The sequence below is a fragment of the Erysipelothrix amsterdamensis genome (assembly GCF_940143175.1).
Taxonomy (GTDB): Bacteria; Bacillota_I; Bacilli_A; order Erysipelotrichales; family Erysipelotrichaceae; genus Erysipelothrix; species Erysipelothrix amsterdamensis.
Window position 1 is genome coordinate 692057 of record NZ_OW659496.1, and the last position, 57671, is coordinate 749727.

At 35.4% G+C, this 57671-nt stretch carries 63 protein-coding genes, 1 tRNA gene, 1 other RNA gene and 1 pseudogene (2 of these 66 running past the window's edge); 54 read left to right on the forward strand and 12 right to left on the reverse strand.

Annotation, left to right across the window (positions count from 1 at the left end):
* Together rspA and rspB are read left to right on the forward strand one after the other, a co-directional pair.
* Positions 1–964 carry the 3' end of a sortase-dependent adhesin RspA gene (gene rspA, locus NMG63_RS03280; protein WP_254006305.1) on the forward strand. It extends 5015 nt beyond the left edge of the window, so only the last 964 of its 5979 coding nucleotides appear in the window; the start codon falls outside the window, past its left edge; the stop codon is at positions 962–964.
* Positions 965–1200: 236 nt separating this feature from the next.
* Complete coding sequence (rspB, locus tag NMG63_RS03285; RefSeq protein ID WP_254006306.1) at positions 1201–3555, forward strand: sortase-dependent adhesin RspB; 2355 nt, start codon at positions 1201–1203, stop codon at positions 3553–3555.
* A 68-nt stretch (positions 3556–3623) separates the two neighbouring features.
* On the opposite strand, the gene NMG63_RS03290 is transcribed toward rspB, so the two are convergent.
* Complete coding sequence (locus NMG63_RS03290) at positions 3624–5309, reverse strand: proline--tRNA ligase (RefSeq protein ID WP_254006307.1); 1686 nt, start codon at positions 5307–5309, stop codon at positions 3624–3626.
* Between the two features lie 63 nt (positions 5310–5372).
* On the opposite strand from NMG63_RS03290, the gene ssrS reads away from it, so the two are divergent.
* The 8 genes from ssrS (at position 5373) to recD2 (ending at position 12111) form a co-directional block, all read left to right on the forward strand.
* Positions 5373–5525, forward strand: a non-coding RNA gene (ssrS, locus tag NMG63_RS03295) — 6S RNA.
* Positions 5526–5602: 77 nt separating this feature from the next.
* The gene (locus NMG63_RS03300; protein WP_003773297.1) at positions 5603–5827 is read left to right on the forward strand and encodes a YneF family protein; all 225 of its coding nucleotides are present in this window, start codon (positions 5603–5605) and stop codon (positions 5825–5827) included.
* A 40-nt stretch (positions 5828–5867) separates the two neighbouring features.
* The gene (locus tag NMG63_RS03305; protein WP_123171611.1) at positions 5868–6584 is read left to right on the forward strand and encodes a biosynthetic peptidoglycan transglycosylase; all 717 of its coding nucleotides are present in this window, start codon (positions 5868–5870) and stop codon (positions 6582–6584) included.
* A 1-nt stretch (position 6585) separates the two neighbouring features.
* On the forward strand, positions 6586–7581 hold the full coding sequence (gene trpS / locus NMG63_RS03310; protein WP_123171610.1) for a tryptophan--tRNA ligase: 996 nt from the start codon (positions 6586–6588) through the stop codon (positions 7579–7581).
* A 113-nt stretch (positions 7582–7694) separates the two neighbouring features.
* On the forward strand, positions 7695–8132 hold the full coding sequence (gene spx, locus NMG63_RS03315) for a transcriptional regulator Spx (RefSeq protein WP_003773302.1): 438 nt from the start codon (positions 7695–7697) through the stop codon (positions 8130–8132).
* Positions 8129–9247, forward strand: a complete 1119-nt coding sequence (mnmA, locus tag NMG63_RS03320; protein WP_254006308.1) for a tRNA 2-thiouridine(34) synthase MnmA — start codon at positions 8129–8131, stop codon at positions 9245–9247. Before spx ends, mnmA begins: the two co-directional genes overlap by 4 nt.
* The gene (locus NMG63_RS03325; protein WP_254006309.1) at positions 9231–9959 is read left to right on the forward strand and encodes a CPBP family intramembrane glutamic endopeptidase; all 729 of its coding nucleotides are present in this window, start codon (positions 9231–9233) and stop codon (positions 9957–9959) included. The genes mnmA and NMG63_RS03325 overlap by 17 nt, the downstream gene beginning before the upstream one ends.
* A gap of 16 nt (positions 9960–9975) precedes the next feature.
* Positions 9976–12111: an SF1B family DNA helicase RecD2 gene (recD2, locus tag NMG63_RS03330; protein WP_254006310.1), complete on the forward strand. Its 2136-nt coding sequence runs from the start codon at positions 9976–9978 to the stop codon at positions 12109–12111.
* 157 nt (positions 12112–12268) lie between these two features.
* On the opposite strand, the gene mscL is transcribed toward recD2, so the two are convergent.
* On the reverse strand, positions 12269–12676 hold the full coding sequence (mscL, locus tag NMG63_RS03335; RefSeq protein ID WP_254006311.1) for a large-conductance mechanosensitive channel protein MscL: 408 nt from the start codon (positions 12674–12676) through the stop codon (positions 12269–12271).
* 96 nt (positions 12677–12772) lie between these two features.
* Here mscL and pepD point away from each other — a divergent pair, with 96 nt between their 5' ends.
* From pepD to NMG63_RS03360, 5 genes are all read left to right on the forward strand, one after another.
* The gene (pepD, locus tag NMG63_RS03340; RefSeq protein ID WP_254006312.1) at positions 12773–14203 is read left to right on the forward strand and encodes a beta-Ala-His dipeptidase; all 1431 of its coding nucleotides are present in this window, start codon (positions 12773–12775) and stop codon (positions 14201–14203) included.
* Positions 14204–14314: 111 nt separating this feature from the next.
* Entirely contained in the window at positions 14315–14788 is a 474-nt protein-coding gene (locus NMG63_RS03345; protein ID WP_123171605.1) for a PTS sugar transporter subunit IIA, read from the forward strand.
* Positions 14789–14838: 50 nt separating this feature from the next.
* Positions 14839–15699, forward strand: a complete 861-nt coding sequence (locus NMG63_RS03350; protein WP_254006313.1) for an acyltransferase domain-containing protein — start codon at positions 14839–14841, stop codon at positions 15697–15699.
* Positions 15700–15770: 71 nt separating this feature from the next.
* Positions 15771–16439 (forward strand): hypothetical protein, encoded by a 669-nt coding sequence (locus NMG63_RS03355; protein WP_013852851.1) that lies wholly within the window; start codon positions 15771–15773, stop codon positions 16437–16439.
* 128 nt (positions 16440–16567) lie between these two features.
* Positions 16568–16654: transfer RNA gene (locus NMG63_RS03360), tRNA-Leu, on the forward strand.
* Between the two features lie 86 nt (positions 16655–16740).
* On the opposite strand, the gene NMG63_RS03365 is transcribed toward NMG63_RS03360, so the two are convergent.
* Positions 16741–17898 (reverse strand): tyrosine-type recombinase/integrase, encoded by a 1158-nt coding sequence (locus NMG63_RS03365; protein ID WP_254006314.1) that lies wholly within the window; start codon positions 17896–17898, stop codon positions 16741–16743.
* Between the two features lie 28 nt (positions 17899–17926).
* Complete coding sequence (locus tag NMG63_RS03370) at positions 17927–18178, reverse strand: helix-turn-helix domain-containing protein (protein WP_254006315.1); 252 nt, start codon at positions 18176–18178, stop codon at positions 17927–17929.
* A 414-nt stretch (positions 18179–18592) separates the two neighbouring features.
* On the opposite strand from NMG63_RS03370, the gene NMG63_RS03375 reads away from it, so the two are divergent.
* The 5 genes from NMG63_RS03375 to NMG63_RS03395 all read left to right on the forward strand — a co-directional run bounded on the left by NMG63_RS03375 (position 18593) and on the right by NMG63_RS03395 (position 21638).
* Positions 18593–18844 (forward strand): hypothetical protein, encoded by a 252-nt coding sequence (locus tag NMG63_RS03375; protein ID WP_254006316.1) that lies wholly within the window; start codon positions 18593–18595, stop codon positions 18842–18844.
* 12 nt (positions 18845–18856) lie between these two features.
* Entirely contained in the window at positions 18857–19597 is a 741-nt protein-coding gene (locus NMG63_RS03380) for a phage antirepressor KilAC domain-containing protein (RefSeq protein ID WP_254006317.1), read from the forward strand.
* 25 nt (positions 19598–19622) lie between these two features.
* Positions 19623–19865, forward strand: coding sequence for a hypothetical protein (locus NMG63_RS03385; protein ID WP_254006318.1), 243 nt, complete (start codon positions 19623–19625; stop codon positions 19863–19865).
* A 646-nt stretch (positions 19866–20511) separates the two neighbouring features.
* Positions 20512–21432 (forward strand): tyrosine-type recombinase/integrase, encoded by a 921-nt coding sequence (locus NMG63_RS03390; protein WP_254006319.1) that lies wholly within the window; start codon positions 20512–20514, stop codon positions 21430–21432.
* Entirely contained in the window at positions 21429–21638 is a 210-nt protein-coding gene (locus tag NMG63_RS03395) for a Thoeris anti-defense Tad2 family protein (RefSeq protein WP_254006320.1), read from the forward strand. Before NMG63_RS03390 ends, NMG63_RS03395 begins: the two co-directional genes overlap by 4 nt.
* A 140-nt stretch (positions 21639–21778) precedes the next feature.
* On the opposite strand, the gene NMG63_RS03400 is transcribed toward NMG63_RS03395, so the two are convergent.
* Positions 21779–22219, reverse strand: coding sequence for a hypothetical protein (locus tag NMG63_RS03400; RefSeq protein ID WP_254006321.1), 441 nt, complete (start codon positions 22217–22219; stop codon positions 21779–21781).
* A 256-nt stretch (positions 22220–22475) separates the two neighbouring features.
* Complete coding sequence (locus tag NMG63_RS03405; protein ID WP_254006322.1) at positions 22476–23183, reverse strand: DUF3800 domain-containing protein; 708 nt, start codon at positions 23181–23183, stop codon at positions 22476–22478.
* 497 nt (positions 23184–23680) lie between these two features.
* Here NMG63_RS03405 and NMG63_RS03410 point away from each other — a divergent pair, with 497 nt between their 5' ends.
* A complete protein-coding gene (locus NMG63_RS03410; RefSeq protein WP_254006323.1) occupies positions 23681–24544 on the forward strand; it encodes a helix-turn-helix domain-containing protein in 864 nt (287 codons plus the stop codon).
* Positions 24545–25233: 689 nt separating this feature from the next.
* Here the strand turns inward: NMG63_RS03410 and NMG63_RS03415 are convergent.
* Positions 25234–25956, reverse strand: coding sequence for a hypothetical protein (locus tag NMG63_RS03415; RefSeq protein WP_254006324.1), 723 nt, complete (start codon positions 25954–25956; stop codon positions 25234–25236).
* 71 nt (positions 25957–26027) lie between these two features.
* Complete coding sequence (locus tag NMG63_RS03420; RefSeq protein WP_254006325.1) at positions 26028–27389, reverse strand: hypothetical protein; 1362 nt, start codon at positions 27387–27389, stop codon at positions 26028–26030.
* 170 nt (positions 27390–27559) lie between these two features.
* Here NMG63_RS03420 and NMG63_RS03425 point away from each other — a divergent pair, with 170 nt between their 5' ends.
* The 23 genes from NMG63_RS03425 to NMG63_RS03535 all read left to right on the forward strand — a co-directional run bounded on the left by NMG63_RS03425 (position 27560) and on the right by NMG63_RS03535 (position 45975).
* Complete coding sequence (locus tag NMG63_RS03425) at positions 27560–27994, forward strand: hypothetical protein (protein ID WP_254006326.1); 435 nt, start codon at positions 27560–27562, stop codon at positions 27992–27994.
* A 326-nt stretch (positions 27995–28320) separates the two neighbouring features.
* The gene (locus NMG63_RS03430; RefSeq protein ID WP_254006327.1) at positions 28321–28686 is read left to right on the forward strand and encodes a hypothetical protein; all 366 of its coding nucleotides are present in this window, start codon (positions 28321–28323) and stop codon (positions 28684–28686) included.
* A 1-nt stretch (position 28687) separates the two neighbouring features.
* On the forward strand, positions 28688–29074 hold the full coding sequence (locus NMG63_RS03435) for a hypothetical protein (RefSeq protein ID WP_254006328.1): 387 nt from the start codon (positions 28688–28690) through the stop codon (positions 29072–29074).
* A gap of 106 nt (positions 29075–29180) precedes the next feature.
* Positions 29181–29528: a hypothetical protein gene (locus tag NMG63_RS03440; protein ID WP_254006329.1), complete on the forward strand. Its 348-nt coding sequence runs from the start codon at positions 29181–29183 to the stop codon at positions 29526–29528.
* On the forward strand, positions 29500–31230 hold the full coding sequence (locus NMG63_RS03445; RefSeq protein WP_254006330.1) for a terminase large subunit domain-containing protein: 1731 nt from the start codon (positions 29500–29502) through the stop codon (positions 31228–31230). Before NMG63_RS03440 ends, NMG63_RS03445 begins: the two co-directional genes overlap by 29 nt.
* 16 nt (positions 31231–31246) lie before the next feature.
* Positions 31247–32401: a phage portal protein gene (locus NMG63_RS03450; protein WP_254006331.1), complete on the forward strand. Its 1155-nt coding sequence runs from the start codon at positions 31247–31249 to the stop codon at positions 32399–32401.
* Positions 32394–33065, forward strand: a complete 672-nt coding sequence (locus NMG63_RS03455) for a head maturation protease, ClpP-related (protein ID WP_254006332.1) — start codon at positions 32394–32396, stop codon at positions 33063–33065. The genes NMG63_RS03450 and NMG63_RS03455 overlap by 8 nt, the downstream gene beginning before the upstream one ends.
* Before the next feature lie 18 nt (positions 33066–33083).
* Positions 33084–34226: a phage major capsid protein gene (locus NMG63_RS03460; RefSeq protein WP_254006333.1), complete on the forward strand. Its 1143-nt coding sequence runs from the start codon at positions 33084–33086 to the stop codon at positions 34224–34226.
* Positions 34227–34248: 22 nt separating this feature from the next.
* Positions 34249–34590: a hypothetical protein gene (locus NMG63_RS03465; RefSeq protein ID WP_254006334.1), complete on the forward strand. Its 342-nt coding sequence runs from the start codon at positions 34249–34251 to the stop codon at positions 34588–34590.
* Positions 34587–34853 (forward strand): hypothetical protein, encoded by a 267-nt coding sequence (locus tag NMG63_RS03470; RefSeq protein ID WP_254006335.1) that lies wholly within the window; start codon positions 34587–34589, stop codon positions 34851–34853. The genes NMG63_RS03465 and NMG63_RS03470 overlap by 4 nt, the downstream gene beginning before the upstream one ends.
* A complete protein-coding gene (locus NMG63_RS03475) occupies positions 34807–35178 on the forward strand; it encodes a hypothetical protein (RefSeq protein WP_254006336.1) in 372 nt (123 codons plus the stop codon). The genes NMG63_RS03470 and NMG63_RS03475 overlap by 47 nt, the downstream gene beginning before the upstream one ends.
* A gap of 4 nt (positions 35179–35182) precedes the next feature.
* Positions 35183–35515 (forward strand): hypothetical protein, encoded by a 333-nt coding sequence (locus tag NMG63_RS03480; protein WP_254006337.1) that lies wholly within the window; start codon positions 35183–35185, stop codon positions 35513–35515.
* Positions 35515–35916, forward strand: a complete 402-nt coding sequence (locus NMG63_RS03485) for an HK97-gp10 family putative phage morphogenesis protein (RefSeq protein ID WP_254006338.1) — start codon at positions 35515–35517, stop codon at positions 35914–35916. The genes NMG63_RS03480 and NMG63_RS03485 overlap by 1 nt, the downstream gene beginning before the upstream one ends.
* 11 nt (positions 35917–35927) lie before the next feature.
* Positions 35928–36545, forward strand: a complete 618-nt coding sequence (locus tag NMG63_RS03490) for a major tail protein (RefSeq protein ID WP_254006339.1) — start codon at positions 35928–35930, stop codon at positions 36543–36545.
* 29 nt (positions 36546–36574) lie between these two features.
* Positions 36575–36922: a hypothetical protein gene (locus NMG63_RS03495; RefSeq protein ID WP_254006340.1), complete on the forward strand. Its 348-nt coding sequence runs from the start codon at positions 36575–36577 to the stop codon at positions 36920–36922.
* A gap of 123 nt (positions 36923–37045) precedes the next feature.
* The gene (locus NMG63_RS03500) at positions 37046–39655 is read left to right on the forward strand and encodes a phage tail tape measure protein (protein WP_254006341.1); all 2610 of its coding nucleotides are present in this window, start codon (positions 37046–37048) and stop codon (positions 39653–39655) included.
* Positions 39652–40314: a phage distal tail protein gene (locus NMG63_RS03505; RefSeq protein WP_254006342.1), complete on the forward strand. Its 663-nt coding sequence runs from the start codon at positions 39652–39654 to the stop codon at positions 40312–40314. Before NMG63_RS03500 ends, NMG63_RS03505 begins: the two co-directional genes overlap by 4 nt.
* Positions 40311–42065, forward strand: a complete 1755-nt coding sequence (locus tag NMG63_RS03510; RefSeq protein ID WP_254006343.1) for a phage tail spike protein — start codon at positions 40311–40313, stop codon at positions 42063–42065. Before NMG63_RS03505 ends, NMG63_RS03510 begins: the two co-directional genes overlap by 4 nt.
* On the forward strand, positions 42065–44107 hold the full coding sequence (locus NMG63_RS03515) for a gp53-like domain-containing protein (RefSeq protein WP_254006344.1): 2043 nt from the start codon (positions 42065–42067) through the stop codon (positions 44105–44107). The genes NMG63_RS03510 and NMG63_RS03515 overlap by 1 nt, the downstream gene beginning before the upstream one ends.
* A gap of 12 nt (positions 44108–44119) precedes the next feature.
* The gene (locus NMG63_RS03520; RefSeq protein WP_254006345.1) at positions 44120–44359 is read left to right on the forward strand and encodes a hypothetical protein; all 240 of its coding nucleotides are present in this window, start codon (positions 44120–44122) and stop codon (positions 44357–44359) included.
* On the forward strand, positions 44352–44723 hold the full coding sequence (locus tag NMG63_RS03525; protein ID WP_254006346.1) for a phage holin family protein: 372 nt from the start codon (positions 44352–44354) through the stop codon (positions 44721–44723). The genes NMG63_RS03520 and NMG63_RS03525 overlap by 8 nt, the downstream gene beginning before the upstream one ends.
* A complete protein-coding gene (locus NMG63_RS03530) occupies positions 44710–45762 on the forward strand; it encodes a CHAP domain-containing protein (RefSeq protein ID WP_254006347.1) in 1053 nt (350 codons plus the stop codon). Before NMG63_RS03525 ends, NMG63_RS03530 begins: the two co-directional genes overlap by 14 nt.
* A gap of 3 nt (positions 45763–45765) precedes the next feature.
* Entirely contained in the window at positions 45766–45975 is a 210-nt protein-coding gene (locus NMG63_RS03535) for a hemolysin XhlA family protein (protein ID WP_254006348.1), read from the forward strand.
* Positions 45976–46075: 100 nt separating this feature from the next.
* Here NMG63_RS03535 and NMG63_RS03540 read toward each other — a convergent pair whose 3' ends face one another.
* Complete coding sequence (locus NMG63_RS03540; RefSeq protein ID WP_367399273.1) at positions 46076–47095, reverse strand: IS3 family transposase; 1020 nt, start codon at positions 47093–47095, stop codon at positions 46076–46078.
* A complete protein-coding gene (locus NMG63_RS03545; RefSeq protein WP_254006375.1) occupies positions 47035–47739 on the reverse strand; it encodes a helix-turn-helix domain-containing protein in 705 nt (234 codons plus the stop codon). Before NMG63_RS03545 ends, NMG63_RS03540 begins: the two co-directional genes overlap by 61 nt.
* Positions 47740–47877: 138 nt before the next feature.
* Here NMG63_RS03545 and NMG63_RS03550 point away from each other — a divergent pair, with 138 nt between their 5' ends.
* Positions 47878–49299 carry a ribonuclease H1 domain-containing protein gene (locus tag NMG63_RS03550; protein WP_254006350.1) on the forward strand — a complete coding sequence of 474 codons (1422 nt, stop codon included), beginning with the start codon at positions 47878–47880 and terminating at the stop codon, positions 49297–49299.
* A 31-nt stretch (positions 49300–49330) separates the two neighbouring features.
* Positions 49331–49729, forward strand: coding sequence for a type II toxin-antitoxin system RnlB family antitoxin (locus NMG63_RS03555; protein ID WP_254006351.1), 399 nt, complete (start codon positions 49331–49333; stop codon positions 49727–49729).
* Positions 49730–49832: 103 nt separating this feature from the next.
* Here the strand turns inward: NMG63_RS03555 and NMG63_RS09200 are convergent, their stop codons facing one another.
* Entirely contained in the window at positions 49833–50018 is a 186-nt protein-coding gene (locus NMG63_RS09200) for an IS3 family transposase (protein WP_367399274.1), read from the reverse strand.
* A 318-nt stretch (positions 50019–50336) separates the two neighbouring features.
* Positions 50337–51297: pseudogene (locus tag NMG63_RS03560) on the reverse strand (IS3 family transposase).
* Between the two features lie 538 nt (positions 51298–51835).
* Here NMG63_RS03560 and NMG63_RS03565 point away from each other — a divergent pair.
* The 8 genes from NMG63_RS03565 to NMG63_RS03600 all read left to right on the forward strand — a co-directional run.
* On the forward strand, positions 51836–52069 hold the full coding sequence (locus NMG63_RS03565) for a helix-turn-helix domain-containing protein (protein WP_238000185.1): 234 nt from the start codon (positions 51836–51838) through the stop codon (positions 52067–52069).
* A gap of 349 nt (positions 52070–52418) precedes the next feature.
* Positions 52419–53408 (forward strand): replication initiator protein A, encoded by a 990-nt coding sequence (locus NMG63_RS03570; RefSeq protein WP_254006352.1) that lies wholly within the window; start codon positions 52419–52421, stop codon positions 53406–53408.
* Between the two features lie 33 nt (positions 53409–53441).
* Positions 53442–54221 (forward strand): ParA family protein, encoded by a 780-nt coding sequence (locus NMG63_RS03575; RefSeq protein ID WP_254006353.1) that lies wholly within the window; start codon positions 53442–53444, stop codon positions 54219–54221.
* A complete protein-coding gene (locus NMG63_RS03580) occupies positions 54208–54906 on the forward strand; it encodes a ParB N-terminal domain-containing protein (RefSeq protein ID WP_254006354.1) in 699 nt (232 codons plus the stop codon). Before NMG63_RS03575 ends, NMG63_RS03580 begins: the two co-directional genes overlap by 14 nt.
* Positions 54907–55113: 207 nt before the next feature.
* Positions 55114–55401, forward strand: coding sequence for a hypothetical protein (locus tag NMG63_RS03585; RefSeq protein ID WP_254006355.1), 288 nt, complete (start codon positions 55114–55116; stop codon positions 55399–55401).
* Between the two features lie 50 nt (positions 55402–55451).
* Positions 55452–55646 (forward strand): hypothetical protein, encoded by a 195-nt coding sequence (locus NMG63_RS03590; protein WP_254006356.1) that lies wholly within the window; start codon positions 55452–55454, stop codon positions 55644–55646.
* Positions 55647–55656: 10 nt separating this feature from the next.
* On the forward strand, positions 55657–56727 hold the full coding sequence (locus NMG63_RS03595; protein WP_254006357.1) for a DUF5011/hyalin repeat domain-containing protein: 1071 nt from the start codon (positions 55657–55659) through the stop codon (positions 56725–56727).
* A 149-nt stretch (positions 56728–56876) separates the two neighbouring features.
* Positions 56877–57671, forward strand: partial view of a SpaA isopeptide-forming pilin-related protein gene (locus NMG63_RS03600; protein ID WP_254006358.1) — the 5' end (the start) only. It continues 3720 nt past the right edge of the window; only the first 795 of its 4515 coding nucleotides appear in the window; its start codon is at positions 56877–56879; its stop codon lies beyond the right edge, outside the window.

Here is a 57671-nt window from a genome sequence, read left to right on the forward strand (position 1 = left end):
ACGTCCAAATGTTACCTTCGAGCTTTACGCTGATCAAAAGGCTACAGGGATGACCCAAGTTCTTGCTTCTGGCGAGAAGACGGTTACCTTTGCGGATGTGCCTGTTTATACAGCACAAGGAACAAAAATTGTGTATCGTGTTGAAGAAGTGCATGTACCTGAACATTATGACGTAAGTTATAGTTCAGATGGACTTACCGTAACCAATACGTATAACCAAGGAATTCGTGATGTGATTGCAACGAAGAAATGGGTGGGTGGTGCATCAAGCAATCGTCCAACCGTGATTTTTGATTTGTATGCAGATGGCGTTAAGACGCATCAGACGGCAACCTTGCATGACGGAACGACACAAGCACGTTTTACAAAACTACCAGTTCGTAATCAAGATGGATCAATCATTCACTATACGGTTCAAGAACGTTCGAAACATGAAGCGTATGACGTAAGCTATAGTGCGGACGGATTAACCGTAACGAATACCTTCAATCCAGGTTCTCAAACCATCACTGCCCATAAAGTATGGGTTGGTGGACCAGATGATAAACCGGATGTTGTCTTTGAACTTTATGCCAACAACAAACCCCTTGGTGTGAAAAAAATCTTAGGGTCGGGTGTTAAGTCAATCAGTTTTAGACGTCAGCCTGTGTTTGATGATTTTGGAAAACGAATTAAGTACCATATTGTGGAACATGATGTTCCTGGTTATAAAATTACATACAGTGCGGATGGTTTAACCGCAATTAATACCTATACGAAAATAGATAATGGAGTTGGTTCCCTAAACAACAGACCAACGAAACCATCAGTACCACCACTTCATGGAGTTAATGTGTTAGGAATGAGTAAAGATCGCTTGAGTGCTCTTCCAAATACAGGGGTAGGTGGACATCAGATGCAGTATACAGCTGCGCTGGGTCTGATTGCGCTGGGGTTAATCTTTAGACGTAAAAAAAGAAAATAGCGAAACAAAACCTACATGCGTGTAGGTTTTTTTATTGTGCAAAAAGATGTGTGTTTCACTGCATAAATAAGTGAACAAATGCTTGAGTTTGTTCATTGGATACATTTTGTAAGGAATCGTGAAAACTTTGTGACAAAAAGGCGCAAAAATGTGTAAGTTTTGTGACAAACCGCATATACTACATATACAAAGAGATTGTGAGCGGGTTATGAAAGTTCACAAGCAAAGGAGAGAATATGAAAAACATGAAGCAAAAGTTGATTCTAAGGTCACTAATAGCCTTAGTTCTAATCGTTTCGGGTATTACAACAAATGTGAATGCATCAAGCAGTCCTAAAGATTATACAAACGAAGCGATCTTTACCCAATTCGACGTTAATCCTAAGGGATTAATTAACAATCCAAGTCAACCGATCGAATTTAACTTGGCGTTCAGTGATATGAACAACGGTCAAAAAGTTAAATTTAAACCTGGAGACTTCTTTGACTTAACATTACCAAGTAATGATGAAGTTAGCTTACGTTCCCTTCGTGCTATGGGTTCAAAAATGCCTGTACTTGCTAAGGATAAAAACGGAAAAGAAATTACTCTTGGTGAGTTAACCTTTAATGGAAGTCACATCCATTTTGAATTTATGGAAGACGTACTTCAACTTGAAAACGTTACAGGTACGATTAATCTAAAATCAGTATACGATAATGCATATCGTGGTGAAGATGATAAAATTGCGGAACTTCCTACCAATCTTGGATTGGGTTCATTGGATAAGCAAATGATTACAATCTCACAACCTGGAACCCCTACAGGTGTCGAACCAAGTCCAATCTTTTACTGGAAAACAGGAACATTCTCAACAGAAGTTCATGGCGATATGAACTGGTGGTTAAACATCAACAGTCCTAAAGAAGCAGTACAATCTGATGTTAAGGTAATCGATACAATTGGTGAAGGTCATAAACTGGTTGATGGGTCGATTATGGTTGATGTTGAAGCGAATGGAGAACTCAAACATATTAGTGCTGAAGCATTTAATAAGGAATACGGAACAATTACTGTAGAAGGTCAAGTCTTAACAGTCATGATTCCAAAAGAAAAAGCAGCAAAGACAACATTTACAGTTACTTATGATACGCGTGCTTTTGATAAGAAACTTGAAAATTATAAAAACTCGTCAACAATTGAATATAAAGATGAATCGGGAAATCTTGTAACGGATACACCAAAGCATTATACTGATACATCGGTTGTGAATATGTTTGATGATGCAACAATCGGTGGTGAAATGAAGGATAAGGGTGTATTCCGAGTGCAAAAATTTATTAAAGATACAGATGAAGTTCTTGAAGGCGTTACCTTTGAGATTACAGATAAAGATGGAAAGAAAATTGAAGGAATCACCAATGAAGATGGAATCTTTGATTTCAATCTTGAGCCCGGTAGTTATACTTTAAAAGAAATCAAAACTCGTGATGGTTTTGAGTTAGATTCAACAGAATATCAAATTGAAATGACTGAAAAATCCCAATCGAAGTCAATCTACAACGATTATCAACGTGTTGATGTTGTAGCTACAAAGAAATGGGTGGGTGGTTCATCACCACGTCCTACAGTAACCTTTGATCTATACCGTAGCGCAAAGGGTGTTACAGAACGTGTTGACGGTGCATCCATTGAATTGGTTGATGGTCAAACAACCGCTGATTTTGGAAAACAATTAAAATTCGACAAAGAAGGCAATGAATATACATATTCCGTTAAGGAAACAACAGATTTAGAGAACTATATCAAACTTGAAAATGGACTTGAAGTAACCAATACCTATAACCTACGTGATGTAGCTGTAAACAAAGTATGGGTTGGTGGACCTGCGGTTCACCCAACCATCCAAATTCAACTGTATGCAAATGATAATGCACTTGAAAATCATCTTGAAATATTAACATCAGGTACTGATGTGGTAACATTTAAGAATTTACCAATCCTTGATGAAGCAGGAAAAGAAATTGTTTATTCTGCAAAAGAAGTTAATGTTCCTGTAGGATATGAAATGGAACAAACTGATGCACTCACAATTACAAATCACTTTATCGTTGAGAAAATTGATATTACTGCACATAAAATCTGGGACGGTGGTCCAAGTGTTAAACCTACAATCACATTTGGTTTAGTACGTGATGGTATTGAAATGGGCATTACGGTAGATCTAGTAAATGGTGAAGAAATAGCAGTGTTTGAAGACTTACCTAAAACAGATCCAAATGGTAAAGACTATGTTTATACCATTAAAGAATTGGACGTACCTAAAGGTTATGTTGCGGTTTATAGTGAAGACGGATTAACCGTTACAAACTACTATGACAAACCTGTTATTGTAGATCCACATGAACCAAAAGAACCAACTAAACCTACAAAACCCGTAGAACCTACAAAACCGGTAGAACCAATAAAACCTGAAGTATTAGGTGTTCGTAAAGAACAACTACCACAAACAGGCGTAAGTGCAAACAATGTCTTACTTTATGGTAGTTTATTATTAATCTCAGGAATCGGAATGTTTGTATTGAAACATCAACGTGAGGAAAAAGAATAGAAGCTTCGGCTTCTTTTTTTTATAAAGGCATAAAAAAAACTGGACCTAATTATCCAGTTTTTGTTTTTTTACATATAAGACTTAAGGACATTTAGAATGTCTTCACGTTTAATTTTTTGTTCTGCACCGGTTTTGCGTTCTTTAAGTTCAACTTCACCATGTTCCACATCACGACCTACCGTAATTCGTAATGGAACACCAATGAGATCCATATCGTTAAACTTGATACCAGGACGTTGTTTACGATCATCGAGAATTACTTCAAGTCCAGCTTGGCTTAATTCTTGATATAAATCGTCTGCGAAGGCCATGTGTTCTTCGTTTTTATTGTTGATGACGACAATCGCTACTTGGAATGGCGCAAGATTCATTGGCCAGACAATACCATTTTCATCATTATTTTGTTCAACAACAGCGGCTAGAGTACGACCCAATCCAATTCCATAAGATCCCATATATACATCTTGAAGTTTATTGTTTTGATCTAAGTATTCAAGACCCATAGCTTTTGAATATTTTGTACCGAGTTTAAAGGTGTTTCCAACTTCAATCCCTTTTGAGAATGTAAGTACACCCTTACCATCTGGGTTTGGATCGCCTTCTTTAACATTTGATACATCAATAATGTGTGTTGCTTCAAAATCGGAATGATTAACATTAATGAAGTGATGGTCATTTTCATTTGCACCAACGGTGAAATTTCGTAATCCTTCAATCATCTTATCTACAACTACATCAATTTCAAGACCTACAGGTCCTGCAAATCCAACTGAAGCACCCGTATGTTTTTGAACGTGTTCAAAGTCAGCAAGTTCAACTTCCGTTGCTTTGTATAATTTCGCAAGTTTTGTTTCATTTACATCGCGGTCTCCAAGAACACAAACGGCAACATATTGATCATCCAGTCGATAGATTAATGTTTTAACAAATTTTTGAACGGGTTGTTCTAAAAATGCAGCAACCTCTTCAATCGTACGTGCATTGGGTGTATAAACTTTTTCCATACTTAAGAATGCTTCATCAGATTGAATACGGTTTACATTTTCCGCAACTTCAAGGTTACTTGAATATCCAGTATCTTCACCAAGCACTAAAATATCTTCACCAATATCGGTAACAGCTTGGAACTCTTCAGAGAGCAATCCACCCATAATACCTGTATCTGCACGAACAATGCGATAATCCAATCCAACGCGATCAAAGATGCGTTTGTATGCTTCAAACATCGCATCATAGGATTTATCAGCGGATTCAAGATCAGCGTCAAAGGTATAAGAATCCTTCATCACAAACTCACGAACACGAATTAAACCAAAACGAGGACGTGCTTCATCTCTAAATTTCGTTTGAAATTGATAAAGGCTAAATGGCATATCTTTATACGAACGAATTTTCATTTGTGCTGCTTGCGCAAACAATTCTTCATGCGTAGGACCTAAAACAAAAGGCTTTTTAAAACGGTCATCCAATTGGAACATGCTGGTACCAATAATATCACGACGTCCTGAGGCTACATAAACATCTTCAGGAATCAAGGTAGGCATGGTCATTTCCTGTGCATCGATGGCATTCATCTCTTCACGAATGATATTTTCGATTTTATTTTTAACTTTTAAACCGAGTGGCATATACATATATACCCCGGAAGAACTTTTTTTAATATACCCAGCTCGAACGAGTAGGTTACCACTGGTAGAATCTTCATCACGAACATCTTCCCTAATGGTATAAAAGAAACTTTTACTTAATTTCATACATTCACCTCGTAATTTTCTCATATAGTATATCACGAAACCATGAATTGTGTGTTATAATAGTGGTGCCCAAAGGGAAATATATTTCCGACACTTTGATATAAGGGAATCTGGTTGTTTATGCGTGGTGTGAAAGCTAATTTATTAGAATCCTAAACACATGACAGGATACCCACCTGTTAACACAGGGAATAATATCAACCCTTTGGGTTTTTATTTTGAATGATTAAATCGGTCCTTGTGTTTATCAAGGAATCGTTATAAAATATAGATAGATATAGGATGGTGAGAGTATGTTAACACTAATAAGTACAACAGGTTTATCAATTGTTTATTTTCTTTTAGGAGGAGCAGTTGGTGCTTTAATTGCTTTCTTTGTTACTAAGAAAATTTTTGAAAAACAATTAAAAGAAAACCCACCAATTAACGAAAAAATGATTCGTGCGATGTACATGCAAATGGGACGTAAACCGTCCGAAGCACAAATTCGTCAAATCATGAAGTCGATGGGACAATAAAAAACACAGGCGACTGTGTTTTTTATTACGATGTGTGAATATGAGAAAAATGATACGAAAGCTTGTATTAATGATTGTGACCGTTGCCTTGGTGGTTGCGGGGGTCATCATATTTTTCGGATACAAAGAGTATCAATCAGTTATTCAGAAAAAACCAATTGATACGGTTTTAATCGAATTAAAAAAAGATGAAGCTTATACTACAATCGATGAAATTCCTGACCTGGCTTTAAAGGCCATGGTTGCCACGGAAGATTCCCGTTTGTTTACTCGGAAATCGGTGATGGATTTGCGTGCAGTTTTACGTGCGATTGTTCATAATATTCAAAGTCGTAAACTTGTGGAAGGGGGATCAACCATTCCCCAACAAGTTTCCAAAAACATATATTTTGATCACGATGCCTCTTTTGTGCGGAAAGTATCAGAATATTTTGTAACACGTGATTTATTATTAACTTATACAAAAGAAGAAATCCTGGAGATGTATCTTAATATAATCTATTACGGTGATGGTTATACCGGGATTTACCATGCAAGCATGGGTTATTTTGAGGTCCTTCCTACAGAACTGAATGAAGGTCAGGCGACGCTTTTAATGGGCTTGCCACAATCACCGTCGTATTACGCCTTAAGTTCGAATTTTAAGGCGGCGAAAGCACGGCAACGTCATGTATTAAATCGTCTGGTCGATGCCCAAGAAATTACAACAGAACGTGCCGAAGAAATCTATTTAATGGATGTTTATGGAGGACAATGAAATGAAAAAGAGAATGATTAGTGGTATTAAACCAACAGGACAATTAACATTAGGAAACTATATTGGCGCGTTAAAGCCATTTGTATCTTCCCAAGATGAATATGATTTAAGTGTGTTTATAGCGAACCTACACTGTGTTACCATGCCTATTGATCCTGAAGAACTGGAGACAAATTTAAGGGATGCTCTGGCATTTTATCTTGCATGCGGTCTTGATCCGCAAAAAACAGACATCTTTCTTCAAAGTGATGTTCCTGAGATTGCTCAGCTAGGTTTTTTACTCTCATGTGTTACCCCAATGGGTGAGTTAAACCGTCAAACCCAATATAAAGATAAAAAAGACAGTGGTGTTTCCTTAAGTGCAGGATTTTATACGTATCCAACCTTAATGTCAGCTGATATTTTAATTCACGGTGCAGAGCTTGTACCTGTCGGCGAAGATCAAAAACAACACGTTGAATTAGCACGTGATACAGCCGAACGCTTTAATAATCGATTTGGGGAAACGTTTAAAATTCCAGAACCGGTCATTGCGAAGGTTGGAAAACGCATTATGTCCTTACAAGATCCAAGCAAGAAAATGAGTAAATCCGATCGCGAAGGGGACAAAGGGGTCATTTATTTAAAAGAAGACACTAAAAAAGCACGTAAGAAAATTATGGCTGCAGTGACCGACAGTATTGGTGTTGTGCAATATGATCCAGAACACCAACCAGGGGTTGCGAACCTGTTGACCATCTACGCGTCACTCAAAGAAATCAGTATTGATGATGCCGTAAAAGAGTTTGAAGGCCAACAATATGGTAGCTTTAAAAAGGCAGTCGCAGACCTTGTTTGCGCTGAATTAGAGGCGATTCAAGCACGTTATCACGAGTGTATTGAGTCCAATACACTCAATGATGTTTTAGCGGAAGGTGCATCCCGTGTTCGTCCTCAAGCCCAAGCGACACTGCATGACGTGCAATCGAAATTCGGACTTGATTGGAAACGCGATTAACATTACTTAACACAATTATTGAAAAGATTCATGAATTATGACCTAGAATTATTTTCTAGGTCTTTCAAAATATACATATAAAATGTATAATTGATTAAAAGGGAGGTTTGCACATGATTGTTCTTTATTCATCTCCTGGTTGTGCGTCGTGTCGAAAAGTTCGACAATGGCTTAAAGATCGGAATTTAAAATTTATTGAAAAAAACATATTTACATCGGTTCTTAGCGAAAAAGAAATTAAACATTTACTTATGCGAAGTGAAAACGGTACGGAAGATATTATCTCTAAACGTTCGAAAGTGATGCAAGAATCACAACTTGATTTAGAGGAATTATCGATGAGTGAATTAATTACATTTATTCAACGACATCCATCTGTTTTAAAACGTCCAATCATTATGAATGATAAATCATTCTTAGTGGGGTATGATGAAGAAGAAATCGATGCATTTCTACCGCCGGAATTACGTTCGGCAAACAGACATTCGTGTGATCCAACCTGTCCAAAGTATGGGTCATGCAGCATGGCAATGAAAGATGATGAAAAATGAAAGTATTAGTAGGTTTATCTGGAGGCGTCGATAGCGCAGTCGCGGCTCATATATTAAAATCGCAAGGACATGATGTTACTTGCGCTTTTATGCGTAACTGGGATTCTTTTGCGAATAATGATATTCTGGGAAACCCAACCATTAAAGATGATATGTGTTCACAAGAAGTGGACTATGATGATGCGAAACGTGTTGCTGACCATTTAGGTTTAGAATTACTTCGCGTGGATTACGTTAAAGAATATTGGGATCATGTGTTCTCGTTTTTCTTAGCAGAAACTGAACGCGGGAATACTCCGAATCCGGATATTCTATGCAATCGTTTTGTGAAGTTTGATGCATTCTATGATTTTATGGATGCGAATGGTTTTGAAGCACTTGCGACCGGTCATTATGCCATTACACGTGATGGGAAAATGTATCGTGCCGTTGATCAAAATAAAGATCAAACGTATTTTTTAAGTCGTGTACGTCCGGAAGTCTTACCACGGGTATTATTCCCATTAGGTTCTCTGACTAAAGATGAAGTTCGTCGTATCGCCTTAGAATTAGATCTGCCAGTAGCAACCAAAAAAGATTCTACGGGTATTTGTTTTATTGGTGAGCGTCAATATCGTGATTTCCTCAAAAACTATCTCAAGGATGTGGAAGGGGATATTATTGATGTGGATACACAAAAAGTGCTCGGAAAACATCAAGGCGTTATGTTCTATACAATAGGTCAACGTCATGGTTTGGATATCAGTACCGCTGTAGGTCCATGGTTCGTGGTGGGGAAAGACCTATCAACTAACCGTATTTATGTTGGAAAAGGGGCAGACCATCCAATGCTCTTTGCAGGTGCTGCCGAGATTGCGGAAATGAACTGGTTTGCGGATGAAAAAGTAGATCTTGAATGTACCGCAAAATTTAGATATCGTCAAAAAGATATAAAAGTGCGTATAGCTTGGGTCGATGAGACGCGACTCCGTGTTGAAATGATTGATGACGTGAAGTCGGTTACACTGGGTCAAGAAGCGGTCTTCTATCTTGGTGAAGCATGTCTTGGTGGTGGTCGTATTGACCGTGTGTTTGATACAAATGGAAATGAAGTCACTTATGATTCGAAATTATGATCTTGATCAGGGGCGATTTGAGTTTACACCCTTACAAGTAGTTCTTGTGATTGTAAATTATTTTTATGGATATCAATACCTTTACCCACGTTTAGGTGCTTGGGTTAGTGGTTCCCAAACTGTCGTGACACCTCGTGTCGCAATGTTTATCTATCTTTTTACGCTGATATCCACGGTTGCAATTGTCCATCGACAATTACGTGCAAGCTATTATTTCTTTAAACGAAACATACGTACAAATATAATTCCTGTTTTTAGGATTGCGGGTCTTTTGCTTTTATTTAATATTGCATTAGGCTTGTTGGTTCAATTAATTTTAGGAAGTGGTACAGTCAGTGCAAATCAAAATGCGGTTAATGAAGGCTTACGTAATTTTCCGTTTCTGAATATGTTTGCGACGATTGTATTTGCGCCAATCGTGGAAGAGGTTGTCTTTCGTGGGGCGTTATACCAATCTCTACGTTCTGAAAAATCATATTATTCAAGTATTGCGATTTCCTGTCTGCTTTTTGGGTTAATCCATATCTTACCCAGCATGATGACAACGGGAGATTTAACGCAACTGATTTACTTGATTCCTTATTCAGGTATGGCAATTTTTATGATTATGGCATTTGAGGTAACCGGTTCAATTTGGGGAGCAATTTTTGTCCATATGTTGAACAATGCCTTCGCCACATTAACTGTAATTCTACCAATGTTTTTAGGTTAGATTTGAGGTCAATATTATGGAACAAACGATTAAAGGATCTGTCGAAACATGTATATTTAAAAATGAACAATCTGGATATGGTATTTTCCGGATTGTTCTTTTCAATAGCAATCAAAAACCGATGACCATTAAGGGCCCTTTAGCGATTTTAGAGCTGGATTCGTTTTATGAGTTTACAGGGGATTACGTTGAAGATCCACGTTATGGCATGCAGTTTGATGTCATTGCCTTTAAACAAATGCTTCCCCAACACCGTGATTTCATTATTCGTTTTTTAAGTGGACCCAATTTTCCGGGTATTGGCCAAAAAACGGCAACCGCAGTTGTGGATACCTATGGCGAAGATGTATTAGATCAAATTCGTGAAGATGAGTCCTTTAAACTTGAAGTTAAGGGAATCACTGCAGCAAAAGCGGAAATGATTGTTTCAGTGATTCGAAAACAAGATGCGCAAGAAGATGCGGTATCGTTTTTGCTTGCCCATGGACTTGGGAATAAGCAAATTATTAAAATAACCAAAGAATATGGTGATAATGCGATTTCAGTAATTCGTGAAAATCCTTATCGTCTTGTTTATGACGTCGATGGTATTGGATTTAAAACGGCCGATAAAGTCGCAATGTCGCTTGGCTATGCACTTGATGATCCTTTGCGTGTTGAGGCACTGGTTCTTGACCGTTATAAAACAATTTGTTTTGGGGCTGGCGACAGTTTTATAACCAAAGACAAATTGTTTGATGGGGTACGAATGGGCGATGCAGAGCGTGTTGAATCGGCGTATCAAGCTCTGGTTCAAAGCGGTGAATTGGTTGAAGATGGTGACCGTCTTTACCACCGTACACAATATGATAGTGAAGTTTATGTTACCCAAACCCTTAAGGATTTTAAATACTCAGGTTATGATTTTGATTTGGATGATTTGGAATCTAAAATTGCATCGATTGAATCACAGTTACGCATTGAATTTGATGATACCCAACGTGAAGCCATTGAGTCCTTTTTACGTGAAGATGTCATGATTTTAACCGGTGGGCCGGGAACGGGGAAAAGCACCTTGCTTTCAGGTGTGGTCACATTACTCCAAGCAAATTGTCCATGGCTACACATTACCTTGTGTGCGCCGACTGGACGTGCCGCAAAACGCTTGGAAGAATTAACCAACGTCCAAGCGGCTACGATTCACTCTGTACTTAAATGGGATTTGGAATCCAATAAGTTTGGTATGCATGAAGAAAACCCATTAGAAACCGATATTTTAATTATCGATGAGTTTTCAATGGTCGATACATGGCTTCTTGCTCATATCTTAAAAGCATCGGAGAAGGTAAAAAAACTGCTGTTTGTGGGTGATAAAGATCAGCTTCCATCAGTGAGCAGTGGTTTTGTATTGGGGGATTTAATTGCATCAAAGGTATTTAAAACAATTTCATTAGAACGAAACTACCGTCAAGAGGCTGGATCTGAAGTTATCGACTTAGCCGTCAATATGAATCAAGGTCTTCTGGATGTTTCAAATTATCATCGTGATGTCCGTTTCTTTGATAGTCGTTATGGCAGTGTCAAAGATATTGTCTTAAAGGTTGTGGATGAAGCTATGCAACGTGGTTATGATTTAAGCGATATTCAAGTCTTAGCACCCATGTACTCGGGACCGGCTGGGATTGATAATTTAAATCACTTCCTTCAAAAAATGTGTAATCCTGAGAGTCCTCAAAAAGCGCAGATTATGTATGGGACGCGTATTTTTAGGGAAGGGGATAAAATCCTTCAACTTAAAAATCAACCGGATGATTTTGTATTTAATGGGGATATTGGGATGCTTGTGGAAGTTGAAGCCAAACGTTTGGTCGTTGATTTTGACGGAAACTTCGTCGAGTATGAGCCATCTTCCTATATAAACATTACGCATGCTTATGCGATGAGTGTTCATAAAGCACAAGGATCGGAATATCCCATTGTGATTCTTGTAGCGGTGCGGGATTTTTACCGCATGTTATCACGTCGTCTTTACTATACCGGAGCAACGCGCTCTTCAAAATCACTAGTCTTAGTGGGTGAATTGGAAGCCTTTAATACTGCGGTTGAAAATCACCATGAAGCCAAACGCAATACATACTTAACCGAACGTTTGCAAGAAGCATTTGAAAAGTAAGAAAAATTTGATATAATAGATTTGTCTGAGACGTGATGAATCTTAGACATGGTGGATTTAGTTTGGGAGACAAAATCTATTATGGTAGCTATAATACTACTATAAGAAAAATAACACCGCTTATAATAGGTGTTATTTTTTTATGCTTTTTCAGCGATTATTTATTTTTCTTAAGTTCTTCTAAGATGTTTTCAAGTAAGACAACTTCATCAGATTTTGGTGCGGGTGCTTCTTCCACAACTTCAGGTGCTTTTTTAAATTTATTCATAGCGCGGATTACCATGAAGATACATAAAGCAATAACAATAAAGTCAATGGTTGCTTGTAGGAAGTTTCCGTAACTCATGACAACGGCGGGTGTTTCACCAACTGCAGGTTTAATAACCCATTTCAAGTCCTCAAAGTTTGCGGCTCCGGTTAATAAACTAATGAGTGGTGTAAAGATATCTGCTACCAGTGACGTTACGATTTTCCCAAACGCACCCCCGATAACAACCCCAACTGCCATGTCAATCACATTTCCTTGCATTGCGAATTCTTTGAATTCTGTGATAATTTTTTTCATACTGCTCCTCCTTATTAATAATATAATTGATTTATGTGATATTTCAAAGGAATGTGATATGATTTATACGACAAATAACAAGAAAGAAGGTCTTTTATGAGTGAATCAGTTGTAATGAAATATTTTAGAGAAATCAGTGCGATTCCTCGTGCTTCGTTTAATGAAGAAGCAATCAGTAATCACTTAGTTGATTTTGCGAAAGGATTAGGTTTAAACTACATCCAAGATGAATTATGGAATGTGATTATTTTTAAGCCGGCAACTCAAGGTTATGAAAATGCACCGACTGTAATGCTTCAATCCCATACAGATATGGTTGCGGAAAAAAACAAAGACAGTAATCATGATTTCGATGTGGATCCAATCGAACTAATCATTAAAGATGGGATGCTTTATGCAAATAATACAACACTGGGTGCTGATGATGGTGCTGGGGTTGCTTATATGATGGCGATTTTAGCGGACTCAGAAATGGGACATCCTGCCCTTGAATGTGTTTTTACGGTCCAAGAAGAAACGGGCTTAACGGGTGCGACTGAACTGGATACATCAATGCTTAAGTCAGAATTATGCATTGGTTTGGATGGATCGGGTGAAGTTGAAACGTATGTATCCTCATGTGGGGGTGTGCGTGCACGTCTTGCGAAGACAGTACAATTTGAAGATATTGATTCGGATACAATTACCGTATCAATTCGTGGTCTTTTAGGTGGTCACTCAGGTGGTGAAATTGATCAAGAGCGTGGGAATGCTTCCAAGATTGCAGGAATCATTATGCGTCGTGCACTCGATCAGTTTGATTTCCGTGTGGTTGCTGCAGAGGGTGGTTTAAAAATGAACGCGATTACGCGTGAACATGATTTCACCTTAGCCATGAAAGATATTGAAGGATTTAAAGCATGGTTTAAAGAAATGGAAGCAGGCTTTAAAGAACAATATGAATTCAGTGACGCGGGTTTAAACTTTACCTTAACAGAAGGTCATACAACGCGTGCTTTATGTGAAGCAGACACACGTCGTGTTGTGGATGCACTCTTTATGCTTCCTTACGGTGTAATTCAAATGAGTAAAGCAATTGAAGGCTTGGTCATCACGTCTTCAAATATTGGGACAGTACGATTAGACGAAAACGAACTTGAAATCACCATGTCAATTCGTGCAACGCAAGCGTTTGTCTTGGATACGGTAATGCGTCAAGTTGAGTGGATTGCAGCACAAAATGATCTTGAGACCGAGTTTACGTCACGTTACCCTGGATGGAACTATGATGCGAAGTCAAAATTACGCGAACGTACAATGAGTGTTTATAAAGAACTTCGTGGTCAAGACATGGAAACCGAAGCAACACATGGTGGAATGGAACTTGGTATTTGGAAGGGTAAAATGCCTCATATCGATATTGTAAGTTTTGGTCCAATTATGTTTGATATTCATACACCGGATGAACGTTTGGATATTGCGTCATTTGACCGTACCTACGAATTCTTGGTGGCATTACTTGAATCACTTCACGATTTCAAGGCTTAGTCGCCATATCCGAAATCGTTTACGAAATTTATGCGTAAATTTCAAACACTTAACAATTATATTTTTAAAATAATATGATAAAATTAGAGTAACTGATTGGAGGACGATATTATGTTTGGTTTGTTTAAAAAAAATAAAGAATCATACCGTTCATTTGGTACCGGTACCGTCTTAGCGCTTAAGGATGTTCCAGATCAAGTGTTCTCAACCAAAATGATGGGGGATGGCTATGCCCTTGAACTTACTGATGGTAAGGTCTATGCACCCATCAGTGGTGATGTAACTTTGGTCTTTCCTACAGGTCATGCCTTTGGCATTACGGATGCAAGTGGTGTGGAGATGTTAATTCATTTAGGAATTGATACGGTGGAACTTAATGGTAAAGGATTTAATGGTGTTGTGAAGCAAGGGGATAAGGTTACCCAAGGTGATCTGTTAACCACTGTGGATCTTGATTATATTCGTGAAAACGGAAAATCTTTAGTAAGTCCTTTTATTCTAACTTCAGGTCAATCCATTACGCTTCTTAAAGAAGGGGAATCGGTAACACCCGAGTCTGAAGACATTTTCTCAATTAATGCTTAAAAGACATCTTCATGATGTCTTTTTTTCCAATTTATGAAAGAGGTGCCCTAATGCTTAAGAAACTATTAAAAACAGCACAGTTTAATGACGATGCAATTTCAATCCTAATCTCACAATACGATAACTATCAATATGTCTTGGAAACGTGTGCGAAGCCGTATACGGGTGAAAAGAACGCACTCCCTATATTGAAGCTCAATCCCCAAGAACGCCTCATGCGAACGCTTTATATGCTTCCTGAGCTCAAAGAACAATATATTCAGCGTGGTATTGACGATGCAATCTTTAACGCCAGCATTCAAGACCTAAACTATCGTATTGAACGTTATCATAAATCCAATGATCATTATGGACTCAGCGATAGTGATGTCATCTGGTTACGCTTTATGTTCCGTTTTGAAATGTTTGAACTTGGAAGTTTGCGTTATCAAATTTTTCCATTCAGTTATGCGGAGATTGAACGGAGTGGTCATGACACCATGCACTTACCCCAACAACAAAAACACCGTTTTCCTGAAAACACCATGATGCTTAACATTCATATCAAACGTGATGCCGATTTATCACCACAAGCCATCGATGCATCCCTCAAACAAGCGCATGACTTCTTTACAAAGACCTTCCCTGAACATCATTTTAAAGCGTTTATTACCCGAACATGGTTAATTCATCGCGGGATTATGGCTTTAATTGGTGATCCAAACAGCCATATCGTTCAGTTTGGAAATCGCTTCGAAGTCATTGCTTCTTCACATAACCGATATCAAGCACTGGAACGCATCTATGGGACAACCGATATGTATGAAATCAGTCGCATGGACAAAACAACCCAATTACAACGTGATGCATACAAACATCCGGAAATGCTTGGGGTTGCATGTGGGATTATCGAATTTGAAAACTTCGAATAATGGTGATAGGGATTTCATTATTACGTGAAATAGTCTATTATAGTACTAGATATTCCAAATAGGAGGAAGCCATGGATTACTTAAAATTGTTTATGATCTTTGTCGTTGCGTTTATCGCGATCCAACTTTTAATCCGATTACTGGGTAAAAGAGCGAGTGATAAGGCAATGAAAGCATTTATGGAAAGTGACACCCCAACATTCACGAAAAACATTGATAGTTGGCTTGCGAAACTGACCATCCCCACATTTAACCGTAACTTCTTTAAACTTAATTATTTTATGAGTGTCAATGACAGTGAGCAGGTTCAAAGTATTGCGCAGAGTATGGAGAAACTTCATATGAACCGCAATCAAAAATTAGAGTACTTAATGAAGCTTTATGAATATGCATTGATGCGTGATGAAGTTGAATCCACCAAACAAGCACTTGAAGCACTGCGTACCTTTATTCGTGAATCGGATATGGATAATCGCACCCAACTTCTTGAGAAACTGGATTTGGATGAATCAATTTTTATTAATCACGATATGGACTCACTCGCAGCCATTGATACCTTGATCGAACAATCCCCTGAGGAACTTAAAGGTGTTTGGTATTTCCGTAAAGCGATGATCTTGGAAGAAAATGGTCATGACCAACGCGCACTTACTGAAATTGAACGTGCTATGCGCCATGAACCCCTCGAGATTAATAAAGAACAATACCAAGTATTAAAAGATCAAATTTTAAAGAAATAGAAGGGTTCACATGCGTGAACTCTTTTATTTTCATTGGAAATAAATAAATTCGTTATTTATGTGAAATACTTTAAGTTTTAGGTTGCATTTAAGCCCCTTTTAAGATATTATTATTAAGCAAACAACATGCCCGAGTGGTGAAATCGGTAGACGCACTGGACTCAAAATCCAGCGAGGTAAAACTCATGACGGTTCGAGTCCGTCCTCGGGCACCATTTAAAATTTAAACCCACTATTTAGTGGGTTTTTTTGTGTTTGGCTGTTAAAGGTTACCAAAAAGTTACCAAAAAGTTACCAAAAATTATAGGTCGTTTAATTTTTGAAACATTTCGTCTTTCCTTTGAGGGAATAAATGCCCATATGTTTCGTTTACCTCATGCACGCTATGGCCAAGTCGATCAGCAATATCCTTGGCTTCCCACCCAATGTCAATAAGTGTTGAAACGTGAGTATGTCTTAATTCGTGAAATGTGAACCATGGGACATTTAAATGACCTTCATAACTATTTCTTGAAATACCTAATGCTTCAATTTCCTGAGCGGCTTCAGGATTAACTTTATTCCAATACGCTATCTTGCGGTTATCTAGTGTAGATTTTGGTATTACATGATGATAACCAAATAAGAAATATTCTTCACTAGTATTAGGATATTCTTTCAGTACTCTATTAAGTGCTGCTACACATACATCTGGTATTTTAATAATCCTTTCATGATCATTTTTTGTATGTGTAATAATTCTATTCTTGGTATCATAATTAGTCCGAATATGTAGTGTTTTTTTTATTTTGTCATAGTCTTTGATTTTTAAAGCTAGTAATTCTCCTGAACGAAGTCCACACCAATATAAAACACTATATATTCCATAATCGATTGGATTGTCAACAACTCTCATGAATGTATCAAATTGAGATTTAGTTAGAATTGTCATTTTTTTCTTTTCTTCATACTCTCTTCGTAACGCTATCGGTATTTTTTCAAACGGATTGGTTTCAATGTATCCGTATATTCGTGCGAAATTTAATACAGATTTAAATTGTGTTTGAATGTTTTCAAGGTACTTATTTCTGAAAAAAGGACCATCTTTTTTACCACGAACTCTCTTTTTTAGCAGATTATTTTGCCACCGTTGGATGTCACGAACTGTAATATGTTCAATGTTTATGTTGCCAAAGTAAGGCAATATGTGTTTACTGATGGTTTGTTGTGATCTTAAGATTGTTGATTTCTTTTTCGACAAAGAAATATTGTTTAGATACTCTTCTACTACATGATTTAATGTTATCGTTTCAACATAATTATCATCATTTTTTTTAATTTCTTGAAGAAATGATTCAAAGTGTTCACGAGCTTTAGCTTTTGTTGTCCAATGTATACTTTTTCGTCTAATTTGTCTACCATTTTTATCTCGATAAACCCATTCCCATTTTTTTGTAATATTGTTCTTATAAACTCCCATTATTACCCCTCCGATTTTATAAGAATAATTATTTTGTTAAATCAAATGCCTTTTTCATTACTTCATCGGCATCTATTCCATAGATGTCACAGTAAGCAAAAAGTACTAATATAGGCGTTGAATTCTTTCCACGTTCGTTATCAGATATTGATGATTTTTTTCTATCTGTTATTTCAGCAACTTGTTCAAGTGTTAGACCTTTTGCTTTCCTTGCTTCCCTCAGAAGGTTTCCAAGATTAGCATTGTATTTATGCTCAAATTCTTTTGTCAATACTCTCATAATGCACCTCCTTAATAATTCAATTATACGTTATTAACGTACAATTGCAAAAGAAAAGTATACCTTTCGCGCAATATACACTCAAATAGTACGTTGACAACCGACTTAAATGGTGGTAATATTCGGTTATAAACGGAACAGGAGGGGATGATGAGTGAATTCGAAGAAAATAGAAATGAGTAGAATACTCGGTTTACTAGGATGGACCCGTAAAGAAACTGCTCACCGTCTAAATCTATCGAAATCAGCAATTGACCAAAGACTGTCAAAGAAAGTTGATTGGAAGTCTCTCGAGGTACAATTCATTCTAGATCAGGTAGAATCAGAGTTAGGAATAGAAATTTCTAGTAAAAAGATACTTTTCTAAAATTTTTTTAAATACATTGTCGGTTAATAACCGATATTGGAGGGATGATGAAAATTTCAATTTGTGCTTTGGATTTGAAAAAAGTAATATATTCAGATCATTCGACAATGAATAGCACTTACCGATTAATGAAAGAATATAGAAATCGATTAAAATCAGAGGGATTCAAATCTATTGATTCACGAACATTACCCAAAGACTGGGTACTTGAGCAATTAAAGAATGATTTTAATTTTTCAGAGAATGAAATTGAACAAATAAATATGAGATTAGAATCTCTTGAAAAAAATTCTAAGTGAAGGAGCAACTCAATGAATGAACTTCAAATAATTAAAGAAACTCAAATTTTAAATAATTCATTTAAGATTTATGGCAATTTTAATAGTCCGTTATTTTTGGCCAAAGATATAGCTACGTGGCTGAGTCACAATAAGCCTTCTGAATTAGTCTCTTTAGTATCTAATGACGAGAAGCTAAGAGCGACAATATCGCACTCAGGTCAAAGAAGAGAAATGTGGTTTTTAACAGAAGATGGTCTGTATGAAGTATTGATGCAATCTCGAAAGCCTGTTGCTAAAGAATTTAAAAAACAGGTAAAGAGAATCCTTAAAGAAATTCGTCTATACGGAAAATATGAGATACCTAAATCATTTTCTGATGCATTAGCGCTAGCCACTCAACAACAAAAAGAACTGGAGATTAAAAATCAACTAATCGGTGAATTGAAGCCCAAGGCCGATTATACAGATAAAATCTTGAAATCTAAATCCTTGGTAACAATTACCCAGATTGCTAAAGATTATGGCATGAGTGGTCAGGCAATGAATAAATTACTCCATGAATATGGAGTTCAATACAAACAATCGGATCAATGGCTATTGTATAAGCAGCATCAAGGTAAGGGATACACCCATTCGGAAACAATTATTATTGAAGATGCTTTTAATTTAGAAAAGACAGTGATGAATACAAAATGGACGCAAAAGGGTCGACTTTTCTTGTATGAGTTGTTAAAAGAAAAAGATATTTTACCCGTTATTGAGAGAAATTAAGCAATGATTAAGGAGGTCATCGTAAGTGCAAATGTATAGATTAAAACGAATTCTTTGTGGCATAGCAATGCTTGTCACCATAGTTCTATTAATGCTTTCAATTTTTACGCTCATCTTAGTATCAGAGAATCGTAGCTTGATTAATGACATTAAAATTAGAACCAATAATTTATTGGAAGAGCAAACAAACTTGGTTAAAGAAATCGAAATAATTAAGAACAATCAAAGTTTATTATTAGAGCGTTCGACTACGAGTGAACCTAAATGAAGAGATCCTAAATTTGTTGCGTTCGTAAATGCAACATGGCGAATTGAAACAGGAAATGGTACAAGCCAATTATGGCTCGAATATAACAATCCAGGAGGGATTAAGTGTGGATCAGAGTATTGCTTTTATGATTCGCAAAAGTCAGGCTTGGAAGCCTTAAATTCACTACTAATCGAATATTGGGAAGTATACGGCATGGATATAAAGGCAATAAGGCAACGTTACTGTCAATGTGGTGATGATGACTTTCAACAATTCATGGAGATTTACAACGAAGAACTAAAAAAAGAACAACGCTAGACTAAAAGACGCTGTTCTTAATAATTTATCCGTTGTGACAATTTCCGCAGCAGTACTTGCATCCATCAAAATCACGATTACCGGTCATTCTTTGTGCTTTTCTAATCGCATCATGACAATTACTAAATACGCCCAGTGAAACCTGATTTATCTTGTCAGGCAAATGATTGCAGGTGATAACATGGACTTCATGGTAAACACCGTCCGTTTTATTTTTGTTGTATAGATAAAATCCCACTTAATCCCTCCTTTCCTACTATACCGTAGCAGTCTAACGAAATGATGTGTCAAAAGTTTATGAAATAGAGAGAACTTAATTTCACAATAATTGAAAGGGGGAGGTAAAATGCCCAAAAAGGCAAAAAACTTAAATCAGAATTCAAAAAGAGCCTTTTTACAAACTCAACTTGAAGCGATTCAAAAAGAACTTGAAGAGATACCTACATTGTATCGATCAGACCTTGAAGAATACTACTTGGAATATCCCAAGAGCTTGCATGAACATGAGTTTTCGGAAAGCACAAAGAAAGTTTATTTAAGGGGAGCAAGGCGACTCATTAATCGATATACTTCAGATGATTCATATTTAACGAAAGATGATCTCATCTGTTTTAAGCAAGATTTGTTGGATGAATATGAGAAAGTGTCAACAATAAATTCCTACATAACATCCGTTAATCGTTTCTTATTTTATTGCGATTTAGGTATCTTGAAAATTACCAAAGTGATAGGTCAAGGTGATAATACATTGGCGCATCGTATCTACGATCATGAGTTCAAAAGAATGTGGATGAAGGCAAAATCATTAGGAGATATGAACTTATATTTTGCTATTCGAATTATGGGAGAAACCGGAGTTCGAGTTAATGAACTATCGAGCTTTACGATTGCTGCAGTTCAAAACAAATATGTATCGGTTGATAACAAGGGTAAAATCCGAAAAGTTCCATTACCAGGGCCGTTAGGACGTGAAATAAGAGCGTTTGTTAAGACACTTGATAAAGATGTCAAAGAGGTTGTTAATCTCGATTACAGGCAAATTTATGATGGTTTAAAAATGATTGCAGGGTTATGCAAAATCAATAAGAAAAAAGTAAATCCTCATGCCTTCAGACATTATTTCGGATTCAACTTTGTGAATAAAAAAGGCGAGCTTAAACTCGCTCAATTAAGTGATATCTTAGGACACTCTAGTGTAGAAACGACACGAGTATATACAAGAGGTACATTAGAGGACTATTTAAAATCGATGGAGGAAATTAGATGAATATTGTAGAAGCTTCAAAAAAAGCGGTTGAAGAGAACCGCTTTATAGCCAGACCGTTAAAAGATGGAAGAGTATTATTAAAAATTAAACCGACAAACACTCCCGCTTGTTGCATTGTAATTGATACAATAGAAAACCGCAGTTGTATTCGGTGGAATCCTGATTTAGATGATCTAACTGCTGATGACTGGGTCATAGTTGATTAGATGGTCCACGGAGAAAACGTGATGATTGGGTCTTTGATAGTATCTGTATTGAGTCAAATTATGACAATTAATATGGCAAAATCGATAATGAAAATGAGTGGTACAAAATATGTACATTAACAATAACTTTCATCGTAATTCTAATTGAGTTTTCTCATTTCATCTTTTAGTACTAATGACAATTCTGGTAGTTTATCGACTAAATCATCGAATCGCTTTTGAACAATAATAGAATTAATGTCTCTCATCAGTTTAGTACTCTCTTCTGAAACATAAATGAGAGTCTGAGAATAAATCTTAGTGTAATTAATTACTTCAGGAAGGTTTCCACTGGTAGATTTGCTTGCTATATAAACCTCTCCTACTGATGCTATGTATTTTTCTAGCATTGAAATCTTACGATCTACTAAATTTTTATGAATTTCGTGATTGTTTTCCATTTTTTTCATTTTTTCAATATGTTTATTGTTTATAAATGCAGTGATTGATGGCGCAATTAGTGCCACTACCGCAAGAATAACTGAAATTGTAATCGTAGGATTGAACGATACTTCGCTGGAATTTGATAGAAGTAAAAACATAAATCAACCTCTTTTCTATATTCAAATCATAACAATAAAATAATAAAAAGTATAGATAATAAGAAGTTAGCAAATAATGACTATTTAGTGGAGTTAAGAACAGTAATCACAAACAAGATAATAGAACATTATCATAAGAGAAAGGAAGATAAAAAATGATTGATAAAACTATAAAAGTGGACGATGTCAATAAAGACTCTGCCCACTTGATGAAGTGCAACTGGTGTAATACGACTATTCTTAGTACAGATAACTTCTATGGAAATTTTGAACAAGAAAAATGGTGTAACTCACTTTCCACCAAAGATATGTCTTTTCCAGAAAAATTTACTTCGTAAAAAGTTTTGTTCGCAACGATATCGCTTGCTCTTACCAATAATGTGGTTGCGGAGTTACAAAGAGTCAGATTAACAGTGGAGCCTTTGACAAGAATAGGTTTAAAAAATCTTTCATAACTATAATTAAATGAACCATCGAGAAGTTCCGCATAAATTGCTTCCTTTAATTCATACTTTCCGCTTGTGGCGGTTGTATGCTCATCAAAATATATATGAACCGCAACAGGTTTTGAGAGATCAATCAAGTTATCTTTTTGAGCACTTAGTAACGTGGACTTTACCGTTCGTTTAATAGAATAGTCTAAAAATCTTTGCTTATGTTTCTTATGTTCAAATATTTCTTTTCTAACTTTTACACTGTCGATGATGCATGAAAAACGTCTAAATTCATTTAAGCTTCGATAGAGTTCACTTTTTATTTTAGGGTTCAATCCATAGGATTTCAGTTCTTTTGTTTTTGGTGTTTTTATACGGTTTTTGATTGATTTTTCAACTGCTGAGTATTTTCTCGATGCATGCTTTCTTTCTTCGGTAGAGAAAAAAACATATCCAGCATAAATAAAATATTGTGTTTTATTATCGCCGAAAACACCTGAGTCGTCGATGTAAAAAAATACATTTTGCATTGATTTTCCTCCAAAAAAAAACCGCACTTGGCGGTTTTCCTCATGGCCGGTGCCGGAATACGACACTTAAACGGGTATTCGGACTCATGAGTAGACAGTGTGGTTTCCACCTGTACTAATATACTACATTAACGTAGATATCATGTCAATATATACACCTAAAATATCAAAAAGTATACATTTTAAAAAAGTGTCTTAAACACCTTTAAAACTGCGTATAAAGCATTTTTTGAAAAATAAAATAATATACAGGTTATCTGGCGAATTTGAGATGGTATTCTGGCTAATTATTCACTATAAAAACTTAAGGAAGGAGCGATAAGTTTGTACCTAATCTATGACATAATTGATCAAAAAATTATCTGTAAAGGAACGTTATACGAGATTTCTGAAAAAACGGGAATTGAAATAAACCGTTTGATTTGGAGCGCACATCAAAATGTAAAAATCGTGAATGGCAGATTTAAAGTAATAAAAATTAAGAAGGAGACATCATCATGAATATCGAACACCCAAACTTTTACTCAATTATTCCAGCGCATGTGCGTTATGATTCAAGACTTAACGATAGTGACAAAATTTTATACTCTGAAATTACAGCACTCACTCAAAAAAATGGTCAATGTTGGGCATCAAACCAATATTTCGCAAGTCTTTATAATGTCTCAAAAGATACGATATCGAGACGTATCAATAAACTTGCTAAATTAGGTTATATAACCGTACAAATTGTGTATAAAGAGAACTCAAAAGAAATCGATAAACGTGTCATACAAGTTGAAATAATGACACACGACCCTATAGGCAAAATTGCAGATACCTATCCGCAAAAATGCGGGGAGGGTACCCGTAAATCTGAAGATACCCCTATCCGCAAAATTGTCGTAGATAATAATACAAGTAATGAATATTACAAGATTAATAATAACCCCTATAGTCCCCATGAAGTTTTTGAAATGTTTTGGAAACTTTATCCAAAACGGCAAGACAAGAAAAAGGCTAAAACAAAATTAATTCAGATTATTCAAAAAAAGCCAGAACTTGCGCAAACGATTATTTCGGATTTGGAGAGAAGAGTAAACTGTCAAGATTGGAAGAAAGCTGATGGAAAATACATTCCGTTACCAACAACATATTTAAATGGTGAGCGGTGGGAGGATGAAATTAAAGATTTCAAAAATTATGATAAATCGATGTCGTCCAAAAGATACCATGCTTTTGAAATTAAGCAGCCAACTTATTCAAACGATTGCAAAATCGAAAAAAATGTAGATCAGGTAAAACGTAACATTATGGACTTGATTCATCGGAGAAATGTAAATAGTCAAAAAGAGAAGGAGAATGAGTGTGACATCATATAAATTTTAAAAACAAGAACATATACTTGAAAGAAATTCAGACGCTCATAAATCGCTATAGAGGCGTGATTTGTGTTCCAAGGGTAAATACTGCTTGGAGATTAAAAAAGAGTCAATATCTCAACGGAAAGTGGCGAATTCGGGGAAATTAGATTCGAGTTGTCGGCTTGATGGTAAAGAAGGCGATTATTATCAATTATGAAATTAGCAAAACTTATTCCGCGCATATGGGAATCTGTGATTTTTAAAAAAAATTTGAGGAGGAAAAGTCATGATTAAAATCTAAGAGCATGCACACCAAAAACTTATTAAGGAAGTGGGTAAATCGAATAACGAAACAGTTGAAAAAATTCATAATTAAATTTCAGATTAAAACGATATTGAAATATTCACCGGGATACTTTAATACTTCAGCATAAAAGCGATTTAGTGATTCAGAGCAGACATAAAGATAACAAAACTTCACCAGATGAAATAATGACCACGGTTTAAAAATGGTCAAACCATGCTCGACATAAAATTGAGTATAGAGAAAATATGATGCTGGAAAATGCATAAAAGTGAGAGTGTAAAATCACAAAAAGTATCAAAATAAAAAACACTCATTATACGCCTTTAAAACAACGTATTTTAAGTGTTTAAAAAATTAAAATAACATACAGGTTATCTGAGTGGAAAAGTTTATAAACTAGTTAAATTGATAGCTCTTTTCCTCTCGCTTTAGTATAAAAGGTTTTATAGGTATATTCTTTGGTTTCAATTTGTAAAAAATTTCTAACCTTATTGAATACTACTCCAAATAAAATCATTAATCTATTTCTCGCTATTGTAGTATAAGCTTTGATACGAACTTGACAAATTTCAGAATCTAGAGCATAAACAAGAATTAATGATTCATATGGCTTTAAAACGATAGTATCTGGCTGAAATAAATTTATTTTTTGTAGATAAATAGTATTATTACCACCCAAAATTTTTGAAGAAATGATTACTACTTCATCATTATTAAATACTTTTTTATTAATACTTTCAAGATCAAACTTGTTTGCTAACTTAATTTCTTTCTCTTTATCATAAATTCTTAAGCTTTGTATGTATATCGGTTTTGATGACTCATTAGATACTATTAGCTCTAATATTCTAAAATTCTTTGGCCAGTGGGTGCTTGTTTTTAGTTTAGTATCATTTCCCGAAAATAAGTTTTGATAATCGAATTCACTTGCGTAAAAACTATGATAGATATTTTCATCTCTTAAGGTAGATGTCATAGTTAATCTTCTACGTGACCTATATGAAATATATAACGTAATTAATGTAGTTAAAACTGAAAGAATAACGGGCACTAGGACACCAGAAACTAAATCAGAGGTCGACATTTGCTCAAAATACTTTGATAAAATAATTATTGTATGCATTAAATTGGCTCCCTTAATATTTTTTATTAGATTTCTTAGTAAATTTTAGATTGATATAACTAGTTAAGTATTTAGTCGGTTTTATATGAATCAAGGCATAGAAGTTCGGCTATTTTATGCACGAATATATCATCCAGATACTTTTTAAATATATATAAATCGGCTTCAGGAATTGTTTTTGAATCGTTGAATATAAAATGTGTAAATTTATTTCGTGTATGACTAATTAATGATTCGATATCCTTACATTGTGTTGAAGTAATTATACTTTTAACCAATTCATTTTCCTCCAAAATTTTGTAATGATTAGTTATTCTTAATTTTTTCAGTTTTGTTTTAAATGATACTCTATCATAAGTTGCATGGTGAATAATATTGTCAATTACTTTTTGATGAATTTTGGGAGCATTCCGGGAGTATTCTTTTCGATAGCCAGCGTCAGTTATATAAGATGAAAATGATGCTTTTTTATAAAAAGTTTTAAGTTCCTTCTCAAGGTTGTGTACTCTTTCCGTGTCGGTTTGTTTCAAGAAAACATGGTAAAGATATTCTATCCGTTTACATGAGTTTAGAAATTGATCAATAGCGTATTCGCTTTGATAACTTGAAAAGTAACTTTCGAAGAATTCAATATTAGAAAAGTAGATATCATGCCATAATTTAAGAGCATTGATAAGTTGGCTTGTGGAAATACATTTGAATGGTGATGAGTACAAATATTCATGAATTCCATTATGGTTTTCAAAATTAAAATCACAGTATAGTTTTCCTTCGGTTTCCTCTTCATTAAATGGAAGTCTAAGGTCACTAATAGTGATATATGAAATTTGGTTACTTATTCCACGTATAAATTTAAAAAAATAGGAGATAGATTTTGTAATCATGAATATATGAGAGTGACTTAGTTTTTTTTCAGATTTAATATTCACTGTGTTAACCCCGTTCATTAATTCCATGTTCACTACTAAACTATCTTCTACTGATGTCGTTATATTGAAAGAATCAGTTTCAAACAAGTTCATAAAATTGTTTGCAGATAAATCGACTGTAAAAGAAAAATTTCTAGATTCAAGAAGATAAGCATATGGATCATCAAATTCTAAATAATCTTGGTATTCCACATCATAATTTTTAGAACCATGATGTGAATACGGTGGTAAATAAGAACATTTTAACTCCATCATAAACATTGCTCGTTGCACGAAATTTTGGTTAATAACTCTTTTACTTGAAGCTAAATCGAATAAAATATAATTCGTTAAAAAATTTGTACATCTTAAAGTATTGTTAATTGAGTAAAATTGTTCAAAATTATTTGCATATGTAATAAAAATTTCATTTCTATCATTAACACTTATTATTGCCCCTTCCTTGATTTGAACCAAAGATTCTACAACTTTCGAATAACCGTGTGCTGTAACTAATTTATTCATATTATTAACGCCTCCATATTAAAGATTAACATTATGAGGTATACAAATCAAAATACAATTGATAATGCAAATGATAACTAGATTTATATTCTCGATCAAAACGTAAACGTTTAATAACCGATTTAATATATAACATGAGTAACTAAACTAAAAGGAGGTCTATTTAAATTATGAAACAAGTAAAAAAAAGTAACGCTTTAGTTTTCATAAAAAATGAATTGCAATCCACAAATTACTATTGTTTAAAAATAATAAATCTTAATTTAAAACTAGAACAAGTCTGCACGAAGCTCTATGAAATAAGTGGTATAGATTATTCTAAGTCAGGAGATGTAAAGGTTAAATGGTCTTTGATCCCAAAATTAGATCTCATGCAAAAAGAGGAATTATTGAATCGCGAAATTAAAAAATGGAGAATGCGTATTCTAGACGTTGAAGAAGTCCTAAATAAATGTTCTCCTAATGTGAAAGATATGTTGATTCGCATCTATGTACTTAAAGAATCTCAGTCGAAAGTTTCCGAAAGTTATAATTATTCGAGAACAGGAATGATTTATTTAATCGACAAAGAGTTATCAGAAGTCCTAAAAGAGTATGACATCTAACTCCGACACTGTCAGTACATTTTACATGCTATTATGGTAATGTGAATCTTGATATCTCACATATGTGCGCTGTTATCCTTCTTTTGAAAGACACTTGAAACGGTGTCTTTTTTTGTTGAAAGGAGAAAGCATGATTCTAAAATGCATAAGACCTACGATTGTAATGTGTACGAAGTCTGCGTACAAAGTTCAACTGAATTTAGGTGATGTAGTTAAACCTTTTAAAGTGACACGAAATCATCTTTTGTGTTATCGAAAAGGGGAAACCTTAATTGTTTCTGTGGAACAGTGTCGAAATAATTTTATAGAAATTAAGGTGAAGTGAAATGAAGAAACGAAGAGCACGTCGAAGTGAACCTAAAGACTGGGTTAAAGTAATTTCAAAAGGAAATGTTAATGCGTTCTATAAATCTACAGACTGGGATATTGTTCGTGAAAAAGCTTTAATGCGAGATAAACATGTGTGTCAATTTTTTATAGGAAAATGGCATGATGACAAACATAGACCAAAGCAATTAGAAGTTCGTAGGGCGAATACAGTTCATCACATTATTCCGATTCGAAAATGTCCAGAACTATGTTTGGATTTAGATAACCTTATCAGTCTCTCATTTGAAGCTCATGAAATTATTGAAGAGCGTAAACAACATCGTTTTAAACCTAAGAAAAAGATAACGCAAGAAAGGTGGTAGTATGAAGCGAATTGATTTTATTAAAAACATGAACGCGAAAGAAATTCATCAAGATAAAAGTAGTTTCGTATTAAAACATTCCGAGAACCTTTTTCAGACTTGTTATTGTCAAGATGATGATGTGACTGCGGTTCAATTGTTTGCAACAGTTTGTGTATCAAAAGATTCAATCAAACAAATTAAACACACTGAAAGCATCCTCAAAGTATTCAAATCAGTTCTTTCACTATTGTGCGAGTATGATGATGACGATATTAGATTAGTCATGAATCGCTTAGGATTTTTTGACCTTTCCTTTAAATTTGGTAAAGAGATGAGTCTCTATGACTATTTGTTGAAGGCTGAAGTAGTGAATGGACTTTTTATTGTTACCATTGCGGAAGTGTAATACCCCCCCCTTAAATCCTAGCGTAATATAACGCTTAAGAGGAGCGGGTGTGGAGTGGTGACTGTCCAGATTTTTTTGATTTACGCGCGCGAAAGGGGGTATGGCCATGTCAAAGTCGAAAAGAACCAAAAAAGCCCGTCTTGAAAAGTATGATTTAATTGAAAAAGATTTAAAAGATCAACTCGCAAAATTGAATAAATACGGACAATTTTACGATGATTTGGTTGATCATACAGTATTTTTATTTAAATTAAAAGATACATTAGAGGATGACATTATCAAAAATGGATTACGTATTCAAGTTACAACGGGAAATGGATTTAAAAAAGACACTTCTAATGAGTCCGTAAAAAGTTTAATTACGGTAAGCTCACAAATCCTTCGTGTTCTTAAAGAGTTAAATGTATCACTTCCGGATGATTTCGATGATTATGAAGAAGATGATTACACATGATGCAATTGATGATTATCTAAAATTTGTTGATGAGAATCCAGATGCTATTAGTGAAGAAGTTAAATTACTTATTAAGAATATCGTTACGCCTACATTAAGACGTGATGATATTTTCTTTGACTCTGAAACGTTGGATAAGTGTATCGCGTTTTGTGAGCGATGGTTTTATCCCTTATTTCCATTTCAAAAATTTCATTACGCTTTTGTATTTATGTACGAAAAAGAGAATCCAGAAAATGTCATTTTTAGAGATATTTTTGACTTGATGGGGCGTGGAAACGGAAAAGACGGATATCTTATGCCGCTTGCCCTTTTTCTACTGTCGCCAATGTACGGTGTATTTAATTACAACATCGATATTATCGCTAATGGTGAAGATCAGGCCAAGGACTCATTTGAGATTCTTTACGATATGTTGGAAGCAAACAAGAAAATAATGCGAAAGATGTTCTATTGGAATAAAACGGTCATCATCGGACGTAAAACACGCTCACGGCTCAAGTACAATACATCTAATGCGAAAACAAAAGATGGAAAGAAAAGTGGAATGCTTATTTTTAATGAATTGCATGGGTATGAGGACTACAAACAACTCAATGTGTTCACATCAGGATTTGGGAAGGTTAAACATGCACGAACATGGACAATTTCCACGAATGGGATTGTCCGAGATGGTCCTCTTGATGAAAAAATTGAACTTTCAATGTCCGTACTTCATGGAGAAGCAAACTATTTAAGAATGTTCCCATTTATTTGTCGGATGAAACGTGAAGATGTTCATAAACCCATGAAAAAAAACTTGGAAACCAATGACCCCAATGATATTGATACAACACTTTGGGAGCAAGCGAATCCAAGCCTGCGCTATCTTCCGATTCTTAGATCTGCTTTAATCTTTGACTATTACAATTTTCTAACAAAACCATCCTATAAAACAGAATTCTATTCAAAACGGATGAATATACCCATGCAAGATCATGAACAAGCATTAACATCATGGAACAACATTCTCAAAGCATCTTACAGTGATGTTGAACAGAAAATTCCGCGCGATACTTACGTTGAACCGGGAAGCAGTGCCGTTGTGGGTATTGATTTTGCTCAATTTAATGATTTTGCTTCCGTTGGTCTTCTGTTTTTGAAAGATAGAGAATATATTTGGCAAAGTAAAACGTGGATTTGTGGAAGAAGCAAGCATTTTTGCGAAATTAAATTTCCATTCGATAAGTATGGGTCCACTGGCTTTATGGACTTTGAGGTGATTGACGAAGACTATATCCACGAAGATTATTTGGTGAGATGGGTTGTTGATGCGATGCGTATGTATCGAATTCAGAAGATTGTATTGGATAGCCATCGCTATCAATTAATGAAGCGCTCTTTTGAATCCTATGGAATTTCTGTGGAGTCACGTGAAAACCCATCTGGAATGATACGCATGATACGTATTAATCAATCGGTTTATAACATCGTGGCTCCCTTTATCGAAAAGTTATTTGTGGATGGCACAATTAATATTGGTGATAGTGCCATAATGCGTTGGGCTATAAATAATACGGCATTGCAAATTAAAAAAGATGGACTGCTTACCTTTGAAAAAATAGAGCCCAAATTACGTAAGAATGATCCATTTATGGCATTAGTTCATGCGTGTCAAGCACGAGAACTTTTGGAAAAGAAAGTCATCCAAATTTGGATGTAGAGAGGAGGATAAATCATTGAATTTTTTTAATGTCTTTAAGAAAAATGGATATCGCGTCGATTTTTTAGATGACATTGTTGAAAAAAAGGCAAAACATCTTGAACTTCAAGAATTGATGATTGAGAGTGCAATTGAAATGATTGCAAAGACAATCGCCAAGGTAGATTTTCAATATTACGATGGTAATCAAAAAGTGATTAATGAGGTTTACTATACTCTTAATGTTGTTCCAAACTGTAATGACACTGGGACTACATTTTGGATGCGGGTGGTACGCAAACTATTTCGAGAGAATGAATGTCTCATTGTCATCCTAGGAAAAAAACTATACCTTGCCAAATCATTCAAAGCAGGAGAAGAAGTTATTTTGGATAAAACATACTCTTCTGTTATTCTTGAAGATTTTAATGGTAACGAAGTACTCTTAAATAAAACGATTACATCGCATGATGTAATTTTTTTAACTCTAGGTAGCTGTAAAGTACATGCACTCATGAAAACATTTTATCAGTCGTATGCGGAGATGCTAAGACTTGCATCCAATGCGTTTAAGATATCAAATCGAATTAAGTATGTATTTACAATGCCACAGTCAAATATCGAGTTATGCGATCAAGATGGAAATCCGGTTAACATGAAGGATTATGTAAAGAATGTCTTAGGTTACTTAGAGTCTGATGATTCAGTCGTCGTACCCCTACCATCGAGCATGAAACTTGAAGAAATTACAAGTAAGTCAAAGTCTAATTCGGATGATTACTTGAAGCTTATTCGAAAATATGGCGATATGGTTGCGATGGCATTTGGAATTCCACTTGATGTCTTCTACGGAAGTAAGACCGATAAGTCAACCGGAACAAATGATTTCATCACTTTTGCAGTGTTGCCGATTTTAAAAATAATCGAAGATGGGCTGAATGCGCATTTAATTTCAGAGGAGGAGTATTTGAGTGGCCAAAAAATTGTTGCCAATAAATTCGCATTACAATACTTCAACATTATGGATGTTGCCTCTAGTATTGATAAGTTGCGAAGTGTGGGGTATTCATTCAATGATATACAACACAACATGGGAGAGCCTCAAATTGATGAGCCGTGGGCTAATCGACGGTACGTCACAAAAAACTATATGAATGTAGAGCATGAGGAGAAAGGAGACAAAAATGAATGAAGTAATGCAGTTTGTTAAGAAAAACGATACCACGACAGAACTTTATATCTATGGCGAAATACGAAAGCAAGAAGTGTGGGAAGTATTGTTTGATGTTGAATCAGAACATGTATCTGCACTCAGCTTTAAAGATGCATTGGATCAGGTAGAAACACCAAATCTATGTGTTCGCATTAATTCAATGGGTGGAAGTGTCAGTGAAGGACTCACTATTTATAATCTATTGAATTCATTTAGTGGTAACGTCACAACTATTGTTGATGGATTTGCTTGCAGTATTGCATCCGTGATATTTATGGCAGGATCGAAACGCATTGTTCCCGAAAGTGCCCTATTAATGATTCATAATGCATGGAGTAAAGCAGAAGGTGATGCCCATGCGATGCGTAAAGCAGCAGATGATTTAGAAAAAATTACTCAGCCAAGTATCAATATTTACACATCAAAAACAATCTTAAATGAAATTGAAATTCGCAATATGATGGATAAAGAAACTTGGCTTGAAGCAAAAGAAGCTTATGAATTTGGATTTGCGACCGTGCTTGAAAAGGCAGAAGCAAATCAGTGTTTAAATGACCGTTATCTTGCTCACCTCATTAAAGAAAACAAAGCACTTAAAACTAAAATTTTGAGCACTAATAAGCAAGATGATGATTTCTTTTAGAAAGGAAAAGGAGAACCTATGAAACTATCAAAATTAGAAACAAATGAACTTGTACAATTAATCCAAAATGCCCCTAAAGAAGCGAAGGGTCAAGTTATTATCGAGTCAGTTCAAAAACTTTTGGATGACAAACTTGAATCAATTGTTAATGAATATCAAAGCATGGCTAAGGAAGTATCCGCGAATAATCAACTCTTTGACAAATATGGCTTGCGTAATCTATCAACAGAAGAACATGGATTTTATGAATTAATTACAGATCCAATGCAAGCAAGTCATGGATTTACAAAAGGGAAACAAGAAGATTTAATTCCAACCTCAATTACAAATTATGTTTTTGAAGATTTAAAACAATCACGTCCTTTATTCCAGTATATTGATTGGTCACCAGCAGGCGTTAAAAAGTGGATTTTAGCAGAGAAAGTCGGTAAAGCTGCTTGGGGTGCCCTGGATGAAACAATCACTAAAGAAATTACTGCTCAACTTGAAATCATTGATTTTGAAATCCATAAATTAGCTGCATTTGCGCTCATTCCTTTAGGAATTATTGAACTTGGTCATGAATGGGTTGATAAGTATGTTCGTGAAGTCTTGTTAGAGGTCAATGAAGAGGGACTTGAGGAAGGAATTATTGCCGGAAACGGTAAGAATGCACCGGTAGGAATGATTAAAAATTTAAAAGGGAATGTGCAAAGCGGCGTATATCCTGATGCTGATGCTGTGGAAATCAAATCATTTACAGCCGAGGCTCTTGCACCTCACCTTGCAACGTTAAGTGATGGAGGTAAACGTACCCTATCTAAATTAGTTTTAATTGTAAATCCAAGTGATTATTTTACAAAAGTACTCCCAGCGACAACTTATTTATCAGCAATAGGAGAATATCGACAAGTGCTTCCGTTTAATATTGAAATTGTACAAGCAACTTCAGTGCCACAAAACAAAGCAATTCTATATGTACCAATGGGATACAGTGCCGGTATTAGCCGCATGGGTCTGTATGAATCAGATGAATTTAAATTCTTAGATCATGTTCGTGCTTTTAAAGTCGTTACCTATGGTAATGGTCGTCTTAAAAAACAAAACATGACCGTTTTATTGAACATTACGAAATTAGCGCCTCTTGCGTTTAATGTGAAAGACTTAGGTGTGGGGGCCTAAGTCTTTCTAGAAAGGAACAATCATGAAATATATAGTAATTAAACGATGGCATGATCTCCAAGATAATAATTTCCAATATGAAGTTGGTGATTCTTATCCACGCGAAGGGTTGGAGCCATCCGAAAACCGCATCTTAGAATTGAGTTCTTCAAATAATATTCCTGGTATTCCATTAATAAAACCGATGAATATTCCTGATTCCGAGGACAGTGGTTTAAAGAACGAATCTATTGCAGAACTTGAAAATGACAATTTAGAGAAGGTGCTCGATGAAGAAACTGATGGAAATAACACCCACATTGATGATTCCAGTTCGATTCAAAAAAATGGTCGTAAGACTAAAAAGAAGGTAACTAACACATGAATTTAGTATCAGAAATTCGCTTTGAACAAGGAATTTCTCCGTTTTACTCTGATGAATTGCTCGAAACATATATTAAAGAAGGTAAAGCAGATATAAACGCGATTGCGGGATGCAACATTGATTACGATCGTGATTTAAAGGCGCGTGTACTCCTTAAAAATTATGTGCTTTATCGTAGATTTTCAAGACTTGCGGAATTTAAGGAGGTGTATGCGGGTGATTACACCAATATCCAAATTCGCTACTTCAATTCCAACTTATAACAGTGGTGGTGCACATCTTTTTAAAATTCATCAAACAGAAGGTCACTTTCCGGAAGAATATTTAAAAGACTGTCATAAGAAAATAGCTTTTCGTCTTTTATCGGTGACTGACAGACTAAGATATGAATTTGAAGCACGGCAGCTTAATATCAGTTTAAAAATTAATATTCCGCAGATTCTAGAACTAACAAGTTTGCATGTATTAAAAATAAACGAGTCATATCATAAAATTTACAATGCCTATCACTACACAGACCGTTATGGATTTCCACAAACGGATTTGACGCTCATTCACTACGACAATCCTAAAATTAGGGAGGTTTGAGACCGTGCTAACTAAAGAAAAACTTAAGGCGCTTTTAGATTCATTGAAGATTTGTGTCAATGAGGGAATTCAAAATGATTGTAATACTAAGCTATTTCCGCGCCTTGTTTATTTTGAAAATGAATGGAGTTCTGTTTTATCAAGTGGTGATGAATATCAAAGCACTGTAACGTATCAGGTATCTTTTTTTTCAAAAACACCACGCCACACTAAATTGCTCGAATTGAAAAACAAATTGGCTGATGAAGGACTTATCGTTCCAATATTTCATGAATATGTTGAGTCAGAACAAATGATTCACTCGACTTTTGTTATCACTGTGCTTGAGGATTTATAATGCATCTTATTGATGAACCTGAAAATTTAAGAATCGGATTTGATGCACTTCAAAGAGAACTCGAATTATTAATACATAATGTAGAACATATTCAAGATGTTTTAGTTGATGCGGCAGAAGCATATGTCAACGATTTACGAAGACTTCCAAAACCTTATTCAAACATTCGATCAACACAACACAAACACATGTTAGATGAAATGGGGTATCGTCGTGCAAAGCATGAAGAGGTTGAAGTTGGATCAGGAGTCTATTGGTTACGATTTGTTGAATTTGGAACACGTGCTTCATCAAAACGTCGATGGGGCACGCCACGCCAACCATTTTTAGGTCCAACCTACGCATTAAATCAGAGTAAGTATACAAAAATTATGATAGAAAAACTCAAACTAGAGTTATAGAAAGGAAAGTTATGGAAACAAAAAAACCGTTTTTAAAACTAACAGTCGGTGCACAATATATTGCAATTAATACACCTAATGCACAAGGTGAGTATGATCCCTCAAAGTTTTCGCCAACAATTAAGCAAGAAACCGTTAAAACCCTGGGTACTACAGAGAATTCAGAGAGTAGTAACGTACGTTCTTCAGGTATTTTATATGAAACAATATCTCAAACTTCGTCAGTTGAACTCGCTCTTGATGTCGTTGCATTTGATGTTGAAACGCTCGCAAAGCTACGTGGTGATGTTATTGATGAAAGTGGGCTGATTTCAAGTGGACGTGCTTCAAAACGTCCTTATTTTGCCTTTGGTTATGTAGAACGTAAGTTGGGTGGTGTTCGTTATGTCTGGTATCCGAAATGTCAACTTGTTGAGAACAGTGATGATATTAAAACAAGTGAAGAAAAATTTAGCGAACAAAATTCATCCATTAAAATTCGGGCATACAGCTTCAACGAAATGCATGATGTTAAAAACTATATTGATAGTGAGATTTCATCGTTTCCAAAGGGGATCACAGAAGATAAGTTTTTTGAAAAACCAATTTTAACAAAAGAGCAATTAAAACAAGTAAGTGTAGGGGGATAAGCCCCCTTTTTTATGGAAAGGAGTAGACCATGATTTTAACATTGAAAAATGGAACCAATATTAAGCTCGAGTGGAATTATCTTGTTCTTGAATATTTGGAAGAGCGTGAAGGGTCGATTGAGTTATTACAAGATCGTATTAATGAATTAAATACACGAGGTCAAGTTCGGTTGTCTAATTCATTTGTTTATGCTGTGATTCAAGCAAATCATGATGATGTATTAACCTATAAACAAGCCATTCGTCTTGTGAATCCCAATGATTATGCAAAAGTATTTAATTTTATTAAAAAGCAGCTAGAAATTCAAAAAGCATATAAAAAAAAAGAAACATCCAAGAAATCTGGAAACCACAGTCAGAAAAGGAAGCGACGATAGATTGGGCGCAACTCAAGTTTACTGCGCTCAAAGTCGGTTTAAGCGAAAAAGAGTTGATGAACATGAATCCAATTGAGTTTAATGAAATTGTTCGATTGTACCTAGAATTGGAGCAACAATAATATGGCAAATGATTTAAAACGGGTAGGTTTAGTCTTTAAAGCAGACGGTGCCGTTGATTTCATTAAAACAAACCAATCTGTAAATGCGGTTTTACGTGAAAATTACCAACAATTTAAGTTGGTTCAAACTCAGTGGACGGAGTCTACTAAGACAAGTGAAAAGCTTGCGGATAAACTTAATTATTTAAGAAATGCCTATGATATCCAAGCAGATAAGGTTCGTTTACTCAAGACCGAATTAAATGAACTTCAAAAAGATGAATCTGCATCCACTGCAGAAATTGATAAAAAGAAAGCATCTTTAAAACAGGCGGAAGCGGAACTATCACGCTATGGAAGTCAAGTTGAAAAAACAGCTTCGAAAATCAATTCGGGAACGGCTGATTTGGAAGACTTTTCAAAAAAACTCGACCAAACATCAGATGATCTTAAGAGTGCAGGGAAAAAAATGTCCGTGTTCACTGGTGCATACACAGCCGCAACTGGCCTTGCGATTAAAAGTTCAGTAGATTTTGAAAGTTCCATTGCAGGGGTTGCTAAAACTTTTCCAGGAACTCAAGAACAATTACATAAAACTACGAATGAAATTCGAAAGATGGCCAAAGAAATACCGGCTTCTACACAAGAAATTAGTGCCGTTGCAGAGGCTGCGGGGCAACTTGGCATTGAGTCAGAGCATATTATTCAATTTACACGGACGATGATTGATCTTGGTGAGGCGACCAATCTCAGTGCAGAAGAGGGCGCTACAACGCTTGCGAAATTCGCAAACATCACAAAGATGAGTGGCGAAGATTTTACTCGTCTGGGGTCGGTTATTGTTGCTTTGGGAAATAATTTTGCGACAACCGAAGCTGATATTGCTAATATGGCCATGAATTTAGGTGCAGCAGGTGCACAAGTAGGAATGAGCCAAAGTGATATTCTAGCGCTTTCAACAGCGTTATCGAGTGTTGGTCTTGAAGCGCAAGCAGGTGGGACCGCATTCAGTAAGGTTATGGTTCAAATGCAATTGGCGGTTGAAGAAGGCGGTCAAGAATTAAGTCAGTTTGCTCACATTGCAGGTATGACTTCGGATGAATTTTCAAAAGCTTTTAAAGAAGATGCTTCACAAGCCTTATTGAGTTTTATCAAAGGATTATCCAATGCAACCGAACAGGGGGATTCCGCGATTAAAATTCTTGATGATATGGGAATTAAAGAAACAAGACTTCGTGATGCACTTTTGCGTTCAGCAAATGCCAGTGAGATTTTCAGTGATGCAATTGAATTAGGAAGTGTCGCGTGGGAAGAAAATACGGCATTAACACACGAAGCATCCACGCGATATGAAACGACCGAATCGCAAATGAAAATACTCAAAAATGTTACCAACGATTTAGCCATCAGTTTTGGTGATTTACTCCTCCCGTCGGTTCAAGGAATCGTGGGTGGGCTTAAAAATACCGTTGAATGGCTAAATGGTTTATCAGAACCTGTTAAAACCACTATTTTAATAAGTGGTGGGCTTGTAGCGGCCATAGGACCGCTATTGCTTATCTTTGGCACCCTTGCAGGAGCCGCTTCCAATCTCATTACTCTATTTACAACAACACTTGTGCCGATGTTTGGAACAGTAGGTGCTGCAGTTAGTGGTTTAATCCTTCCGATAACAGCCATCATAGCCGTCACTGCGGCATTTACTGCCGCGATTTTGGAATTATGGAACACCAATGATACCTTTAGGAGCAATGTGAGTGAGGCGTGGCAAGGAATCAGTGAGTTATTAGATCAGGTTTATAAACAAATCATTGAGCCAATCTTTGACGTGTTTAAAGATGCACTCAATACATTATGGGATGAAGCGATTAAACCCTTATGGGATCATTGGGTTGAATTTATTGGTGTGATTTCTACTGAATTGTTAAATTTATGGACATCAATGCAACCTTTTGTAGCGTGGTTTGTTGAAAGTTTTGGATCACTATTAGTGGCAAATGTAACAATATTTGTGAATGCAATTAAGGGTGGTGTCTCAATCATCATCGATATTATTAAAATCATGCTAAGTAGTTTTGAAAGTATTGCCAAAGGGGTAATTCGTGTATTTAAAGGTATTGTTGATTTTGTAGCAGGCGTCTTTACACAAGATTGGTCGCGTGCTTGGAATGGTATCAAACTGATTGTTGATGGTGTCGCCAATATTCTTTATGGCATTGTAAAAGCACCGATTAACTTGATTATTGCAGGTATTAATACACTCATCGAAGGGCTCAATGTTTTTATCTCAGGCATCAATCAAATTAAAATTCCTAGTTGGGTTCCAGGTGTTGGCGGAATGGGATTTGATATCGGATATATTGGAAAAATGACGTACCTTGCCACTGGTGGTGATTTGCTTACAGGGTCGGCTATTGTTGGTGAAGCGGGTCCGGAGTTATTGAGACATGAAAATGGGCGTACATCCGTTGTTCCATTAACACGAAGCGGTGGATCCAATCAAACGCCATTGATTGATTATGATAAATTGGCCCGAGTCTTAAAACGTGTACTTTCAGAACTTAAATTAGAGGTTGATGATGAAGGGTTTGTGCGTCTCATCGACCGTCGTTTATTAGAGGTGATGTCATGATGAAATTTAATAATTTAACAGAAAAAGAACTCGGTATCTTAATTGAAGAACCTACTAAAATATTGGGTCGTTCTCCCTTACGCTTTGAACAAATCGATATTGAAGGAAAGGATGGTAGTGAGCGTATACCACTTGGTTACAGTTCGTTACCAATTTCTTTAGAGGTTCAAATTATCGATCCAAGCAAAACAGATCGCCTCCTTGCTACCTTAGTAGAAAAGATTAAAGTGGAGTATCAAGGACGTTATACCTTTGCAGATATTTATGACGCGTTGAACATTGAGCGGTTTGTGACGATGCAGCGATTTACGTTGTCACTTGAACGTGAGCCATTTTGGTATGTGGATGATCGTTACACAACAAATAGTACAAATCTCGGAACAGTTTTTTCAAGACCGCTAATTCGATTAACAAAGGTACAAAGCAGTGATGTCGAAATCAGTATTAATGGAATTCGGCTCGGTTATCGATTTGGTGATCAAGAACATGAAGTAATCATTGATTGTAATCGTAAAATATGCACGTATAAAGGCTTGAATCGTAATCGGAATCTTAAAATTGGATGGGATTTCCCCATACTTAAGTCTGGAAACAATGAAGTGCGTTTTCATAAAGGGATGTGCATTGTTGAGTTTAAACGAAAGGATCGTTGGCTATGATTAAAATCTTTAACCCTAACGACGATAATTTTGATTCAAATGGGAATATTTGTATTGATGCTTACAAGTGTGTTGAAACAAAAAAACGGTCACTGAGTGGTTGGTATATCGAAGTAGAATGTGCTTCTCGCTATAAACGGCATATTCTACAAGATCATCTTTGTGTTATTAAAACAAAGTCAAAACTTAATCCGCAAGCTTTTCGTATTTCGAATATAAAATTCACATCACGACGTATTCTTTTTCAAGCACATCATGTCATGTTTGATGCACATAAATACTTTTTATTGGATGTTCGTCCAACAAAGTTAAGTGCAATTGCAGCATTAAACTATTTAAATCAAAATACCCACGTAAAATCACCGTTTAAACTGCTTTCGAACGTTAATGATGTACAAACTGCATACTTTATTCGAAAAACGCTTTTTGAAGCATGGCAAGTTATGGAAGAACGATGGAATGGGGTATTTGATGCTGATAACTTCACAGTAACTTTTAATCGAAATCAACCGGTAGATAAAGGAGCAACACTTACTTACGGAAGTGATTTACAAAATGTGGAAGTTTACGAGGATTGGAGTCAAGTTGTTACAACCTTATACCCAACAGGTCCAAACGGACTTATGTTACCGGAACGTTTTTTGAAGTCTAAGAAACAGTATTCAACACCGTATGTTAAAACGATACAGTTTGAATCGAAACTTGAAGAAGAGAATCCTAAAGAAGAAGCACTGATTGAGGAATTACGGAATCAAGCCATGAGACATCTTACACAACATGCAGTTCCAATGGTAAGTTACACTGTTAAAAGTGATGTAAACCAAGAATTAGACATTGGTGATTTAGTTGTGGTAAAGCATCCACTTGTATTTCTTAATACAGAGGTGCAAGAGTACGTATATGATGTAGCTTTGAAACGGGTAAAGTCACTTGTTTTTGGTAACTATACACGGGATGTAAAACAACGGTTTGAAGCGATTCAGGATCAAATAAAGCAAACATATACGAAAACATCTGAACTTGAAAAATTAACTCAAGAACAAACGAAAACAATCAACCAACTTAATAAAACCGGTAAAATTTATATTGATGACCATGAAATCTTAGTACTCGACGCATTACCGAAAGAAAAGGCTAAAAATGTTTGGCGCTTTGGGCTCGGGGGACTAGGTTTTTCAAAAAATGGTTATGAGGGTCCGTTCGAATATGCATTGACTCAAGATGGCCGTTTTAACTCTAGTTTTATTGGCGCGAACTCAATCACAGCCAACATGCTTCAAAGTGACATAGGTTCATCGTTAGACCTATTTTCAAATGAAGCGATAACACTCATTACACAATCACAGTCTGAACTTCAAGAAGTAGTCGATGAAGCACTGAATAAACGAGACCAATTTCAGGAACAGATACGTCAAGAAACACGTACAATATACCAACAACTTCAAGATCAATACAATTTTGAAATTGTAAAACTCATTAATGGTATCGAGGAAATGAAATCATGGTTTCGTATCGATGAAAATGGCGCCATCATCGGAAAAAGTGGCAACCCTGTTTCCGTGCACATTGGCCATAATGTCATTGAGTTTATTGAAAATGGTGTAGCAGTTGCGGTTATGGATAATCAAAAATTACGGATTACCAGTGTTATTGCTTTAATGGATATTATTGTTGGTAATCATATTATTATGAAATACCCTCAATCAAAAACCATTACGATTATTAAACCGGTAGAAGGAGAGATGCAGTAATGGCTTGGGTAAGAAAAGAAAATCGCGAAATACCGCATTCTAATGGTATTTATCTTGAGGTTTGGTATGAAGTGGGAAGTCAAAGTATTGAGTCAAATCACACAGCGATGCGTTGGGAAATTGGCTTACGTTCAACCGGTTCGCGATGGAATGCGGATGCAAACTCAAGTATCAACCAAACGATTTACGGGGAGTCGTATTCAAGCTCCTTTACCTATGATTTTAGAAGTACCGATTACATCGTATTAGATTCCTGGAGTTGGCGTAATGTTGGCCATAATGACAATGGAACAAAAACAGTTTACTACGATATTTCGGTCTCATTAGTTAATCCATTGGGCAGCGGATCGGTGAGGGTTCAAGGAAGTGTTGTTTTAAAAACAATCCCACGCAAATCGCACTTATCATCCTATCCAAGTGTCTATTCTATTGGGGACGTGCTATCGCTACGTATTGAAGCAAAACACAGTTCGTTTAGACATAATGTTTATTTGATGTACGAAAATAGTGATAGCAGTAACGATTATTGGTTACAGCAAAAAAACATCGGGTCCGGACTGTTGACATTTAATGTTACAGAAACACAAAAGAATAGCTTGCTTAATCGAATGCCTACAACCTCAAGTCGCAAGATGTATCTGTGGCTTACAACCCTTAATGCAAGTGGTAATCGTATTGGCTATAACATCTATACGATTACCGTCAATATTAAAGAAGCGGATAATAAAATTACGGTATCAGGATTTCAACTCAGCGAAGCCAACACCTTAGTGAAAAATGGGTTTCTGCAACACAATTCGCAACTTCGTTATACGTATACACCCAATGCACCGATAGGAACAAGTATTAAATCGACTGCAATTCAAATTGAAGGAAAAAACTATACGAATGCAAGTGGTGTAACGAGTGTCCTTTTGAAATCAGGATTAAAGCAAAAAGCAATCATAACGGTTGAAACCAAACGAAACCGTAAGGCAACCTTTGAGTATCTGTATGACGTACACCCTTATGCGTATCCAAGTATCCAAAATTTAACGAAAACCCGTACCGATTCGGTTGGAAACCCGGCGACATTGGGAACCTACATTCATATTCAAGGCGTATTGAAGTTTACTCAACTTGGTTACAATAAACTTCGTGTCCGTATACTTAAAAACAGTATTTCACAAGCTGAAAACACTTATACCCAAAATGGATCACTTGACCGGTTGTTGAGTGGTTTTTTAGTGCATGAGCAGTATCCCTTAACCGTTGAACTTTTTGACGGTTTAAAAACAGTAACGTATCCACTGTTTATTCCAACCTCAAATGTCACGATGAGTTGGAATGAAACAAGTGTTGGGATTGGAATGGTCGTGAACGAATCCGATAAAGACTTGTTGCGTGTTAAAGGGAATATTTATCAACGTGAGTCGGTACAGGTTCTCGATACGGAAACAGGTCGAAGACGTTATCCAATCGGTGTTGGGGTGATAAATTTTAACGACTACTTCAACGATGGAGACTATCTCATCAGTTCGAATGCCACTGCATCCAAGTCATACAACGCACCGTGTCCGTATGCAGGAATCCTTAAAGTTCGCACATTAAGAGCAGGGCAATATCCCAGTAAAAATGGCCCATGGATGTATGTGATGCAAACCTATCTCGATCTAAATGCCATAGAGTACCAACGCTATATGATGACGGATGGTAATGGTGTTTGGAACTACGGAAAGTGGCGCACGGTATTATCAGTTGATGAAGAAAAAATAAATACTGACAACGGGTATATTAAACATCAAAGTGGACGCTTGGAAGTGTGGGGCCGCATTCGAATTGACATCAAGGCTAATAATCGCGCTTCTGCTGTAGTTAATTTTCCGGTTTCGTTTAAAGATACCAACTATACCGTTGTAACTGCAGCAAACACAACAGCACCAAATGGTCAATATCATATTTCTTTTGAAGCGAATAGCACATCTTTTATGACGTTATATACATATCGTGTGACAACCAATTGGATTTGGGCCCATTACCACGTAATTGGCCGTTGGAAATAGGAGGGAGTTATTATGTTAAACCTAATTAATCAAAAAATAAAAGCGCTTGAAGTAGAACGCAGTCAGTATGATTATTCACAAGATGAAATTATTGTGGAGCGCAAAGAACGCGAACACCAACAAGCTTTAAACAAAATGCTTGAAAAGAAAGCACCTTATGATCGCATTACTGAAGAAATTAAACGTCTTGATTCGATTAAAGCGTATCTTGAACAACTTACAGAAGATAAAGGAGTGAAACCACATGAGTGAATTATTAAATGAATTATTAAATCTATTGCGTCCAACTTTAATCACAGCTGGAACAATTATTTTAAGTTTTTTAGGGATGAAAATGAAAAAATACTACAATGTTAAGATATCTTTAGAACAACAAAAACAAATTACGAATATTGTGAAAGCCGCGGTCATGTTTGTGGAGCAAGTTGCGGGAGAACATGTGTTGTCGGTTGATAAATTAAGCATGTCGAAACATCGTGCAAAAGTGAACCTCAATCAAGTCGGTATTGATATTACCGATGAGGAACTGACGATGTGGATTGAAGCCTTTGTGGGAGGTTTAAATCATAAAGACGCCTTGCAAATTAATGAAGGAGGTCATCATGATATCATTTAAAATACGAACCACAGGGAGTGATTTACATCGTCTTCCCGAATACAATTCATACGCAAATGGCACCATGAACCCTTACCATGACGAATTTGCACCGTTAAGTGTCCAAGGGACCATGAGTGGTTTAAAGAACGAATATGCGCTTGGAAATTGTACCTGGTATGCTTTTGGACGTATGCTTGAAGTTTTTACAATTCGGCCAGATTATCCATGGTGTCGATGGGATGCAAAGCGATGGGGTGACGGGGACGGTGCTGTCTCAAGTGATAAGCCTGAAGTAGGAGGTATTGTTGTCTTTGGTGTATCCGGTGATCCTGACGACTATGGCCATGTCGCTTTTATCGAAAAAATAGAAAATGGACGTGCATACTTATCGGAGTCCGCTTACAGTGAACGAACCAATGGATTCCTATTCAAATATGGACGTAGTATCCAGGATGTAGAGCATCAATGGGGTATGAAAGTCATTCGTTATCTTGCACCGCTTAAACCTGCAACATCTTATGAAGCGCCGGTCCCAAGCAAGAACACTAAAGGAAAATATATTAACCTATTACCGCTCAAAGATTATCCACGATATGGAACCTATGACATGGGTGTGGTGCCAATTGCACAAAATATCAGCCACTACATTGAGGTGATGGAACTTGAACCGAATACAGGGATTTCTTATGAGATTGTAGACTGGATAAATCCACAGGTAGCATGTATCGAAACACGTGATTTTGGAAAACAACAAATCTTTGTGGATTCAACACGTGCAACGGTTACGGATAAACCTGTTGGGCGTATCTATGGAAAGAAATCAAGCAAAGTCACAGATTACACAGGGCAAACCCTTGTCATTCATGACTACGCAGGATACGTACCGCTTTATAACGAAGACTTTACGTATCAATATCCTGATGGATTAAGTCCTCGTAATCGTGAGTTCAAAATCTTACGTCAAATCGCGGATGGTCATTACATCGTCAACATTCCTTATGCTGATCCGCAAATTGTAGGAATTAAGTGGCAATCAGGAATTGGATTCGAAAGATAGCATATGGATGATAAAGAACTTGAACTCTTAGATGCTATCCATAAAGTTGACAAGCGTGTAGTTAATCTAGAAAGTAAAATAGACGACTCTGTAAATGGACGTTTTAAAGACAATGAAAGACGTTTGACTAAGCTCGAAGATAATCAACGTTGGTTAGTATTGGCGTTTGTAGGGGCTATTGTAGGTGCTATTATGAAATTAGTATTAGAATAAATTCAAGCCACTCTCTTTATGAACTGCTCCCTGTCAAGTAGACAGGTGAAATAAATAAAATATCCAAGATGATTTATCACTTTATGATGAATCATCTTTTTTATGCTACAAGTGACTGCATTTGTTTTTCTCTAATGTTTGACCAGTAAGCTTCAATCTTCTTGTTAGTTGGAATCGCGTAGACTACAGGTGTCTCTGTTCCTAGCGCTTCAGTTCGAACCATCATTGGTGTTTTGTTTTTGAAGCGTTTCTGAAGTCTCTTGTTGTTATAAAAATCAATATACACTTCAATTGCTTTCTTCAATTCGCTTCTTGTACTGAATTCATTAGGGTAGTACATTTCTGATTTGATTGTTCCCCAAAATCCTTCCATAGGACCATTATCAATACAATGTCCCACTCTAGACATACTTTGCATCACTCCTTGATCTTCTAGCTGTTTCCTAAATGCCCTACTTGTGTATTGGAATCCGCGGTCACTGTGAAATAAAGGTTTTGCCTCTGGATATCTCGCGATAGCTTTATGATAAGTATCAAACACAAGTTGATTATTGTTCCGATCACTTATTTGATACGCCACAACACTTAAATCATAAAGATCAATAATCGCACTGAGATATAGTTTCTTACTTGAACCTTTAATCTTAAATTCTGTGACGTCTGTCAGCCATTTTTCATTCGGTTTTGCGGCAAAGAAATTTCGATTTAAAATATTTTCAGCTGTGATTTCAGGAGTGCTTCGTGAATATTTTTTAGACTTTTGACGAATCACTGATTTCACCCCTAGCATCTTCATGAGTCTATGAATCCTCTTCGAGTTATATTGAACGCTATTCAACTCATTGATCCAATCCGTCATGCGTCGATAGCCTAAGATATGTCCAAATAGTTCATCATAATCAAGAATGAGATTGCAAAGCTCATGATTTTCAATTTCATTGCTTGTTTCAACACGATGCGTCCATTTATAATAACTACTTCTTGCGATTTTAAGTACCTTACACATCCACTGAATACTCCAGCCATGTTTATGATGTAGTTCCTGCACTGCGAGATACTTTACTTCTTGTTTTGCTTTGGAGAATATCGCCCCCTTTCGATTTCCTTCACTTTTTTTAATAGAATGTTCTCGCGTTCTTTCAGTTCGAGTTGTCTTTCAAGTAGTTTTACTTTACGTTCTAAACGTTCTTCATTACTAAGTTGATCTTCTTGTTTTCGCTTGCCACGTTTATCAAGAAGACCATCATCTCCCAATTCGTTATACTTTTTCACCCACTGATAAACCTGAGCATAAGAAAGTTCATAGCGCTCAGCAGTCCCCTTATAATCGTAGTCATGTTCAATACAATATGCGACAATTTCCTGACGCTCCTCAATTGTTGTTTTTCTACCTTTTGTCATATAGACTTCTCCTTTAGGATCGTAATCCTTTATAGTTTCAAGTCTATTATACTTTTTTATCCATCCGCGCAAAACCTCATGGGAACTTATACCATATTTAATACTAATATCTTTAAGAGAACCTGCGCCTTCAAGATAATCCCTAATTGCGGATTCCTTGAGCTCTTTCGAATAACTTTTGTTTCGATCTTTATCTGAAAAAACTTCAATACCATAAGTTTGATACTTTTTCACCCAACTACGTAATGTACTAGAATCAATAGATAATTCTTCAGCTATTTCTGGTGCACCTTTTATGCCATTCAAATATTCATTAATTGCTTGTTCTTTTATTTCGGCTGGATATTTATTCTTTCTCCCCATAGAAAAAGCTCCTCCTTTTTTGTAGTGCCCGATTTTATTTATTTCGGGTGTCTACTTTAAGGGGAGCTTATCATTATTGAAAGTGGCTTTTTATTTTGTTATAGTATTATCATATTATAACAAAAAGGGGGCACTGCTATGGCAAAAAAGTATTACGCAGTTGGGGTTGGTAGAGAAACAGGGGTTTTTGAAACATGGCATGAATGTCAAGAGATGACTAATAAGTATAAGGGATCTAAGTTCAGAGTTTTTGAATCTGAAGAGGAAGCACAAGGTTACGTTAATTCCTTTGCTAATATTGATGGTGAGTCTACCGAACCTTTAGATTATGATTTGCTTGTGTCTAAATGCTTAGAGAACGGAAGTGTAGTAGCGTTTACGGATGGCTCCTACAGTGGTAAGACAGAAGAGGCTGGGTATGGAATCTATATATTGACAAATGAATATGACCCAATTGAAATATCGGATAAAGTTTATACTGAAAAATTTCAATCGACCAATAATATCGGTCCTGAAATTTTTGCGGTCCTAAATGCGTTGCAATGGGCTGCTTCGAATGAGTACAAAAAAATTACGATTTTTCATGATTTGCAATTAATAGGTCAATGGGCAGATGGATCATATAAGGCAAAAAGTGAAATTGGTATATTATTTTTACGTGAATTAAATGAGAAATACAAAACATTGTTGGATGTCGATTTTGTTTGGGTTCGAGGACATTCAGGAAATAAGTATAATGAAAAGGCAGATCGTTTAGCTGCCGATGCAGTGAAGAATCGTAAACCGGTCGGAAAATATGGGCCAAACTCTTTTTATGGAACTGGTGTTTCAAAAAAGTCAGTTATGGAAATAATCGAAACTTTTAAAGAGAAAAAAGATATTAAATTTGATGAATCTGCCGTTCCGGGAGGACATAAGTACCAGTTTTTAAAAAATAAAGAGAAGTTAACCGTCACTTTTTTTGATAGAAAAGAAGCTATTTGGTTACAAGGGAAAGTTAACAGCCTCTTTTCAGAATTTCTTTCTTATTACACTGAAAATATTTCTATGTTTGAAATGGTGAAAGCATATAGTGATGCATATAAGGTAAGTATAAAAGCTAAAGAAGTGAATGAATTTATAACTTCACTTAATTTGCCGTCTAATTATCCGAAAGCAGCTATTACGCTATTGCAACAAAGTTTTTTAATGAGAAATTTAAATAGAGACGAATATGATTATTCTCACTATACAAGTCCCGCTTATAGAGCATTAGAAGGTCATTTAAAGTATCTGTGTAACGAAGCAGGATTTGCTGTTAATAGATCTAATATGGGAGGTCAGTTTAATAACAACCCAAATGGTGATGGGACGAAAGTATTATCAAACCGGATTCTTAAGTCTCATCATTTGTCAGGAACTATTGAAAATGTTTATAATTTAGTCTATTCGAAAAGACATCCTGTTTCTCATTTTGGAGACATTTTAGTAGAAGGGTTTGAAGATACACTCCTTATTCCAGACTTAGCCGAAGCGCATGCACGCATTGATGAAGTATTTAAATTAATAGTTTTCTCTTAATATGTTATAATTTAGAAAAGGAGGTGACGTTATGAAGGGGTTTACTATAGAAACAGTAAAAAAAGATAGTGGCGTAAATAATTACTTTATAGCGCCACACCCATTTCATAAGGATTTTTTCACTGTGGTAAATAAATTTAATAAAATAAACAATGAGATAGAATCAGGATATGTTTTTTTTGATTTGATGACATTAATAGGGAATCGAGAAAATCGTTTTATATCAGCTGTTGTCAATGATTATAAATTAGATGTAAGCTCGATAAAAAGTGTTGGTTATTATGGAGAATTAGAGGAATTCACTAAGAATAGTTATGCTAAGTTGGCTAAAAATACAATTAAATTAGTTTATCCAATAGATTTCAGAGAAGAAATACTTAAAATAAAAGAAAAACAGGAGAATTATGAAAACTACCATTTGAGTAGATGACCGATTTGAATTTCATATTCTTAAATTTCCTAAACTAATTAAAAAATGTATTTGGGAAAACCTCACTTTGATGCTAGAAAACAACGAAGGATACTAGTACCTGTCAAGCTTCGTTATAAAAAAAAATAGATTTATAATCGTTAGGACTTATGTATCCTAGGTCTTTTTGAATACGTTCGGTGTTATACCACTGAACGTATTTTTTTATTTTCTTTATTGTATTATGTTTTGTAGTTATTCCTCCAATTCGAATACATTCTTCCTTTAATTGCGAAAACCAATTTTCTATTGGGCTATTTTGTCAGCAGTGTCCAGGCTTAGACATGCTACGCTTGTAGCCTTTTTTATCCAGTTGTTCGATGTAATATCCTGAATAGTATAATGAACCCCTATCTGAGTTAAACATTGCTTCATTTGAATTTGATGATGAGAGTGAGGCTATTGTTTCTATCAGTAAATTAATATCGTTTTTGTAGATGTTGAATATGATACAATTTCATTGTTAAAGAGATCTTTGACTGCAGATAGATATAACATTCCATCTGTACATCGAATGTAACTTTCATCAGTTGAAATCTTTTCTAGGGGTTTCGTTGATTTAAAGTTTTCATTCATGATATAAGGAGCTATTTATTCCATATTCAATCGGGGAAACATATCCTAGGGTTGAATGCAATCGCTTATTATTGAACCACCAAACATATGCCGATAATTTCACTTCCAACTGATTCAATGATTCAAAAGTATTTGGATATACAAATTCTGCTTAATTGATTTGAATGTTGCTTCAGCTACTGCATTATCATACGGTGTTCCTTTTTGACTCAGTGATCGCTGTATTTGAAAAATATCAAGAATTTCATCGATTAGTTTATTTTTGAACTCATTTCCTCTATCTGTATGGATGTAGCGTAGGTTGGATAAATCAGTATTTATTTTTGAAAATGCCTTTTGTACTAAAGCGGCAGTCTTGTTGATACCACATCTATATTCAATAATCTCCCTGTTATGAAGATCTAAGATTGTTCAAATGTAATTCCATTTGCCTGCTATTGTAACATAAGTCAGATCACTAACAATACCATATGCCTTTTGGTTATCGTTGAAGATTCGTACAACGCGATCTGTTTTGGCATCAACACTCTATGTTTTATCTTTGTGTTTATAATAACCCGAAGTGCTAATTTTCAAGATTTTGCACATCGACTTCACAGGATACTTGTATGCATTGGCTCTAATTACAGCTACTTTCGTCACATAATCAATGTCCTACTATGCCCCGAAACTCGTAGAGTACAGGACGCAGCGCCGCTTACTTTAAAACATCATTTTCCATTTCTGCTTGTCTAAGACTTTTCTTAAGTTCAATTATTTTTTTGTTCAACTGTGAGATTATCATTCTCTTTGAAAGATCCTGAGTTGGCGTCTTGCGTAATCCATTTATGGAATGTCGAAGCAGTTAAACCATATTCTTGAATTATCTCGGATAACGCTTTTCCATTATGATAAAGCTGTACCATTTGTCTTTTGAAATCTTGTGTATATTCTCTACGTTTTCTTCGTGTCATTTGGACGACCTCACTTTTCTTTAGTTTACCACGAACTCCTTATCTTTTGTGTCCACTAAAGTGTAACCCATCTAGTAGCTTAGTTTAAACCACCAAGAAATAATGTCAATCCTGATCTAATAATGAAAACAGTCAATCGAGAAATCATTGATAGATGCGAAAAAGAAGTAATTGTCTACTCTCATAATAAATAATTAAAAGAAGAAGTCGAGCTTGTTAATACTCTTAGCAAAACTTATTGAAGTGTCAGAGGAATTACTAGATTGTATTTGGAGTATGAATGATGTGTTTCATACAAACGAATTAAAAGGTTACCAAAAATATACGAGAAATATGAATTAGAGTGATAATAACATGTTCATAAATGACAAGATTCAAAAAAATATACTCTATTAAGTGGATTATTATTAATTTATGCATAATTAATTTCTATGTATGATTTCTTTAATTAAAACCGTCCTCGGGCACCATATGCATAAACACAGACTCTTGATTTTATCTAAATCAAGAGTTTTTTTGTGCTTGTGGAGGTGATGAAATGGAGAGAAAGCCACTCAGATTGATACTTTCTGAGTTTGTGGCTGATGAAGTTCAAAAAACTGGTTTGAGTGTTAGAGGGTTTGCCAAAAAAGCTGGTGTTTCACATTCGACAATTCAGAAACTAAAATATCCAAATTCTGGTGGTGTACGACTCGATATTGTTGATGAGCTCTTAATCAACCTTGGTGTTACATTTAAAGAAATCATCGATAAATATGGTGAGTATAAGTAAACGCAAAAAAAAGAGCCTTAATGGCTCCGAGCTGCGTTACAACCTTATTAGATATGCGTAGTATCTAATAAGTGATTCACCACAATATGCAATTTATAATTACATAAATTGTGCTTTTAAGCGTGTCGAAATTAATTGACCGCCCATAAAAATATTATAAGGTAAACTCAACTCAAAATCAACGCGAATAATGCAACATCCAGCAATCAAATACACTATTTTTCATTTTTCTTTAATTTAATGATTAAAGTTGAGACATAGATCTATATTGATGCAGGAATCTATAGGTTCTTGAATACATTTCATGTGTAAGTGCATGCATCAAAGAATTAAGAAAGAAGGGGTAATTATGACGCAAAGAAGACGATTTCATGTAAGTGATGTGATTAATAGTACATTTTTTCAAGTTCCTAAATTTCTGTTCACAGATGAGTTTAAAGATTTAAATAGTGATGCGCGGTTACTTTATGCCATGCTAAAAGATAGACATGAGTTATCACTAAGAAATAGATGGCTAACTGATAATGGAGAAGTATATCTTATTTATACGCGTGAAGAAATGATGCGGATGTTACAAGTCAGCAAACCGACAGTAATCAAAGCCATGGAAGCTTTAAAAAATCATGGTTTATTAGAAGAAGTAAGACAGGGTTTGAGAAAACCCAATCTGATTTTTATGTACATGATTGAAGATGAATACTATCAATTTCATAATGAAATTCCAAATCATAAAAACGAGGTAAATGAAGAGGTTTTTGAAGAAAAAAGTGATGAAAAGCCTCTAAATAGTGGGGAAATCCCTGAAGTAAAAAATCTTTACTTCAAGAAGTCAAAAAACTTTACCTCTGGAAGTAAAAATTCTTTACCTCAAGAAGTAAAGAATCTTTACCCTATCTATACTGATAGTAATAAGACTGATATTAGTAATACTGATAATCTATCTATCAATCAAGAGCATAAGAGAAATGATGGATTGATTGATGAATATAATGACTATGAACAACAAGTTAAAGAAAACATTCAGTACTATGATCTATTACAAGTGTATCCATATAAACACGATGAAATAACAGAATTGTTGAAGATCATTTTAAGCATATTGATGAGTGATGAGAACAGTTGTACTCGGATTAACGGTCAATATGTTCCAATTCATTTGGTAAAAGAACGAATGCTGGAGTTACGGTATGAACACATCCAGTATGTCTTTGAGTGTCTTGATTGCATTAACCATAAAATCAAAAACATTCGTTCTTATTTGATTACGACGTTATACAATGCAAGCGAAACGTTAGGTAATTATTATGAAGCGAGAGTAAGAGAAAGCTTTGCATCATAATTCATTAATCTGCATTGAAGAAAGGAGTATAAAATGATGAAGGTAACCTCAGTTTACACATTCAAAGGTGGTGTTGGGAAAACAATTACGACAATCATTATGGCCATCGCATTTGCACTTCGAGGTCAAAAAGTTTTGGTAATCGATATTGATCCCCAATGTAATTTAACTAATTTCTTTGTTCCAAACTATGAAGGTTTAACGCTTTGTGATTGTATTTTTGAAGCGCATAAAGTAAATACAGTAATTCAAGCTACACGATTTAAAAATATTAGTATTATTCCAGCTTCTATGAATTTAGTATTGAGTAATGATGCTCTTATAGTTGCGAAAGGTTTAACACATTTAAAATTTAGAAAAATGATAGAATCTTTAGATGAAGGATTTGAACGATGTCTGATTGATTGCCCACCGTACTACACAGAATTAGTTGTAAACGCCCTTTTTGTCAGCAATGAAGTGATTATTCCATTTCAAGGGGATAAGAACTCACAAGATGCATTTCATTTAGTCACAAAGACTTTAGATGATTTTAATGGCGAATATTCAAGAAGAATATCATACCGAGGATTGTTTACAGGTAAAAAACGCAATAATAACGACACCAAAATCTACGATGAATATTTAGAGCGTGATTTAATTTATGATAATGCGATTCGTTTCCAAGGAAAGCCAGCAGATGAAATGTACAGTACAGGAAAGTCAATATTCGAAAAAGAGACAGGGATTTCAAAAGACTATCGTGAGTTTATAGAAGAGTATTTACTTCGAGAGAGTGGAAAGGAGTATGAATTAAGTCGTGAGTTTGTTTGATATTAAAAATGGTACAGATATGAGTAATGCGACGTATGCAGCAGTAGCCAAACCTAAGTTAATTCTTATTGATGATTTACTCGATCATGTTGATAATCGTGAATATCAGAAGGAACGTATTGACGCACTTGTGTATAATATTAAACAGGATGGGTTGCTTCAACCGATTGTGATTACTCCAAGTAATGAATTAGAAGGAAAATACACAATTTTGGCGGGGCACCATCGTGTACAAGCATATAAACGATTGCGTGAGATTGATGATCAGGATATGTATGAAGCAATTTTGAGTATTGTTTTACCATCAATGGATGAAACGGACAAACTTAAATATGTGCTTACAACAAATGTAAATCCTGAATTAAGTTTTAAGGAAAAGGAAGCACTTCTTAAAACTGCTGATCACCTTTACCAAAAACTCATTGCAATTGGCAAGAAACCTATGGGCCGAAAACGTGATTGGCTCGTGAATGTGACTGGACTTTCTCAATATTTTGTTAGAAAATTTGAAGGGGACCCAGAAAAAAAGAAAGAAAGTCCTACGCTTGATGATCAAGCTAAAAAGTTGATAAAACAATTTGAAAAACAATATGCATTTCTTGCAGACTACTATGCAGAATTGGATTTTGAAACACAGCAAAAAATCGCTTCATGGATTTTAGATTTAGAAAGTATAACACGTTAGCTTTTTGATGAAGGTAACATGAAAGTGTAGGAATCCAAGAGTAAACAGAGGGATTCTGATTTAAAAAAGCAAAGGAAATTGAACTTAAAAAGAAAGGGACAGTCCCAGAATAATAACCGTAAGGTATCGATGAATGATACGAAACGTGATAGGGCATTAACGGATGATACGTTCTCATCCCGCGTTACGAACAAAGGAGGTTTTAAGATGCTTCAAATTAAGGCAGATAAAGATATCACTTTAGATTCTTGTTATTTAATGGTTGATAATAACGAAAACAGCATGATGCTTCCATTAAAGCAAATTGATCATATAAAACTAGAGAAAAATATTCAAAAAAGTATTAAACATAAAAATAATTATGATATCATTGTTTTATACAATAAAGACCATGTAATGTTACATCGTCTCCGATTCGAAAGTCGCGAATTAAGTTATAGACTTTATAACATAATCATGGCAGTCATCAAGGAAAGGAGCGTGATGGACCTATAAGTTTGATAGCTTTAGGATGCTTCTTAGATAATAAATAGGAGCGTGAAATTATGTATTTAAGACAATTAGAGTTATGTAAAAAGTATCTCTATGATCAAGATATCTCTTTCGATAATATTCAGAAAGAAAATCTTGAGTATCTTCTTTATAGCATGAATATGAGTGAAGGGATTATAGCAGATGCTTTAAAGGTTGAACAAAAAGAAATTGTGAAACTCTGTATTCAATGGAATGTTTATAGATAGGAGGATACACGTGAAAAAACATATGGAGTGGCTCAAAACATTTAAGGGAAAGGAAATTCTTGGAATCTGTCTTGCTATATTGCTTGCGGTATTTGTAATTAATCTTTCTTATAAAAACAAAAAAGATGAACCTATTCTCATTTTTAAGGAGAATATTGTTGTTGAATATGGTCAAAAATCATTTATAGAAGATGATGAAACTGAAGAGAAAAGTGACACATCATCAAAACGAGAAACATTACCTGTGCTCATGCCTGAAGAACTCATTCAAAAAGATGTTTCTAAGTATGATGAACTATCCTTTAATAAAATTGCAGTTGGTGGAGAACCAGTCACTTTAGAATTCCGTTTTATTGATACTTCCACAATTGGATCGCATGAAGGAATTATCTATGCACGTCATGGTAAAAACGTCAAAGAGTTTAACTTTACTTACGAAGTTTTAGATACACGATATCCAGTTATTGAGGGTGAGAATCAAGTCAAATTGAAACATGATGAGGCGTTTGATCTCAACCTATATAATGCATACGATATTATTGATGGAGATTTAGAAATAACTGTAGATGGGATGAAAGATGAAGCTGGAACCTTTGATATCACTTTAAAAGCTACAGATAAAAATAAAAACACCACTAAAAAAACGGTTACCATTACACGAGAAGAAGCACCATCAGTAGCTACAACATCAAGTGATAAGTCCAATCATGAAGTTGTTTCAAATGAATCCGATGATACCAATAATTCACATTACGCTTTCTCAGAAAATTCATATACAGAAGCAAATTATTCAAGTCAAACAAATGAGAATTATGAAGTTTCTAATACTCAAAAAGGTCCATCACAAATTGAATCAAACAATGCTGAGAAAACGCAATACTTAGAAGTTGTGGAAATGGTAGATACCATGCCACGCCCCAATCCTCTCGATGAAACCCCTCCAGGAATGATTTTTTATAAAGATTATGGATCCTTTGATGCATGTAGTGCAGATATATATAATCAATTAGATGTACATACTTGGGAATGGGATAGCAATATTTGTGATCCTTGGGGATTTATGTATTATAGTACAAGATAATTAAACCGGGGGAGGATAGTCCTCTTTTTTTATTAATGAAAGGAGTTGAGATGAAGAAAATAAACATATATAAAGCAAGAAGTCCTTAAGTCAAGCGAGCTAAAAAGCTCGCTTTTGTTTTGCATGAACGTTAAAAAGGAGGTAAGAACATGCAGAAAACAATTAAAAAATTTGGTATTTCATTGTTGACATTTCTTTTGGTTATTACAGGCTTTGTTACCAATGTAAGTGCTGATAACGGTGAGGTATATCATAATGATGACATGTCAGTTGTAGTGATGGTAAGTCGAACGATTAAGGATGACACAGTTACCCTTGATTTCGATACCAAAACTACAGAAGACATCACAATTAAGGAATTTAAAATAGCTGATGATTCACTTCAAAAACAGGATCATCGTTACGCTTATGTAGTAGGTGAGAATGGGAATTACAAGTTTACCGTCGAATACACACGGAATCTTTTACTTGAAAAAGAAAACGAAGAAAATAAAATCATCGAGCGACAAGAAAAATTCGAGTTCTCACTTGATGTCGATGAACTTGAAGAAAAAAATGAAACAAATATTGAAGCATCTCAGGATGTGGAGCTTGAGCTTGATGAAGATTCTCATAGTGAATTAAAGGAAGAACAAAAACAGGAGCACTTAAAAACGGAAGAACACGAAAGCGTTCATGATAAAACGGCTCCAACATCAAGTAATTCGCAAAAAATTATTCAAGATATTAGTGTTACTGTTTTGGAAAATGGCACACGTACATTGAGTGCGCTTCCTAATATGAATGATTTAGATAAGTTTATTAATGAAGACGAATACATTTGTATTAACAACGAAACAGGTGTTATTTCGATTGAACGACTAGTTAAGCCGCAACCAGCCATTAGACGCTTTAGACGAAGTATAGGGAATGTTGTGACAACAGGGCAAAAAGTCATTCCTGCG

Coding starts and splice junctions, on each gene's coding strand:
- rspB (WP_254006306.1), top strand. CDS start 1,201: ATGAAAAACATGAAGCAAAAGTTGATTCTAAGGTCACTAATAGCCTTA.
- NMG63_RS03290 (WP_254006307.1), bottom strand. CDS start 5,309: ATGAAATTAAGTAAAAGTTTCTTTTATACCATTAGGGAAGATGTTCGT.
- NMG63_RS03300 (WP_003773297.1), top strand. CDS start 5,603: ATGTTAACACTAATAAGTACAACAGGTTTATCAATTGTTTATTTTCTT.
- NMG63_RS03305 (WP_123171611.1), top strand. CDS start 5,868: ATGAGAAAAATGATACGAAAGCTTGTATTAATGATTGTGACCGTTGCC.
- trpS (WP_123171610.1), top strand. CDS start 6,586: ATGAAAAAGAGAATGATTAGTGGTATTAAACCAACAGGACAATTAACA.
- spx (WP_003773302.1), top strand. CDS start 7,695: ATGATTGTTCTTTATTCATCTCCTGGTTGTGCGTCGTGTCGAAAAGTT.
- mnmA (WP_254006308.1), top strand. CDS start 8,129: ATGAAAGTATTAGTAGGTTTATCTGGAGGCGTCGATAGCGCAGTCGCG.
- NMG63_RS03325 (WP_254006309.1), top strand. CDS start 9,231: ATGATTCGAAATTATGATCTTGATCAGGGGCGATTTGAGTTTACACCC.
- recD2 (WP_254006310.1), top strand. CDS start 9,976: ATGGAACAAACGATTAAAGGATCTGTCGAAACATGTATATTTAAAAAT.
- mscL (WP_254006311.1), bottom strand. CDS start 12,676: ATGAAAAAAATTATCACAGAATTCAAAGAATTCGCAATGCAAGGAAAT.
- pepD (WP_254006312.1), top strand. CDS start 12,773: ATGAGTGAATCAGTTGTAATGAAATATTTTAGAGAAATCAGTGCGATT.
- NMG63_RS03345 (WP_123171605.1), top strand. CDS start 14,315: ATGTTTGGTTTGTTTAAAAAAAATAAAGAATCATACCGTTCATTTGGT.
- NMG63_RS03350 (WP_254006313.1), top strand. CDS start 14,839: ATGCTTAAGAAACTATTAAAAACAGCACAGTTTAATGACGATGCAATT.
- NMG63_RS03355 (WP_013852851.1), top strand. CDS start 15,771: ATGGATTACTTAAAATTGTTTATGATCTTTGTCGTTGCGTTTATCGCG.
- NMG63_RS03365 (WP_254006314.1), bottom strand. CDS start 17,898: ATGGGAGTTTATAAGAACAATATTACAAAAAAATGGGAATGGGTTTAT.
- NMG63_RS03370 (WP_254006315.1), bottom strand. CDS start 18,178: ATGAGAGTATTGACAAAAGAATTTGAGCATAAATACAATGCTAATCTT.
- NMG63_RS03375 (WP_254006316.1), top strand. CDS start 18,593: ATGAAAATTTCAATTTGTGCTTTGGATTTGAAAAAAGTAATATATTCA.
- NMG63_RS03380 (WP_254006317.1), top strand. CDS start 18,857: ATGAATGAACTTCAAATAATTAAAGAAACTCAAATTTTAAATAATTCA.
- NMG63_RS03390 (WP_254006319.1), top strand. CDS start 20,512: ATGCCCAAAAAGGCAAAAAACTTAAATCAGAATTCAAAAAGAGCCTTT.
- NMG63_RS03395 (WP_254006320.1), top strand. CDS start 21,429: ATGAATATTGTAGAAGCTTCAAAAAAAGCGGTTGAAGAGAACCGCTTT.
- NMG63_RS03400 (WP_254006321.1), bottom strand. CDS start 22,219: ATGTTTTTACTTCTATCAAATTCCAGCGAAGTATCGTTCAATCCTACG.
- NMG63_RS03405 (WP_254006322.1), bottom strand. CDS start 23,183: ATGCAAAATGTATTTTTTTACATCGACGACTCAGGTGTTTTCGGCGAT.
- NMG63_RS03410 (WP_254006323.1), top strand. CDS start 23,681: ATGAATATCGAACACCCAAACTTTTACTCAATTATTCCAGCGCATGTG.
- NMG63_RS03415 (WP_254006324.1), bottom strand. CDS start 25,956: ATGCATACAATAATTATTTTATCAAAGTATTTTGAGCAAATGTCGACC.
- NMG63_RS03420 (WP_254006325.1), bottom strand. CDS start 27,389: ATGAATAAATTAGTTACAGCACACGGTTATTCGAAAGTTGTAGAATCT.
- NMG63_RS03425 (WP_254006326.1), top strand. CDS start 27,560: ATGAAACAAGTAAAAAAAAGTAACGCTTTAGTTTTCATAAAAAATGAA.
- NMG63_RS03430 (WP_254006327.1), top strand. CDS start 28,321: ATGAAGAAACGAAGAGCACGTCGAAGTGAACCTAAAGACTGGGTTAAA.
- NMG63_RS03435 (WP_254006328.1), top strand. CDS start 28,688: ATGAAGCGAATTGATTTTATTAAAAACATGAACGCGAAAGAAATTCAT.
- NMG63_RS03440 (WP_254006329.1), top strand. CDS start 29,181: ATGTCAAAGTCGAAAAGAACCAAAAAAGCCCGTCTTGAAAAGTATGAT.
- NMG63_RS03445 (WP_254006330.1), top strand. CDS start 29,500: ATGATTATGAAGAAGATGATTACACATGATGCAATTGATGATTATCTA.
- NMG63_RS03455 (WP_254006332.1), top strand. CDS start 32,394: ATGAATGAAGTAATGCAGTTTGTTAAGAAAAACGATACCACGACAGAA.
- NMG63_RS03460 (WP_254006333.1), top strand. CDS start 33,084: ATGAAACTATCAAAATTAGAAACAAATGAACTTGTACAATTAATCCAA.
- NMG63_RS03465 (WP_254006334.1), top strand. CDS start 34,249: ATGAAATATATAGTAATTAAACGATGGCATGATCTCCAAGATAATAAT.
- NMG63_RS03470 (WP_254006335.1), top strand. CDS start 34,587: ATGAATTTAGTATCAGAAATTCGCTTTGAACAAGGAATTTCTCCGTTT.
- NMG63_RS03485 (WP_254006338.1), top strand. CDS start 35,515: ATGCATCTTATTGATGAACCTGAAAATTTAAGAATCGGATTTGATGCA.
- NMG63_RS03490 (WP_254006339.1), top strand. CDS start 35,928: ATGGAAACAAAAAAACCGTTTTTAAAACTAACAGTCGGTGCACAATAT.
- NMG63_RS03495 (WP_254006340.1), top strand. CDS start 36,575: ATGATTTTAACATTGAAAAATGGAACCAATATTAAGCTCGAGTGGAAT.
- NMG63_RS03500 (WP_254006341.1), top strand. CDS start 37,046: ATGGCAAATGATTTAAAACGGGTAGGTTTAGTCTTTAAAGCAGACGGT.
- NMG63_RS03505 (WP_254006342.1), top strand. CDS start 39,652: ATGATGAAATTTAATAATTTAACAGAAAAAGAACTCGGTATCTTAATT.
- NMG63_RS03510 (WP_254006343.1), top strand. CDS start 40,311: ATGATTAAAATCTTTAACCCTAACGACGATAATTTTGATTCAAATGGG.
- NMG63_RS03515 (WP_254006344.1), top strand. CDS start 42,065: ATGGCTTGGGTAAGAAAAGAAAATCGCGAAATACCGCATTCTAATGGT.
- NMG63_RS03520 (WP_254006345.1), top strand. CDS start 44,120: ATGTTAAACCTAATTAATCAAAAAATAAAAGCGCTTGAAGTAGAACGC.
- NMG63_RS03525 (WP_254006346.1), top strand. CDS start 44,352: ATGAGTGAATTATTAAATGAATTATTAAATCTATTGCGTCCAACTTTA.
- NMG63_RS03530 (WP_254006347.1), top strand. CDS start 44,710: ATGATATCATTTAAAATACGAACCACAGGGAGTGATTTACATCGTCTT.
- NMG63_RS03535 (WP_254006348.1), top strand. CDS start 45,766: ATGGATGATAAAGAACTTGAACTCTTAGATGCTATCCATAAAGTTGAC.
- NMG63_RS03545 (WP_254006375.1), bottom strand. CDS start 47,739: ATGGGGAGAAAGAATAAATATCCAGCCGAAATAAAAGAACAAGCAATT.
- NMG63_RS03550 (WP_254006350.1), top strand. CDS start 47,878: ATGGCAAAAAAGTATTACGCAGTTGGGGTTGGTAGAGAAACAGGGGTT.
- NMG63_RS03555 (WP_254006351.1), top strand. CDS start 49,331: ATGAAGGGGTTTACTATAGAAACAGTAAAAAAAGATAGTGGCGTAAAT.
- NMG63_RS03565 (WP_238000185.1), top strand. CDS start 51,836: ATGGAGAGAAAGCCACTCAGATTGATACTTTCTGAGTTTGTGGCTGAT.
- NMG63_RS03570 (WP_254006352.1), top strand. CDS start 52,419: ATGACGCAAAGAAGACGATTTCATGTAAGTGATGTGATTAATAGTACA.
- NMG63_RS03575 (WP_254006353.1), top strand. CDS start 53,442: ATGATGAAGGTAACCTCAGTTTACACATTCAAAGGTGGTGTTGGGAAA.
- NMG63_RS03585 (WP_254006355.1), top strand. CDS start 55,114: ATGCTTCAAATTAAGGCAGATAAAGATATCACTTTAGATTCTTGTTAT.
- NMG63_RS03590 (WP_254006356.1), top strand. CDS start 55,452: ATGTATTTAAGACAATTAGAGTTATGTAAAAAGTATCTCTATGATCAA.